Genomic DNA, 57671 nt, shown 5'->3' on the forward strand with positions numbered 1-57671 from the left:
ACATCACCAAGGGGCACCTGGCCCGCGCGGTGCTGGAGGCGTCGGCCTTCCAGACCCGGGAGGTGGTGGACGCGATGAACGCCGACTCCGACGTGGCGCTGCGCCGGCTGCGGGTCGACGGCGGGATGACCGGCAACGAGCTGCTGATGCAGTTCCTCGCCGATGTGCTCGACGTGCCGGTCGTGCGGTCCCGGATCACCGAGACGACCTGCCTCGGCGCCGCGTACGCCGCCGGCCTGGCCGTCGGGTTCTGGCCGGACCTGGCCACGCTGCGCGAGAAGTGGCGATCGGACGCGCAGTGGGAGTCGACGATGGACCCGGCGCACCGGGAGCACGAGCTGCGCCAGTGGCGCAAGGCGGTGCGGCGCACGCTCGACTGGGTCGACTAGGGCGTGTCCTGCCGATCTTGTAGTGGTTGATCGCTGACGATGTGCCGGTGGTGCGTCGTGGTGAGTTGACCGATGAGGCGTGGGCGGTGATCGCGCCGCTGCTACCGGAACCTGGCGGAGCGCGGGGGCGGTGGCGGGATCACCGGCAGGTCATCAACGGGATCCTGTGGAAGCTGCGTACGGGTGCGCCGTGGCGTGACCTGCCGGAACGTTTCGGGCCGTGGAAGACCTGTCATGAGCGTCTGCGCCGCTGGACCGCTGACGGGACATGGGATCGGATCCTCGCGGCGGCGCAGGTGCATGACGACGGCACGCCGGTGCAGTGGACGATCAGCATCGACTCGTCGATCGTGCGGGCGCATCAGCATGCCGCTGGCGCCCGCAAAAAGGGGGCTCCCCGACAAGTGCGGCGACGCCTGGTGCGCAAGATGGCGAGGCCATCGGCCGGTCCCGCGGCGGGTTGAGCACGAAGATCCACCTCGCCGTCGACGGACGCGGACGGCCGCTGTCGATCCTGCTCACCCCAGGCCAAGCCGGCGACAACCCGCAGCTGTTGGCGCTGCTGGACGCGATCCGCGTCAACGAGCCCGGGCCGGGTCGGCCCCGCAAGCGACCGGAGGTGCTGATCGCGGACAAGGGCTATGCGCATGACTCGACCCGGCGAGCCCTGCGACAACGCGGGATCCGGCACGTCATCCCGGAACGCAGCGACCAGGTCGCTCGCCGGGCCGCCAAGGGCAGCCACGGCGGGCGACCACCGGCCTTCGACAAGGCGATCTACCGCAAGCGCAACGTCGTGGAACGTTGCTTCAACCGGCTCAAGCAGTGGCGTGACCTGGCAACGCGATACGCCAAACGCGCATCCCTCTACCGAGCCGGCCTCGTCCTGATCGCTGCCGTCATCTGGCTCCCATGATCGACAGGACACGCCCTAGCCCGATCCTCCGACCCGGGTCGGTGAGCGTCGTCCCCTGCATGATCGCGTCCGCCCCGGACGTGGCCCGGCCCGCCAGGCCCCACGGAGGCGCCGGCCCTGCAGCGGTTCAGGATGCGACGGTCTGGGCAACGGCCACGAACCCGACGACGGCGGTGAGCAGCGTGACGACCTGCGCGAATCGACGGTGCCGGTTCAACATCCCCGAGATCCAGTGCGGCTCCCGCGACGTGCCGTCCTCACGGTCGGGCCGGGGTGGCACCAGAAGAATGGCCGCTGCGATCGGCAGGCCGAATCCCACGCCGTACGCGATGCCCTGCCACCAGGGCGCGACATTGAGCAGACCGAGAACGATCAAGGCCCATGTCGCGGCGGAGATCCGGAACGTCGTCACGGCCAGTCCGGTGTCCAGTCCCCAGATCAGCGCCCCCCTGGTGTTGCCGTAGCGGAAGACCAGGTTCTTCGGGGTCTGACGGCGGAAGGTGATCGGGCACATCGTGCGGCGACGGAACGACAGGACGTCCAGCACGATCAGCGCGCCGATGCACACCAGTGCTGCCGCCAGGCGTGCCTTCTCCGGAAGCAGGTACGTGCCGAGGGCCATGCCGACGAAGTTGGCGATGCCGAAGAGTGCGGTCGCTGAGACCAGGAATCCGGCACAGAGCGCCCCTGTCGGCAGTCCTGCGTCGCGGAACCGGTGAGCGAGTGAGTTGCCCCCCTGCACCAGAGGGGTTCGAGGGGTGCCGCTGAGAGCCAGCGGACGCAACATCCCCACGAACGAAACGCCTCAAGGACTGAACAACTGGGCGAAGCCCGCGGTCATGGCCAGGACCACCATGGCCGGAACGACGAGATCAGACGGAGCGGTCATACATTCTCCGGCGCCACCGCAGCCTGCCGGGAGCCACCGACGTCACGTACCGAGGCGCGGACGAGTTCGAGTTGCCGGATCGAAGGAATGCTACTGGCGCGGGTCATCCGCCCATGCTCGATGACGACTGCGGCAGGCGTCAGCTTGAGCCCCAGTCCGGAGGCGATCTTGCCATCGCGGTCGATCAGAGTCCGCTCGGGATCCAGCCGGTAGCTCAGCGCGAGCTCGCCGGCGCCGTCCGCCCCCTGGCCGGGCTCGACGACCAGGAAGAGGTCGGGGTGGACGCTGCCGTCCAGCGAGGCGGCGATCGAGCGGCATGTGCCGCATCGGTCGGAGAGCAGAAGCACGACCCCCCGGACCGCGGTGTCCAGAGTCGCCGGCAGGCCGGCTCTGCTCGGCGTGCGGTCGGCCGGCAGATCGAGCGGGATCGGCCGGTCGACCAGACCGCTGTACTCCCGAAGTTGCTCGATGGTCCGGTACATCTCGACCTGCGAGCCGAGAAGCAGCAGGAGCAGCGTTCCCAGCAGCACGACGGCCACCGACAAAGCTATTGTCATCGAACCCCTTCAATCGTGTGGAGGCCGACGACAATGTCGGCCCGAGACTCCGCGGCCTCCTCGATGGCCGCCCGGTAGGCCGCGTCGTTCCGCCAGGCCCGAACGACCTTGACGGCGTGCAGCCCGGAGGAGGCGACGACGGCCAGGGCCAGGAGATTCAGACCCTGCGAAACGGACCACTGCGGCGGGGACAAGGTGAGCACAGCAGCCGCCGCCAGCCACAGCGGAAGAAGGATGATCTGCTTCCGGCCGAGAAGCCCGTCCGCGGCAGCGCCCAGACACGAACAGGCAACGGGCTGTTCGGCACGCAGACTCAGCGCGCCGGCTGCGGCGAAGGCCACGCCGAGAGCGGCCACGGCAACCGAGGGCCACGCCATCGCAGGAAACAGCATCAGGCCGACGGCCGTGCCGAGTTCTGCGACCGGCACCAGGACACGGAGGGGTGGAATCAGAACGTCCGGCACTCCCAGGCCGGCCAATGTCGAGCCGAACGAGGACTGCGCTCTGAGCTTCTCCACCCCACCGACGACGAACACGGCAGTCAGCGCAAAGGCAACAAGTGCCGAAAACAGAACCACGCGGTTACCCTCTTGCCTCGATCAGCAGCCGATGCCGTCATCCGCACCCGGCGCCGTCGTCCCACCAGATGGAGCAGTAGTAGACACCGCCCTGCCAGCAAGTACCGCTGTCCCTCTGGCATTCTCCGCAACCGATGATGCGCATGCCCGCCTGGCACCACCAGTACCTCTTGTAGCCCTTGCTGCAGGAGAACCTCTCGTCGCACCCACTGCACCTCGTGTTGCTGGCAAGTGAGCAGCAAGGCGACGCAAGGCCGGCTGCGGCGGGCCTGGAGGCCGCGAACACGCCGGACAGCCCGGCGACGATAGCGAGCCCTCCGCGGCCGAAGAACTTGAGGACGCCGCGGCGCCCGTCAGTCATCGGTTCGAGCCGACCAGAGCCAGATGATTGGACGGACGCAGTTGTATTTTGGGCAGGCGAAACCAACGTATCCATTGACAAGTCCTTGGGTGAGGCGGTCTAGGAATTCTTCGGAAGCGTCGCGAATGCAGACACCGGCTTCACACTCACGCATGAGAGTTCGCCGTTCACATCATTCTTGACGCAGAAGGCGATCGATTCCTCGGACGTCGCACTTCGCGAGACCGTCGTTCCCGGATTCTGCAACCTGACCGTTCGCCCGGCGATTCGGGCGGATGACCCCGATGTGCCCTCCAGGTGGCCACGGATCGGCTCGACGAGCGGCATGACGGCTCCCGAGCCGGACTCGTCCAGCATGCCGGCGAGAATCACCCGGTCGCCCGGCTGGAGCTGCCAGCCGGCGGGGAAGCCGGTCACCGGTGCCACGTGTCTGGCGACCACGGACCCGGAGGACGACAACACCTCCACCTCGGCGGCGCCGCCGGAGCTTCTGATCACCCTGGCGATGCGGGCTCGGCCAGGTGAGCTTGTCGGAGCTGCGGCATTAGCGGCGGTTACACCGACAGCCGCCGCGCCGGCGGCACCCGCCACCAGAGCCGCCGATCCAGAGATCAATGAACGTCGTGACAACCTGCCATGGCCGGCCATCTGCCTCCCCCGTCTTTTGTGGAGATGCCCTCCAACTCGCAGCCTGCCATCGACATGGCAACATGTCAATGCATCATTACGCTGCGGCATCGAATCAGCAGGCGCTTCTGTCGCAGTTCGGGGAACCGTCGCAAATGGGTTTGACAGACGCCACCATTCGACTTGTTGCGCTGCACCCCCTGGGCACAGAGAACGGCACCGACCCGGGTCGCAGTTCGACCCGCACGTGAGGTCAGTCCCAGCTGTTGCCGGTCAGCTTCTCGTACACCTCGACGTAGCGGGTCCGGGTCGCCTCGATGACTTCTGCCGGCACCTCGGGGGCGGGCGGCTGCTTGTCCCAGCCGCTCGACGTGGCCCAGTCCCGCACGTACTGCTTGTCGTAGGAGAACTGGGCGCGGCCCGGCTGGTACGACTCGGCCGGCCAGAACCGGGACGAGTCGGAGGTGAGCACCTCGTCGCCGAGGACCAGCGTGCCGTCCGGCGCCCAGCCCAGCTCCAGCTTCGTATCGGCGATCAGGATGCCCCGCTCGGCGGCGATCTCCGCGCCGCGCCGGTAGACGTCGACGGTGATCTGCCGCAGCCGCTCCGCGACCTCCGGCCCGACCTTGTCCACCACCTGCTCGTACGTGATCGGCTCGTCGTGCTCGCCCTTCGGCGCCTTGGTCGACGGCGTGAAGATCGGTTCGGGCAGGATCGACGCCTCGACCAGGCCGCGGGGCAGCGGCACCCCGGAGACCGAGCCGGTGCGCTGGTATTCGGCGAAGCCGCCGCCGGTCAGGTAGCCCCGGGCCACGCACTCGACCGGCACCATGTCCAGCCGCCGGCAGCGGATCGCCCGGCCGGCGAACTCCGCCGGCACGTCCGTCGCGGAGATCACATGGTTCGGCACCAGGTCGGACAGCTGCTCGAACCACCACAGCGACAGCGCGGTGAGCAGGCGGCCCTTGTCCGGGATCGGGGTCGGCAGCACCACGTCGTAGATGGAGACGCGGTCCGTGGCGACCAGGATCAGGTCCTCGCCGTCGGCGTAGACGTCCCTGACCTTGCCCGAGTGCAGAAGTTCCACGGCGCTAGTACACCATGACCGCCGGGGGTCGCCCGGCGCGCCCACCGGGCCCGCCCGGCGTTGACACCCCGCCGGGGGGCCGGTGAAATGATCCGTCCACCCCACCTTCGGAGAGACCTTTGCGCGCTCCGCAGTCCGTACCCCGTCCCGGGCTCGACCGGCGACGGTTCCTCGGCGCGCTCACCGGGCTGCCGATCGCCGGCGGGCTGCCGCTGCTCACCGGGTGCAGCCCGGAGGAGGTGGCCGCCGACGACGGCCCGATCGAGCTGTCCGTGTTCTGGTGGGGCGGCGCCCGCCGGGCCGCGGCCACGGAACAGGCGCTGCGGCTGTACTCGCAGCAGAACCCGCGGGTCAGCTTCCGGGTGACCTGGCAGGGGCTGGGCGGCTACTACGACCGGCTCGCCACCCAGGCCACCGGCGGGAACGCGCCGGACCTCTTCCAGATCGACGACACGTTGCTCGCCGAGTACGCGGGCCGGGACATCCTGCTCGACCTGACCCGGTACGTCGCCGACGATCGGCTCGACCTGCGCGAGGTGCCGGAGCAGCTGGCCCGCTACGGCCGGGTGGACGAGCGCACGGTGGGCGTACCGGCCGCGCAGACGAGCGCGGCGCTGGTGTTCAACCGCCGGCTGCTACGCCGGCTGGGCCAGCCCGAGCCGCGTACCGGCATGTCCTGGAAGGAGTACGTGAGCTGGGCCGCGCGCGTCACGCGCGCCTCCGGCAACCGGGTGGCCGGCACCATGGACGCCTCCGGCGACTACCGGGCGTTCTGGCTCTGGCTACGCGGCCAGGGCAGCGAGCTGTACCAGGGGCGGCAGCTCGGCTTCAGCTCCGCCGAACTGCTCGCCTGGTTCGAGTTCTGGGAGGTGGCGCGGTTCGACCGGGCCACACCGAGCGCCGCGCTGGTCGAGCAGGCCGACAGCGGCGAGCTGGCCCGCCAGCTCGTGGTCACCGGGCACACCGCAGCCTCCTTCGCCTGGTCGCACCAGCTGCCCGAGTTGCAGAGCCTGACCGACGACGAGCTGGGCGCTGTCGCCTTCCCGGGTACGCCCGCCGCCCAGTGGCCGCGCGCATCGATGTACTGGGCCGGTTTCCGGGGCACCCGCCACCCGGAGGCGGTGGTCGACGTGCTCGACTTCCTGACCACGAACGTGGCCGCCGGCCGGCTCCTCGGCGTCGAGCGCGGCCTGAACACCAGCAAGCAGGTGCGCTCGTTCGTCGCCGCGGAGGTGACCGGCCGGGCCGAGAAGCGCATGGCCGCGCTCGGCGCCGAGCTGGACGACCTGGCCGGCCCGTCACCCGCGCCGCCGCCGAAGGGGCACGCCGAGGTGCGCGAGCTGCTGATCGACGCGGCCGAGAGCATCCGCGGCAAGCGGGCCGGTGCCCGTACCGCCACCTCCCGCTTCATGGCCCAGGCGAACGCCGCCCTCGCCGAGTGACCCGCCCTGCCCCGCCCGGCGTGGGCGGGGCGGGCAGGGGTGTCAGCGCGGGGGGCGGTTGCGGCGGCCGCGGGTGAGCAGCACCACCAGCAGCACGATGCCGCCGACCACCACGAGGCAGCAGAGCAGGCCGAGGATGCCGAACCCGCCACGGGACCGCCGGCGCGCCGCCTCCACCACGATCTCGCCGGTGCCGGACGACGCCCAGGCCGCGACCGGTACGAAGACCGAGAGCACGACCGTACCGAGGACCGCGCCCAGGCGGCCCCACCACTTGTTCCATGCAGACATGTCCCCATCCTCGCCGAGGCCTGCAACCGGGGCACGGCGGACAGGGCGGATGTCTCCGGACACGTCGCGTCGTCGCCGCAGGCCGGGTGGCTTTACTCACGATTAGCCGTCCATTTGGACTGTTACGGTTTCCTGGTGACCTCCTCCTCGCCCTCGGTCCCCGCCCCGGCCCTCGCCGGGAAGCGGGAATGGGCAGCCCTCGTGGTACTCGTCCTCGTGGTCCTTCTCCTGGCCGTCGACGGGACGGTCCTCTACCTCGCGGTCCCGTCACTGACCGAGGACATCGGGCCCACCGCCACGCAGATCCTGTGGATCGGGGACATCTACGCCTTCGTGCTCGCCGGGCTCCTGATCACGATGGGCAACCTGGCCGACCGGATCGGCCGCAAGCGCCTGCTGATGATCGGCACTGTGGGGTTCGGCTCGGCGTCCGTGCTGGCGGCCTTCGCCTCCACCCCGGAGGTGCTGATCGCGGCCCGTGCGCTTCTCGGCCTGGCCGGCGCCACATTGATGCCGTCGACGCTCTCCATCGTCCGGTCGATGTTCGCCGATCGCGCTCAGCGCGCCCGGGCCATCGCGCTCTGGTCGGCCGGGGCGACCGCCGGGGCCGCGCTCGGCCCGCTGGTGGGCGGCGCGCTGCTGGAGCGCTTCTGGTGGGGATCGGTCTTCCTGATCAACGTGCCGGTCATGGTGCTGGCGCTGGTGGCGGGACGGCTGCTGCTGCCGGAGTCGAAGGGCGAGGCGCCGGCGCGGATCGACGTGGGTTCCTCGGCGCTGTCCATCGTCACGATCGTCCCGCTGGTCTTCGCCCTCAAGCGTCTGTTCAGTGACGGCGTCGACGCCCTCACCGTGGCGGCCACCGCTGTCGGGCTGCTGGCCGGATGGTGGTTCGTGCGGCGGCAGAACCGGCTGGCGGTGCCGCTGCTCGACGTCTCGCTGTTCAAGGTGCCGGCGTTCTCGGGCGCGCTTGCAGCCAACGTGCTGGCCATCTTCGGGTTCCTGGGGCTGCTGTTCTTCTTCTCCCAGTACCTCCAGCTGGTTCGCGGCTTCGGCCCTCTGAAGGCCGGCGCCGCCGAGCTGCCCGGGACACTCGCCGCGGTGCTCGTCGTGGCACTGATCGGCGTCCTGCTGTCGCGGCTGGGGGCGGGCCGCGCGATCGGGCTGGGACTGCTTGTCGCCGCCGTCGGGCTCGCCGTCATGGGGACGAGCGTCGACCTCCGGAGCTACTGGGGCCTGGGCATCGGCCTCGCCGTCATCGGGCTCGGCATCGGTGTCGCCATGACGCTCTCGACGGACGCCGTCGTCGGCGCCGTCCCGGAGCGGCGCGCGGGCGCCGCGTCGGCGGTGGCCGAGACGGCGTACGAGCTGGGCGGCGCGCTCGGCATCGCCGTCCTCGGCTCGTTGCACGGGCTGCTCTACCGTTCGTCGCTGACGCTCCCCGCCGGGACCACCGCCGCCGATCGGGCGCTGGCGGAGGACTCCCTGGCCGCGGCCGTGTACGGGTCACCGGCGCCCGGCGTCGTGGCCGCTGCGCAGGACGCCTTCGCCCAGGCGATGCAGTCCGCCACCTTCGTCGCCGCCGTGATCCTGGTCGGCGCCTCGGTGGTGGCCTGGAAGGTCATCCCCTCCGAGCCCGTGTCTGCTGGAGGTGCTCGTGCCGCCCACTGACCGTCGTCCGATCCGCGATCGCGCACGCACCCGGCGGGCCGTGCTGGACGCCGCCGAACGGGTGGTCACCCGGCACGGCGCCAACGTCAGCCTGGCCGCCATCGCCCGGGAGGCGGGTGTCACCAAGAGCGGCCTGATGCACCACTTCCCCTCCCGTGAGGACCTGTTCGCCGCACTGGTCGAGCAGGTGATCACCCGATTCTGGGAGGAGGTGAACGCCCACGTCGACCCCGGCGACGACCGGCCCGGCGCCTTCACCCGCGGCTACGTGCGCGCCCTCACCGGGGACAGCGCGTACCTGGCGGAACTGAACAGCGCCACCGGCCTGCTCGCGCAACTCGGGATCGACAGCATGGAGCACGTGCTCGCGGTGGATCCCGAGGACCCGGCGCGCTGGAACCGCGCCTTCGAGGCCGACGGCCTGCCACCGGGCCGCGTCTGGGCCGTCCGGTACGCCGCGGAGGGACTCGCCATCGGCATCGGCACCGCCTATGTCACTGACGAGCAGCTCCGGCTGGCCCGCGCGGAACTGCTCGCCCTCACCGAGACGGCCCCGGAATGAGTTCAGGCCCGGAATCCGTGGATTCCGGGCCTGAACCTTGGTAGCGGGGACAGGATTTGAACCTGCGACCTCTGGGTTATGAGCCCAGCGAGCTACCGAGCTGCTCCACCCCGCGTCGGCTCACAAAGCTTATCGCACCCCGATCCTGGAGATCAGCCGGGTACCCGGATCCGCTGCCGACCGTTCCCGGGACGCCTCGGGCAGGAACGGCGAAGGGCCCCGGAGAGAACTCCGGGGCCCTTCGTCACGAGTAGCGGGGACAGGATTTGAACCTGCGACCTCTGGGTTATGAGCCCAGCGAGCTACCGAGCTGCTCCACCCCGCGTCGGCTCGACAACCGTAGCGCACCGACCCGGGCAGGCGCAAAACGGGTACTCAGTCCAGCCACCGCCGGATCGCCTCGACCGCCCGGCGGCTGTCCGCGTCGAACTGGGCGCGCTGGGTCGAGGTGCTCTCCCAGCCCTGTTCCCACAGCACCGTCACCACGTCGCCGGAGCGCACCGCGCGTACCAGGTGCACCTCGTCGCCGCCGCTCGGATCGCCGTTGGCGTCCCGGTACGGCGTCCGCGTCTCGAACAGCACCGACTCGTCGCCGTACCCGCTGTCGGGCAGCAGACGCTGCCGCACCGTCACCGGCGGCGTGCCCCGGGCGGGCTGCTCGGGGCACGCCCGTACCGCCCCGCGCAGCTCGGCCAGCGCCGCGCCGGCGCCGCCGGACCGGTAGATCGTGATGCTGTGCCGGTAGTTGCCGGACGGCACCTCGTCGGCCGGTGCGCCGGCCCGCCGGTACGGCAGCGACCGGGCCCGCTGCGCGACCACCCGCTCGTCGCCGGGCGTCGCGCCGCACAGCACCGGCAGAACCGGTCCCGGGCCGAAGTAGTTGCCGGTGCCGGCGTCGTTCGCGGCGGGCAGCACGAAGAACGCCCGGTCCGGGATCGTGGTCGGGGTCGCCGCGGCCGGAGGCGTGGTGGTCACGATCGGACTGCGCGAGCCGGAGGTACGGCCGACGGCCGGCGGCGGCGTGGTGGGCGACGGCGCGACCGAGGGCGCGGCGGCCGACGGCCGCGGGGTGGGCGTACCCGCGGGGGGTGGAACCGGGACGGGCCCCGGCCCGGCGGCGAGCACCAGCCGGCTTCCGGCCACCGTGCCGGCGACCAGCCCGGCGGCGGCCAGGACGGTGATCGCGGCGCGGCGCCGGGCCCAGCGGTCGGCGCTGCGGCGCAGCCGGTCCGGTGCCGGCAGCACCCGCTCGTCGGTGTCGGCGGCGAGGGACCGGTAGTAGCGGTGCAGTTCACGCGACATCGTTGACCTCCAGCTCCTCGGCGGCGACGCCGGGCAACAGCTCGGCCAGCCGGGCCCGTCCCCGGGACAGCCAGGACTTCACCGTGCCGGTGGGCACGCCGGCCTCCCGGGCGATCTCCTCCACCGGGAGGTCGAACAGGTAGTGCAGGGCGAGCGCCTGCCGGTGCCGGGGCGGGAGCTGCCGCAGCGCCGCGACCAGCAGCACGGTGTCCTCGCCGGGCGGTCCGACATCGGGTGGCGGGCCGGTGCGGCTGGCCGCGAGGCGCCACCCGCGCAGCCGCCGGAACCGGTCGGTCGCCAGCCGGCTGATCACCAGCCGCAGCCACGCCTCCGGCGCGGGATGGCCGGCGAGCTTCGCCCACTGCCGCCAGGCCCGGGCGTACGCCTCCTGCACGAGATCCTGGGCCTCGGCCGGGTCGCCCGCCACCGCGTAGCCGTACCGTACGGCCCGCCCGGACGTGCTGCGGTAGAAGTCGTCGAAGCTGTCCGCGTCCCGCATGTGCCCTCCCGCCCCCACACGTTCACCTGCACTGTTGACGGCGCGGCGGGGTGCGGGGTTGCGGCCGGGGAGTCCGCTTCACGACACGAGCCCGTGGCCCGGGTGACCGTTGCGGTCCCGGACCACGGGCTCGTGGTGTCAGCTCGGCGTCAGCCGCCCGGTGTCGGCGCGGGCGACGTCGGCGCCGGTGGCGAGACGCTGCCCGACGGCGCCGGGTTGCCCGAGCCGTTCGCCGCGGCCTGGGCCTGCTGGAACGCGCTCATCGCCTCGTCCAGCGCCTTCAGCGCACGCCCGTACCGCTCGAAGTCGCCGGACGTCTGCGCGGCCTTGACCTCGGCGATCGCGGTCTGCACCCGGGCGGCCGCCTGGGCCAGCTCCCCGCTCATCGGCGGCGGCGTGTTGTTGTTGTCGCCCCCGGTGGGCGGCGGCGTGGGGTTGTCGTCGGTGCTGGGCGGCGGGTTGTTGTTCGGCGCCCGCTTGCCCTGCTCGACGAGCTGTTTGATGCCGTCGCTGAGGTTGTTGGCGAGCACCACGTACGAGCCGCCGTCACCGTAGGAGAGCAGCACCTTCTGCAACAGCGGGTACGCGTCCTGGCTGCTGCTCTTCACGTACACCGGCTCGACGTAGAGCATGCCGTCGGCGAACGGCAGCGAGAGCAGGTTGCCGTACTGCACCTGCGCCTGGTTGGACGAGAGCAGGTTGAGCTGCTGCCGGATGTCGCCGTTGTTGGTCATCTGCTGGTGCACCTGCGTCGGCCCGGAGATCCGGGTCTGGTCCGGCAGCTCCAGCACCTCCAGCTTCGGCTGCCCGTCGACGTACGACCCGGAGACCAGCGCGGCGAGGTTCTGCCGCCCGTTCGGGGTGACCGCCGAGGTCAGCTGGAAGCGTGGACCGTCCTGCCCGGGGAACTGGGTGAACAGGTAGTACGGCGGCTGCTTCTGCCCGCTGTCCGGCGCGTCCGGCACGTTCGGCACCTGCCAGAAGTCCTGGCCGGAGTAGAAGTCGCCGGGGTCGGTGACGTGGAACTTGGTCAGCAGGTTGCGCTGCACCTTGAACAGGTCGGCCGGGTAGCGGAAGTGCTCGGCCAGCTCGGCCGGGATGTCGCCCTTGGGCAGCACCAGGTCGCCGCCGAACGCCTTGTTCCACGCCTTGAGCACCGGGTCGGTGTCGTCGTACGAGTAGAGCTTGACCGTGCCGTCGTACGCGTCGACAGTCGCCTTCACCGAGTTGCGGATGTAGTTGACGTTCTCCCGGGCGAGCTGGAACGTGCCCCGGCCGGTCAGCTCGTCGGCGGTCTCGGCCTGGAGGTTGACCCGCTCGGCGTACGGGTAGGTCGCGGCCGTGGTGTAGCCGTCGATGATCCACAGGACGCGCCCGTTGACCACCGCCGGGTACGGGTCGCCGTCGAGCGTGAGGAACGGCGCGACCTTCTCCACCCGGTCGCGCGGGTTACGCACGTACAGCAGCTTCGAGTTCTCGTTGACCGCCTCGGAGAGCAGGAAGTTCGACTCCTGCTCCTTGATCGCGTAGAGCAGCCGGCGCGGGAACGAGCCGATCTTGACGCCGCCCTCACCGGTGTAGGTGTAGTACTGCTCGCCGCCGGTGGAGGTGGGCCGGTCGAACTCGACGTTGCGCTCGCCGGTCTGCCCGACGATCGCGTAGTCGTCCGGCTCCATCCGCTCGCCGTAGTAGATCCGCGGCTGCTGGGCCGGGATCTCCTCGGCCGGCGCGGAGCACGCCTCCTGTGCCTTGTCGCCGAGGAAGCCGGAGACGAAGTACGGCTGGCCGCCGCAGACCACCTGGTTCGCCGGGGCGGCCACCAGGCCGTACCCGTGGGTGTAGACGGTGTGGCGGTTGATCCAGTTGCTCTGCTGGTCGGTCAGCTCGCCGTAGTTGATCTCACGGACGCCGACCACGTAGTCGGAGGTCTTGTCCTTGACCGAGTACCTGTCGATGTCCAGCTTCGAGCCGAAGTCGTAGAAGCCGCGGACCTGCTGGAGCTGCGTGTACGTCTCGGAGACCAGCTGCGGGTCGAGCAGCCGGATGTTCGACACCACTGACGTGTCGGTGGCCAGGCTGGCGGGTGGAACGAGGTTGCTGGCCGCGTACGGTGTGGTCTTCGTGCCGTCGAGGCTGAACGCGGTGCGGGTGGCCTTGATGCTGCGTTCGATGTACGGCGCCTCCTTGTCCCGGGCGCTCGGCTTGACCTCGAACGTCTGCACGGCCCACGGGTAGATGCCGCCGATCGCCACCGCGGAGACGCCCAGCAGGGCCAGCGAGATGCCCGGCCAGACCAGGTTCCGCATGACGGCGTTGGAGAACACGATGATCGCCAGCGCCACCAGGACGGAGATCCAGGCGAGGATCTCCTTCGCCGGGAGCAGCGCGTTAACGTCGGCGTAGCCGGCGCCGTAGAGCTTGGCGCCCTCGTTGTACTCCAGCAGCATGGCCCGCCGGTCGAGCACGTAGGCGACGGCCTTGAGCAGCACGAACACGGCTACCAGCGTGCTGAGGTGGGCGCGGGCGGCGTTCGTCATCCGGTCGCCGACGCCCTGAAGGCGCACGCCGCCGAAGATGTAGTGCACCGCCAGCGCGCCGAGCAGCGACAGCACCACGACTGTGAAGCCGACGCCGAGCAGGTAGCGCCAGAACGGGAGCTGGAAGACGTAGAAGCCGACGTCGACGCCGAACTCCGGGTCCTTCACGCCGAAGTCGCCGCCGTTGCGGAACAGCAGCCACTGACCCCAGCGGCTCTGCGCGGAGAGGCCGGCGAACAGCCCGACGACGGCGGCGGCGAGCGCGATCCAGGTGCCGAGCCGCGGGCTCAGCAGCATCCGGTAGCGCTCCAGCGTGGCCTGCTCGGCCGAGTGCGGACGCATCTTGGGCCGCAGCCGGTGGGCCAGCCAGAGGTTGCCGCCGACGAGCAGCGCCATGCCGACGCCGACCACGAGGAACAGCAGCAGGCGGGTGGCGAGCACGCCGGTGAAGACCTGGGTGTAGCGGACCTCGTCGAACCAGAGCCAGTCGGTCCAGGCGTTGACGCCCCACCCGAGGAGGGTGAACAAGATGAACACCCCGATCAGGACACCGATGGTGACGCGTCCGCGCCGGCTCATCCTCGGTAAGGGACTGCTACGCATGACCACTGTTGGCTCCGCACGCTCGATGTGATCGGCTCCGACCAGGCACCAAGAGTACGGGGTGTTCCTGAGCACGTCGGGTCAAGGTCACGTCACGATCCGCCCGCCGGCCGCCGCCCGGCCCGCCTCAGCAGCGCGTCGGCTGTCCCCCGGCGCGCAGCGTCTCGAGTGCCTTCAATGCCTCACCCAGCGTGGCGACCCTCAGCAGCGGCAGTCCCGGCTGCGGGTTGCGGACCGCCTCGGCGCAGTTGTCGGCGGGCACCAGGAACGCCTTCGCGCCCGCGTCCTTGGCGCCGACCAGCTTCTGCGCGATGCCGCCGATCGGACCGACGCGACCTTCGTCGTCGATGGTGCCGGTACCGGCGATGATCTTCCCGCCGGTGAGGTCGGCCGGCTCCAGCTTGTCGATGATGCCGAGCGAGAACATCAGCCCGGCGCTCGGCCCGCCGATGTCACCCAGGTCGATCTTCAGGGTGAACGGGTGCGGCTGCTGCTGGTCGATCTCCACACCGATGCGCGGCCGGCCGTCCTGCTCGCGACTGGTCACCGTCGCCGTACCCGGGGTGTCACCCCGGGTGTAGCCGATCGTCAGCGCGGTGCCCGCGGGCTTCGCCCGGATCAGCTCGGTGAGCTTGGCCGCGCTCGTCACCGGCACCCCGTCGACCGACGTGACCACGTCGTCGGGGCGCAGCACGTCGACCGACGGGCCGCCCGGCGTGACCGCCTTGACCAGCACCTTGATCGGGTAGCCCAGCTCGCGCAGCGCCGCCGTCTCGGCGCTGGTCTGCGAGTTCTGGAAGTCCTCCGCGTTGCGCTTCTCGACCTCTTCCTGCGACTCCCCCGGCGGATAGACCAGCTCCCGCGGCACCACCGCCTCGTCCGAGGAGAACCATCCGGCCAGCGCCGATCGCAGCCGCACGGTCGGCTGCACACCGACAGTGGTGAGCCGGAGCTGACCGGCGGAGGTGGACGTCGCGCGGCCGGTCACCTGGATGACCTCCTTGCCGTCCTCACTGCCCAGCGTGTTCACCGTCGGACCGGGGCCGAGCACCACGTACGGCAGCGGCACGCTCAGCACGCCGACGCTGAGCAGGGCGGTGAGCAGGGCACCGAGGAGGACGGTCACGCCGCGACGTCTCATGGGCCAGAGCGTACCGATCCGCACCGTGCCATCCGGCGCGGTGACCGGCGGACTTCGCCCTCAGCGCAACGCCGAGTGGCACGACCTGCGGCGGGCCCCGCGTACCGTAGAGGTCGTGCCTGATATTCCGTTCGGCTTCGCGCTCCCGGGTGGTCAACCACCGGACCCCAACGATCCCGCGGCGATGCAGCAGTTCATGTCGCAGTTGCAGCACCTGCTCTCGGCGCCGGGCAGCGGGCCGGTCAACTGGGACCTCGCCCGGCAGGTAGCCGCCAGCCAGCTCGCCGCCGCCGGCGACCCGGCGGTGTCGCCGTTCGAACGCAACGCGGTCGAGGAGGCGCTGCGCATCGCCGACCTCTGGCTGGAGCCGGCGACCTCGTGGCCCTCCGGCATCCGCACCTCGGTCGCCTGGAACCGCAACGAGTGGATCTTCAAGACGCTCGACGTGTGGCGCAAGCTCTGCGACCCGGTGGCCAGCCGGATGGTCGGCGCGATGGGCGACCTGGTGCCGCCGGAGGCCCGCGCCCAGCTCGGCCCGATGCAGTCGATGGTCGCCACGCTCGGCGGCGCCCTCTTCGGCGGCCAGCTCGGCCAGGCGCTCGGCTCGCTCGCCGCCGAGGTGCTCTCCGCCGGTGACATCGGCCTGCCGCTCGGCCCCGCCGGCACCGCCGCGCTCGTCCCCGCCAACATCAAGGTGTACGGCGAGGGCCTGGAGCTGCCCGAGGACGAGGTACGCCTCTACGTGGCCCTGCGCGAGGCCGCCCACCAGCGGTTGTTCCAGCACGTGCCGTGGCTGCGCGGGCACGTGCTGACGGCTGTGGAGAACTACGCCGCGGGCATCCGGGTCAACCGGGAGGCGATCGAGGAGGCGATGGGCCGGGTCGACCCGACCGACCCGGAGTCGATGCAGGCGATCGCCCTGGAGGGCATCTTCACGCCCGAGGACACGCCCGCGCAGAAGGCGTCGCTGGCCCGGCTGGAGACCGTGCTCGCCCTGGTCGAGGGCTGGGTCTGCCACGTCGTCGACAGCGCCGCCGGTGACCGCCTCCCCAACGTCGTACGCCTCGGCGAGGCGTTCCGCCGCCGCCGCGCCGCGGGTGGCCCGGCCGAGCAGACGTTCGCCGCGCTGGTCGGCCTCGAACTGCGGCCCCGCCGCCTGCGTGAGGCGACGGTGCTGTGGGCGGCGCTGACCGAGCACCGCGGCATCGCCGGCCGGGACGCGGTCTGGGGCCACCCGGACCTGCTGCCCTCCGACGACGACTTCGCCGCCCCGGAGGCGTTCGCCACGACGAGCACCGACCTCGACGACGAGCTGGCGAACTTCGACTTCTCCGCCCCCGGCGCCCCGGAGGAGAAGTCCCCCGGCGAGGACGACGACAAGCACTGACGCGTACGCGGACGGGGCCCGCACGGTTCACCGTGCGGGCCCCGTCCGCGTTCCCGCTCCCGCCCCACCCCGCCCTGCCCCCGCCCCGCCCTCGCCGCGCCCCGCCCATCTCACCGTCGATCTTGGAGTTGTGGCGCCCAGGATGTCCCGAGTGCGGCTTCTGTGAGGTGCCTCAACTCCAAGATCGGTGAATCGGCGGCAGGGCGGCCATGCGGGCAGCGCGGTGCGGACAGAGCGGGCGGGCAGGGCGGGCGCGGAGGCGGCGGGGTGGCGGAAGGTCTAGACGGGGCGGCCGGACAGCAGGGCGCGCGTCGCCTCCCAGCCCTCGACGGCCGGATCGAGTGCGGCCAGGTCAGCCGGGCCGCGCATCCGGTGCCAGCCGACGGTGACCGCCACGTCGCCCGGGCTCGGTGCCGCCCGTCGCACCTCGGCCGGCGCGGTGGTGTCCAGGTCCAGCGCCGGCAGCCACGCCGGTACGGGCAGTCGCGCCGCCACTCCCAGCAGCCCGGTTCCGCTCCCCTCGACCGGGGCCACCGCCACCGGCCGGGTGGTGAGCGGCCGGAGCAGCTTGCCGAGCGTCAGACCGGGCACGTCCGGCGCGTCCGCCGCCACCACCGCCACCTGGTCGTAGCCGGCCGCCCCGCCGTCGCGGGCCGCCCGGTCACCGGCCAGCGCCGTGAACACCGCGTTCGGCGTGGGCTCGGGCACCTCGTACACCTGGGTGCCGGGCCAGACCACGGCGTCGGCCAGCCATCGGTCCCGGCTGGTGACCGCCACCGCGGTCTCCACCTCGTTCAGCGTGGCGAGCAGGTCCACCACGTCCTCGGCGAGTGCGGTACGCCATCGCGCCGGATCGATTCCGGGCGGCGTCCAGGTCACCGGGCCGAGCAGCGCCACCACCACACGTCGCGACATTCGCCGACCTTAACCCCCGCCCCACCCGCGTCCGTTCACGATCATGAGGTTGGCGGTGACGAAGCGGACGAAACGCCAGGCCAACTTCATGATCGACCGCGATGGGCGGTGGTCAGGGGATGGCGGCGGTGGCGGCCACGCCCTCCAGGTAGCCGCGGGCGCGCTCCGACCTCGGGTAGCGGGCGACCAGCGCCCAGAAGTCGGCGTTGTGGCTGGGCACGATGAGGTGCGCCAGCTCGTGCAGCAGCACGTAGTCGATCACCCAGTCGGGCATGTCCTGGACCCGGTGCGAGATCCGGATGGTGCGGTCGGCGGGCGTACAGGAGCCCCAGCGGCCGTTCTGGTTGGTCACCCAGCGGACGCTGGCCGGCGCGGCAGCCGACCCGTGTTCGGGCAGGTAGAGGTCGATCAGTCGGGTGGCGCGGGCGAGCAGTTCGGCATCCGAGCGGGCCAGCCGGCCCTCGCGGGCGGCGAGCCGGGCGAGCATCCGGTCGACCCACTCGCTCTCCTCGGCCCGGGAGAACTGGTCGGGGATCAGCACGACGACGCGCTCACCGTCCCGGTACGCGGACACCGTGCGCCGCCGACGCTGGCTGCGCCGCACCTCGACGACGGGCTTCCGCGTCACGGCCATTACCGGTCCGCGCAGCCTCGGTTGACTGTCACGATGGAAAGCTAATGCGTACTGACCAGGACTCCGCAAGAGTCAACACGACGACACGCGCCCGGAAAGTGGCGGTTGATTGTCAGGAGTCCGGAAAAAATTCTTTGCGACGGTAGCTGACCATCACCTGACCGGCTCTGTTCACGTTAAGTGATCTACGACGGGTGACTGTCAGAGGGCCGCGCGAAGCGGATCTGGGTGCATTCATCCGGCGTGTCCGCGCGAAACTGACTTATCCGACGTTACTCGGCATGCACACTCTCGACGTCGACTTGCTCACAGAGTCGGCGTACAGCTGACATGGAACCGCCCAGACCTGGGTAGGGTCCGCCAACCACGGTCAGGTGACTGACCGCGGAGAACCCCCGGCGCCGGTGCCACGCGTGGGCCGCCGCAGGGAGACCCGCCGGGACACCTCCGGCGGACGAGACGAGGAGGCTACCGTGGCCGACCAGGCCCAGACCTACAACGGTTACTGCGTGAAGTGCAAGGAGAAGCGGGACTTCGAGGGGCACGTGGAGGTCTCGAAGACCGGCATGAACATGGCCAAGGGCAAGTGCCCGGTGTGCGGCACAACAGTGAACCGCATCCTGGGCAAGGCCAAGGTCTGACCCGTACGGCAGAAACGGAGGAGGACGGCCGACGGCCGTCCTCCTCCGTCGTGTAGCCGACACAGTTACCGGCTGGTTGTGGAAAACCGGCGAGATCCTGTGGACAACGCTGGCCACGGCTCGCCGCACCTGTGGACAACGAGCGACGGAGCGCGTGGAGACGGTCACGATCAGTGGCGTGACCGATCCGACACCGCTCGTCCGTCCCGTCCTGCTGCCCGGCCTGACCCGGCTCTGGCGCGACCGGCACACGCTCCAGCTGGGCGAGCCGCCCGGCCGCGCGGTGCTGCTGGAGATGTCCTCGCCGGGAACGGCCCGCCTGCTCGACCTGCTCGACGGCACCCGCAGCGAACGCGCCGTGCTGGCCGGGGCGGGCGCCGCGCGAGTCCCGCCCGACGAGGCACGCGCCCTGCTCGACACGCTCCGGGACGCCGGGCTGGTGGTGCCGGCACAGGCACTGCTCCCCCGCGAGCTGGCCGGAGCGGCCCGGGCCCGGCTGGCCACCGAGGCTGCCGCACTGGCGCTCGCGTCGCCCGACCTGCCCGGCACACCGGCCCGGCTGCTGCGCCGCCGCCGTGCCGCCCGGGTGCTGGTCACCGGTACGGGACGCCTCGGCGCGGCGGTCGCCGTCGCGCTGGCCCAGGCCGGGGTCGGGCACGTCGTACCCGATCTGGCCGGCCCGGTCGGCGCGGGTGACCTGGTCGGGACCGGCCTGACCGCCGCGGAGCTGGGCCGTCCGCTGGCCCCGGCGGTACGCGCGGCGCTGGAACGATGCGCGCCCGGAACTGTCACCGGCCCGTCCCGGGCGGCCCGGCCGGACCTGGTGGTGCAGCTCGGCGTCGACCGTCCGGCCGAGCTGCTGGCCACCGGGTACGCCCGCCGGCGTCAGCCCCATCTGCTGCTCGACCTGCGCGGCGGCGTACCGGTGGTCGGTCCGCTGGTCCGCCCGCCCGCCGGCCCCTGCCTGCGCTGCCTCGACCTGCACCGCGGCGACCGGGATCCGGACTGGCCCGCGCTCGCCGCCCAGCTCGCCGCCGACCGGGGCGCGCGCGCCTGCGCCGCCGCCACCGGGCTCGCCGCGGCGGCCTTCGCCACGGCCGAGGTGCTGGCCCAGCTCGACGGCGCCCAGCCGGAGACGCTCGGCGGCGCGGTGGAGGTCCGGGGTCCGGGTCGCGTCCGCTACCGACGGTGGCCCCCACACCCCTCCTGCGGTTGCTGCCGGCGTCGCCCGATCCGGTCGGCCCCGGCCACTACCCGCCGCACGGCAGCAGCGGAGGCCCCGCGTCGGTAACAATGGCCGGGTGACCGACATCCCGCGCCGGGCCGTGTCCCGCACCGCCAAACTCGCCGCCCTGCCGCTCGGGTTCGCCGGTCGAACCGTCCTCGGCATGGGCAAGCGGGTGACCGGCCTCGCGTCCGACGTCATCTCCGCCGAGATCCAGCAGCGCACCGCCGAGCAGTTGTTCAGCGTGCTCGGGCAGCTCAAGGGCGGGGCGATGAAGTTCGGCCAGGCCCTGTCGGTGTTCGAGGCGGCGCTGCCCGAGGAGGTCGCCGCGCCCTACCGGCAGGCGCTGACCAAGCTCCAGGAGGCTGCGCCGCCGCTGCCTGCGGCGACAGTGCACAAGGTGCTCGCCGAGCAGCTCGGCCCGGACTGGCGCGACCGGTTCGTCGAGTTCGACGACACCCCGGCCGCCGCGGCGAGCATCGGCCAGGTGCACCGCGCGGTCTGGCGCGACCCGGGGTACGGGCCGAACGGCGGCCCCCAGCACCGGGACGTGGCCGTGAAGATCCAGTACCCGGGGGCGGGTGACGCCCTGCTCGCCGACCTCAAGCAGCTCTCCCGGCTCGGCGGCATGTTCCGGGCCATCCAGCCGGGGCTGGACGTGAAGCCGCTCCTGGCCGAGCTGCGCGAGCGCATCACCGAGGAGCTGGACTACGAGCTGGAGGCGGAGTCGCAGCGGGCGTTCGCCGCCGCGTACGCCGACGACCCGGACATCTTCATCCCGGAGGTGCTCGACGCCGCGCCGCGGGTGCTGATCACCGAGTGGGTGGAAGGCATTCCGCTGTCCCAGATCATCCGGGAGGGCACCGAGGAGCAGCGGAACGAGGCCGGCCGACTGATGGCCGAGCTGCACCTGTCCGCGCCGGAGCGGGCCGGGCTGCTGCACGCCGACCCGCACCCGGGCAACTTCCGGCTGCTCCCGGACGGCCGGCTCGGCGTGATCGACTTCGGAGCGGTGGCCCGGATGCCGCAGGGCACGCCCGAGCCGATCGGCCGGATCGCAGCACTGGCGCTGCGCGGGGACGCCGACGCGGTGGTGGAAGGGCTGCGCGCCGAGGGCTTCGTCAGCCGCACCGAGTCGATCGACGCCCCGGCGGTGCTCGACTTCCTGCGTCCGATGCTGGAGCCGATCGCCGCGGAGGAGTTCCGCTTCACCCGGGCCTGGCTGCGCGGCGAGGCGACCCGGCTGGCCAGCCCTCGCTCCCCCGCCTACCAGCTCAGCCGGCAGCTCAACCTGCCCCCGTCGTACCTGATGATCCACCGGGTCACGCTGGGTTCGATCGGGGTGCTCTGCCAGTTGGAGGCGAAGGCGTCCTACCGGTCGATCCTGGAACGCTGGCTACCAGGCTTCGCGCCGGTGGTCTGAGCGCAAGCCGGCGAGCGCGCGGGCCGGCGAGCGGGCACGGCGAAGGGGCGGTGACCTGTCGGTCACCGCCCCTTCCTCACGCGATCGTTCTACAGAACGCCCAGGTCGCGGGCCGACTGGCTGCGACCCCGCATGGCGACGGTACGGGCGGAACGGGTTGCCTCAGTGCTCGTGGTGGTGCGACCGGCCTGAGGCCGGCGCATTCGGGCCCTGGACAACGCTTCGTGGAGTAGTTGCATCTCGAATCCGTTCGGCAGGTTCAGCATCAGGGTTTCTCTCTCAGGTCGGCCGGTGGAGGGACACCGGCATCGGTCGGTTTCGGAACGTAGGTTTGTCAGGCTGCCAGCCGGACGGAGCTACGCGACTCGGACAGCCCGCTGGCCGCCAGTCGCGCCTCCGCCTCGACCCGGAGCTGCGCGTCACGGGCGAGGTCCTCCTTGCGCGGACGGCCACGGGGCCGCTTGCGCGGGACGACCGCGCCACGCTCGAAGATCTCGCCGCCCCAGACGCCCCAGGGCTCGGCTCGCTCCACCGCCCCGGCCAGGCACTCGACGCGCAGCGGGCAGTCCCCGCAGAGCGACTTGGCCAGCTCGAGCTCGGCGGGCGAGTCGGAGAACCACAGGTCGGGGTCGAACTTCCGGCAGGGCAGGTTCGCCTCCACGTCGACGCTCACGTCGAGGGGGGCCAACGCCAGACTCATCCTCCGGTCACCTCTCTCTCACTTCGATCTCGTGGATCGCATTCCGACGTACTTCGGCGGGACAAAAAACTGAGGCCGCGGATCCCGGTATGCGGGTTCCGCGGCCTCGAGGTGAGCCGGTGGTCTGATGGATCAGACCGGTCTACCTCGAGGTGGAACACCGCGGACATCCGTGCGCTTCTTGGCGCCATCGATGCCCTTGCCCGCGAAGCCACTGGTCCCCTCGACTCCGGCGATCGGCGCAACGGTCAGGTTCAGCTCGGCCTGAACCGGGACCTGGTGCACCTGCGGAGCCGACGGTCGAGCGGCGAGGGCCACCCGGACAGCCGACAGCGGAGCGACGGCAGACGGCATCGCCGCAAGACGCTCATAGGTGAAGATCTTCATTGGTGCCACCTCCCTACTCTCCTCGTGCCGACCGTGGACTCATCCCCTTTGAGCAGCCAGAACGGCGCCGCTCGCGAGGTGTGTCATGAGGCTATTCCTAGCCCTCGGGGGAGGGCAAACGATTTACGGCTAGTTTTCAGAAGTTTTCTGTGGGCAGACCTCGTCCACCGTGGCGCCCGCCACCAGGGCGAGCACCGTATCCCCGTAAAGCCCGACTTTTCGGGGCCCGATCCCGGCGATCGCCACCAGTTCCTCGGTGCGGCCGGGCTTCCGCTCGGCCAGCGCGGTGAGCGTGGCGTCGGTGAAGACCACGTACGCCGGCACCTTCTGCGCGCCCGCCACCCGCTGCCGCCACTCGCGCAGCCGCTCGTACAACTCCTCGTCGATGTCCGACGGGCAGGTCGGGCAGCGGCCCAGTTTGCGGTCCGCGCCGGCGAGCAGCGTGGCACCGCAGATCCGGCACGAGACCACCTGCGGCCGCCGCCGCTCGGCCCGCCGCGCCGGCCCGCCGCCGCCGGCCCGCTCCCCGCCGCCGGACCGGTCGAGCTGCGGCAGGAACCGCGAGGGCCGCCGGGCCCGCCCACCCGGCGAGCGCGCGGTGGCGTACGACAGCCAGAGCCACTCCCGGGCCCGGGTGATCCCGACGTAGAGCAGCCGCCGTTCCTCCTCGACCTGCTCCATGGTCTTCGCGTACGTGGTGGGCAGCGTTCCCTCGGCCAGCCCGACCAGGAACACCGCGTCCCACTCCAGCCCTTTCGCCGAGTGCAGCGACGCGAGCGTCACCCCCTCGACTGTGGGCACGTGCTGCTGGGCGGCCCGCCGGGCGAGTTCCTCGGTGAACCCGGTCAGGCCCGGTTCCTCCTCGGCCTGCGCCGCGTACTCCTCGGCGAGCTGGACCAGCGCGGCGAGCGCCTCCCACCGCTCCCGTGCGGCGCCGCCGGGCGGGGGCGCGTCGGGCGCCCAGCCGACGGCGGTGAGCGCCTCGACCACGGCGGCCGGCAGCGGGGTTCCCGCGTCGGCCGACCGGGTGGCGGCGCGCAACGCGATCATCGCCTGGCGCACCTCGGGCCGCTCGAAGAACCGCTCCGCACCCTGGAGCACGTACGGCACCCCGGCCTCGGAGAGCGCCTTCTCGTACGCCTCGGACTGCGCGTTGGTGCGGAACAGCACCGCGATCTCCCGCGCCGGGGTGCCGCCCGCCACGAGCGCCCGGCAGCGGGCGGCGACCGCGTTCGCCTCGGCCGGCTCGTCGGTGAAGATCCGCAGTTCCGGTTCCGGGCCGGGCCGGCGCTGGCCGTGCAGTTCCAGCCGCAGCCGCGCCTCGGTGCCCCGGGCCTGCGAGATCACCGCGTTGGCGAGCCCGACCACCTGCGGTGTGGAACGGTAGTCGCGGACCAGCCGGACCACTGTCGCGCCCCGGTGCAGGCGGGGGAAGTCGACCAGGTACGACGAGGTGGCGCCGGTGAACGAGTAGATCGTCTGGCTGGCGTCGCCGACCACTGTGAGGTCGTCCCGGCCGCCCAGCCACGCCTCCAGCAGCCGCTGCTGGAGCGGGTTGACGTCCTGGTACTCGTCGACCACGAAGTGCCGGTACTGGTTGCGCACCTGTTCGGCCACGTCCGGGTGCTCCTCGATGCCCCAGACCGCGGCGCGCAGCATGTCCTCGAAGTCGATCACCCCGTTGCCGCGCTTGAGCCGCTCGTACGCGTCGAACACGTCGGCCACCCGGGCCGGCTCGTACGGCGTCTCGCGCAGCGCCTTGGCCGCTGCGACGACGTACTCCCCGGGCTCGACCAGCGACGACTTGGCCCACTCGATCTCGGCGGACAGGTCCCGCGCGGCGGCCCGGTCGGCGCGCAGGCCGACCTTGGCGGCGGCGAGCGTGACCACCCGCACCTTGCTGTCCAGCAGCTCCGGCATGGCCCGGCCGGCCAGCAGCCGGGGCGCGAAGTAGCGGACCTGCCGCAGCGCCGCGGCGTGGAACGTGCGCGCCTGCACACCCTGCACCCCGAGCACTGTGAGACGGCTGCGCATCTCGGCGGCGGCGCGGGCGGTGAACGTGACCGCCAGCACATGCCGGCCGGCGATGTCCCCGGTCAGCGCCCGGTACGCGATCCGCGAGGTCACCGCCCGGGTCTTGCCGGTGCCGGCGCCGGCCAGGATGCAGACCGGACCGGCCGGAGCGGTCACCGCGGAGCGCTGCTCCGGATCCAGCCCGGCCAGCACCCGTTCCGCCGCTGAGTGAACGCCCACAGCAGGGAATCATCCCAGCATCGTGTGACGTTGCAGCGGTTAGCCTGGCCTGATCGGACCGGGCGCGAGCCACCCCTTGGAGGACCAGACCATGCTGACGATGTATTCCACCCCGTGGTGCGGCTACTGCCACCGGCTGAAGTCGCAGCTCGACCGGGAGGGCATCGCGTACGAGGTGGTCGACATCGAGCAGGACCCGACGGCCGCGGACTTCGTGATGGGCGTCAACGGCGGTAACCAGACCGTCCCGACGCTGCGCTTCGCCGACGGCAGCGCCCTGACCAACCCTTCGATCACCCAGGTCAAGCAGCACCTGGCCGCGCTGCCCGGCTGATCCGCCCGCGACGCACGAGCGGCCGCACCCGATCCGGGTGCGGCCGCTCGCCGTCGTTCAGGAACCACCGCGGCTGAGCACCCCGTCGTCGGCCGGCTTCCGGGGCGCCGGGATCCGCACCGGTCCGGCGACCGGCATGGTCAGCCCGCGCCCCCGCCACAGGTAGAGGCCGGCCGCCGTGGTGACCGCACCGACGAGTGCGAACAGCAGCCGGTAGTCGAACACGCCGACGAGCAGCGCGCCGGTGCCGATGGAGAGCGCCTGCGGGCCGCTGACCAGCGCCTCGGACGCGGCGGTGACCCGGCCCAGCAGCCGCGGCGGCGTCCGCCGCTGGATCAGCGTGTTCAACCCCACCATGGTCAGCGGCAGCGAGAGGCCGGCCAGCAGCAGCGCCACCACCCCGAGCCACAACCGGGGGTACGCGAGCGCCAGCGCGGCCGGCCCGAAGAACGTCACGCCCGCGGCGAGCGCGCCGACCTCGCCGAACCGGCGGACCACGGCGGCCGAGAACAGGCCGCCGACCAGCCCGCCGACGCCCTGCACCATGACCAGCACGCCGACGAACGCGGCGTCGCGGTGCAGGCCCAGATCGACGTACGCGAAGATCAGCGACTCGGTGAAGCCCATCACCAGCGAGCCGAGCCCGTACCCGAGCAGCGCCCGGCGCAGCGCCGGCTCGCCGGTCAGGTGCCGCAGCCCCGCGCCCAGTTCGGACGGCCCGCGCCGACCCGGCCGCGACGGCGTGCTCTCCTCCACGCGCAGCCGCCCGACCACCGCCGCCGCGACGAGGAAGCCGGTCATGGCCAGCAGGACCAGCAGCCAGCCGCCGACTGCGGCGTAGACACCGGCCCCGGCCAGCGGCCCGATCAGCCGCAGACCCTGCCGGACGGTCTGGAGCAGCCCGTTCGCGTCGGCGAGCAGATCGGGCGGAACCAGATGCCGGATCAGTCCGTTGAGCACGGCGGTGAGCGTGATGTACGACAGTCCGTAGAGCGCGGCGACCACGTAGATCACCCAGACGTCGGACCGGTCCCGGACCGTGAGCAGCGGACCGAGCAGCACTGCCGCGACCAGGTTGGCGGCGATGAAGAACTGACGCCTCCGGTAGCGGTCGACCACCCAGCCGACCAGCGGGGCGAGCGTCATCGGCGCGATGACCGCGAAGATGGTCGCCCCGGCCATGCTGTCCGAACCGGTCAGATCCTTGACCCAGACGGCCAGGGCGAGCAGCAGGACCGACTCCGCCGCCATGCTCGCGACGAGCGCGGCGAACAGGAGACGGAAGTCGGGGCGGCGCAGGACGGTGCGCATCGGTTCCCTCCGGCAGGGGTGCGCCACCAGGGCGCGTCGGGGGCGGGCGCTGGTGAAGACACCCTCCACGGTCCTCTTTTTGTCTCGTGACACGCCCTTGCCGGAACCTCCGACGCCGGTCGCGCCGTCCATACTGACCGTGGGGGGCGAATTTCATACAGTTACCGTCGCGTCAAGCGACGGTCGACGGGAAAGAGGACGCCGTGCCTCCTGCCGTACCAGGCCCGATTCTGCGCCGTCGTCGACTCGGCATCGAGCTGCGTCGGCTCCGCGAACAGGCCGGTCTGACCGGTGACCAGGTCATCGAGCGGATCGGCTGGGCCTCCGCATCCAAGTTGTCCCGTCTGGAGAACGGCCGCAGCCGTCCCGACCCGGACGACGTGGACGTGTTGCTGACGCTCTACGGCGCCGACGAGGAGCAGCGCGCGGAACTGACCGGGATCACCCACGAGGCCGGCGACATGCGCGGCTGGCTGCGCAACTTCCCGGTGATGACCCAGCAGCAGCGCGCCTTCGCCGAACTGGAGGCGGGTTGCGCGGAGATCTCCGAGTACAACCCGGTGCTGGTGCCGGGGCTGCTGCAGACGCCCGGGTACGCCCGGCACCGGATCATGTCCGCCGCGCAGGTCGCCGCCGAGGCCGGCGACCCGGAGACCGAGGATCCCGAGACCGAGGTACGCGCGCGGCAGGCCCGCCAGTCGCTGCTGACCCGCTCCCCCGACGTGCCCCGCTACACGGCGGTGCTGGAGGAGGCGGCGCTCGGCCGCCGTGCCGGGCCACCGGAGGTGCTGCACGAGCAGCTCGTCCACCTGTGCGAGATGGCGCTGCTGCCGAACGTGACGCTGCGCCTGCTGCTGCGGGACACCCGGGTCGGTGACTGGTACCTTCCGCCGACCGCGTTCTCGGTCTACCGGTTCGCCGATCCCCTCGATCCGGAGACACTCGCCATCGAAGGTGGGTTCACCGACGTCATGTCGACCGAGGTAAACACCCTAAATCGCTATAAAGTGGTGTTCGAGTGGCTATGCTCGTCGGCGCTCTCCGCATCGGACACCCTCTCCTGGTTGATCGAGGCGACGGGACGGCTGACCGGCACGGCAGTCGAGTCCACGGTGGCGTACGGGCCGGCAACGGCGCCGGCCCAGCGACGCCGGGACTCGGGGCGCCTCACCACGGAACGGTGATCCGGCACGGACACCGCCCGCGCTCCGGCGTCGCTCGGACCCATCGGAGCACCTCACCAGGAGCAAGCACCATGAACGAGATCCACACCAGCACGACCGCCCGCTCGGGACGGCTCGCCGGCGCCGCCTGGCGCAAGAGCACCCGCAGCCAGACCTCCAACTGCGTGGAGGTCGCGCCGCTCGGCTCCGGGCCGGCCACAGTGGCGCTGCGGGACAGCAAGGACCCGAGCGGACCGGTCCTGCTGTTCGACCGGGCCGGATGGCTCGGCTTCCTCGCCGGAACGAAGAGCGGTCAGTTCGATCTGGACTGATCCGGCGAACCCCGGAGGGCCGTCGGCGTGCGCCGGCGGCCCTTCGCGCGTCCACCCCCGACAACGGTGCTGACCTGGGATCCCCCGATCGGTCGAGCTGGCGCGTTCCCCTTGCCGGGCTGTCACATCGGCGTAACATGACGCGGGAGTGACGTGGAAGTTCCAGCGTGTAACCGCCGATTGTCCGGGGGACACCATGCGGTTCCTGATCGTCCGCACCGAGATCCGTACCGCCGCCGACGCCGACATCGCCGCCGCCTGGGCCGGCGGGGGCCGCCTGCGGGACGAGACGAGCACGCCGGAGCCCCGCCGCCAGGTCGTCCACGCCGAGGACCGGGACGCCGCACTCCTGCTCGCCCGCGCACTGTCCGCCGTCGGTGCGGTACGCACGGGCCGGCACCGGGTCAAGGTGCTGCCGATCGAGGAATCCGCTCCCGGGCACCCGTACCGCTGGGACGGTGGATGACCGGACGCTGACGTCCGTCGTGGCCGGACCGGCCTCCCCCGCCGTTTTCCCGCCTCACCCGGCCTCGACGGCACGTGTTCCCGGCCCGCGACCGTCGCGGCAACGACGGTCCGGGTCGGGGCCGCGCCCCACCCCCGTTCCAGCCGGCCCAGGTCCGCCCGGCCCAGGTCCGCCCGGCCTCGCCAGTTCGGGGAGGTGGCTGTATCCCACCGGCCTGGACCACACCACTTCCCCGGGCTGGTGCCACCCACCAGCCGAAACCCGCCAACCCGACCGCGAGTCCCGCCGCACGCACCCCCCCCGGTGGCACGACCACCGAAACCCGGCCGACCCACCAGCTCGGCGAAGTGGCGGCAACCGACCGCCCTCGACCACGCCATTTCCCCGAACTGGCGCCGCCCGCCAGCCGAACCCGCCAACCCGACCCAACGAACTCGCCAGTTCGGCGAAGTGACGGCATCCCACCCACCCCACCCCGCAAGTCCGGGGAGGTGGCTGTATCCCACCGGCCTGGACCACACCACTTCCCCGGACTGGTGCCACCCACCAGCCCGAAACCCGCCAACCCGACCCCGAGTCCCGCCGCACGCACCCCCGGTGGCGGTCAGTTCGGCGACCCGCAGCGACAGGTCGAACCCGGGCGGCGCGGAAGCGCAACCGCCGAAACCCGGCCGACCCGCCAGCTCGGCGAAGTGACGGCATCCCACCCACCCCCACCCCGCCAGCTCGGCGAAGTGGCGGTAATCGACCGGCCTGGACCACACCACATCCCCGAACCGGCGCCGCCGCACCAACCGAACACGCCAACCGACGAGGGCCGGGCCGGGTCAGCAGTGGCCGTCGAGCCAGCGGTGCACCAGGAACAACGCGATCGACGACGGCGGCGGCAGGACCAGCCGGTCTCCCCCGCCCACCGGCACCGGCTCGCCCGCCAGCGCCGCGCCGATCTCCCGGCGGGAGAACCAGCGCGCGTGCGCGATCTCGGCCAGGTCGACCCGGATCGGCGCGTCCGCGTCGGCACGTGCCAGGAAGCCGAGCATCAGCGAGCCGGGGAACGGCCAGGACTGGCTGCCCACGTACGCGATCTCCTCGACCGGGACGCCCACCTCCTCGCGGACCTCGCGCAGCACGGCGGCCTCGGCCGACTCGCCGGGCTCGACGTATCCGGCCAGGCAGGAGTAGCGGCGCTGTCCCGGGGTGCGCGGCCAAGCCGCGTTGTTGCCGAGCAGGCAACGGCCGTCCGGGCCGTCCACACCGTCGTGTACCAGCACGATCATGGCCGGATCGGTACGCGGCCAGACCCGGCCGCCGTCCGGGTCGATCCGCGACCAGCCGGCCTCGTCGGCGCTCGTCGCCTTGCCGGTCGTCGACGAGTAGCCGTGCCGCAGGTGCCAGTTGAGCAGCGCCAGCGCGGTGGTGAACAGGCCCGCGTCCCGGTCGGTCATCAGGTGGCCGACCTCGCGCAGGTGAGCCGGGCGGGTGTCCGGCAGCGCCGGCAGCGGCCCGTCCACCGCGAACACGGGTACGCCGTCCGGCTCGACGCCGAGGAACATCGGCACCGACCGGGGTACCTCGGGCAGCTCACCGGGGCCGACCAGGACCAGCTCCGGCGGGGTAGACGCGCCCCGGACCAGCGCCCGCCCCTCGGCGGTGGAATCCAGCACCAGCACCCGGGCCCGTTCCCACGCCTCGGTCAGCCAGGCTGGATCGGTACGCCGGTGCGCGGCCCGGTCGAGCGTCGACCGGGCCAGCGGCGGGTCGGATTCGCCGCTCATGCCGATTCCGTACGCACCGGTGTCAGCGCGGCGAGCGAGTCGGCCACCCGTTCGGCGTCGCCGAGCACGACTGTGACCGCGCGGGCCGGGGCCAGGTAGCGGGCGGCCACCTCGGCCACGTCGTCCACTGTCGCGGCGGCCAGCCGGGCGGCGTGCTCGGCGAGGAAGTCCAGCCGCAGCCCGTTGCCGGCGTACGCGCTGGTCAGCGACGCGAGACCGGCCTGGGTGGACATGCCGAGCTGGAGCGTGCCGAGCGCGTACTGGCGGGCCTGCTCCAGCTCGTCGGCCTTCGGCGGCACCGTCGCCAGGCGGCCCAGCTCGTAGTTCGTCTCCACCAGGGCCGCCGCTGTCACCTCGGTGGCCACCTCGGCGCCGGCGACGAGCAGCGAGCCGGCCACCGAGTGCTCCACGAGCGAGTGCGGCCCGTACGTGTAGCCCTTGTCCTCGCGGATGTTCTCCACCCAGCGGGAGGAGAAGTAGCCGCCGAAGATCAGGTTGGCGAGCTGCAACGCGGCGTGGTCCGGGTGGGTGCGGGGCACGGCCGGCAGCGCGAGTCGTACCGAGGACTGCACCGATCCGGGCCGGTCGACGAGCAGCAGCGGCCCGGGTTCCAGCGGCGGCGCGGGAGGCAGTTCGGCGACGTGGCCGTCACCGCGCCACCCGGACAACGCCTGCTCGGCCGCGTCCAGCGCCCGGTCCGGCGCCACGTCGCCGACGAGCACCAGCACCGCGCCGGCCGGATGCACCCGCTCGGCGTGCAGCCGCCGCAACGCGGCCGGGCGGACCGCCCGCACCTGGTCCGGGTCGGGCGTCTGCACCGCGTACGGGTGCCGGCCGTACACCCGCTTGAGCAGCGCGGTCCGGGCCAGGTGCGACGGCTGGCTCTGGGCGACCTGGATGCGGTCGACCAGCCGGTCCCGCTCGGTCTCGACCCAGTCCGCGGGGTAGGTCGCACCGGTGAGCACCTCGGCGAGCAGCTCCAGCATCCGGTCCAGGCCGGTGACCAGGCCCGCGCCGGAGAGCATCAGCCGGTCCGGGTCGAGACCGGCGGTCAGCCCGCCGCCGACCTTCTGCAACTCGGCCGCCAGCTCGGTGGCGCTGTGCGCCTCGGTGCCGGAGAGCATGGTCTGCGCCAGCATCGCGCCGCGGGCCAGGTGGGTGCGTCCGAACGGCATCCACAGTCGCAGCTCGACGAGCGGTACGGAGGAGCGGCGTACCGCGATCACGGTGAGGCCGTTGCGGAGCGTGCGCTCGGCCTGCTTGGGCACCTTGAGGCGGCGGTTCGGGCGCAGCGCCGGCAGCGGCCGGACGGTGGTGGTGGTCATCGGGCACCTCCGGGAACGACCTCGACTGCCGCGCGGCGCTCGGGCCGCAGGGTGGCGGCGGCGGCGCGGACCTGTTCCTCGGTCACCTCGCCGACCAGCCGGGGCAGGTCGTTGAGCAGGCCGGGTTCGCCGCGCTGCTGTTCCAGCACCGCCATCCGCAACGCGCGGCCGAGCACCGCGTCCGTGTCGCGCAGCAGGTGGGTGGCCATCCGGGCCTGGGTACGCGCCAGCTCCCCGTCGGTCAGCCCGTCGGCCGCCAGCCGGTCCAGTTCCTCGTCGACGGTGCGCAGCACCTTGTCCACGTCGCCGCCGGGCGGCAGGTGGGCCTGGAGCAGCAGCGCGGTGGGGTCGCGCACGTCGAACGGGTCGCCCATGAAGCCGAGGTACCCGCCGAGGCCGGTGACCGACCGGTCGCGCTGCACCAGCCGCTCGACCAGCCGGGAGGCGTCGCCGTCGGTGAGCACCTCGGCCAGCACCACGTAGGGCAGGTAGCCGGCGAAGTCGCTGATCGGGTCGGGCACCCGCCACGCGCCGGCCACGGCCGGGAGCGGGGCCAGCGCGTCGGTGTACGTGCTGCGCCGCTCGGCGGTCAGGTCGGGTTCGGCGAAGTCGGGCCGCTGCGGGGCGGGCCGGGCCGGCACGTCCCCGAAGTGCCGCTCGATGAGCGTGGTCGCCTCGGCCACGTCGATGTCGCCGCTGACCGCGAGCACCGCGTTGCCGCTGGCGTAGTAGCGGCGGAAGAAGTCGGCGGCGTCGGACACGGTGGCCGACTCCAGGTCGACGAAGGAGCCGTAGCCGTCGTGCGCGTTGGGGAAGGTGTCGAACATCACCGGGGGCAGCGTCAGCCAGGGGAACCCGCCGTACGGCCGGTTCAGCACGTTGACCCGGATCTCCTCCTTCACCACGTCCACCTGGTTGCGCAGGTTCTCCTCGGTCAGCCGGGGGCCGCGCATCCGGTCGGCCTCCAGGAACAGCGCCCGTTCCAGTGCGTTGGCGGGCAGCGTCTCGAAGTAGTCGGTGTAGTCCAGGTGGGTGGAGCCGTTGAACGTCCCGCCCGCGCCCTGGACGTGCCGGAAGTGGGCCAGCTTCTCCAGGTTCTCCGAGCCCTGGAACATCAGGTGCTCGAAGAGGTGGGCGAACCCGGTGCGTCCCTCGGGCTCGGAGCGGATGCCGACGTCGTAGACCACAGCGACCCCGATGACCGGGGCGCTGCGGTCCGGCGTGAGCACCACGCGCAGGCCGTTGTCGAGGGTGAACCGTTCGACCGGGTACTTCGTCGCTGGGATCTTCGCTCTCCGCGTCGGCACGAGATCGACACTAGCGCCTCGGTACCGGCTCTACCGCCGGTGTGCCCTGGCCGAACGGTGGACTGTCGCGGGACGGGACTTGACGCCGGCGGCCGCTTGCCCCACTCTTCCTACCAACTAAATAGGAATACTGCGGATTGGACATTCGATGAGACGGCTTCCCCTGCGCCGCCTGGCCACCCTGGCGGCCCTGGCCGCCCTCGGCGCGGCCACGCTCGGCACCACCGCCGCCTGCGGCGAGGACAGCGACGCCGCCGCCGGTTCCGGCCCGGTGACGCTGCGCCTCGGCTACTTTCCCAACATCACGCACGCCCCGGCTGTGGTCGGCGTCGAGAAGGGGATCTTCAAGGAGAAGCTCGGCAGCGACGTCGAGCTGGACACCAAGACGTTCAACGCCGGCCCGGCCGCCATCGAGGCCGTCTTCTCCGGCGCGCTCGACGCCACGTACATCGGCCCGAACCCGACAGTGAACGCCTTCTCCAAGTCCAAGGGCGAGGCGGTCCGGGTCATCTCCGGCGCCGCGTCCGGCGGCGTCGCGCTCGTGGTCAAGCCCGGCATCACCTCGGTGGAGCAGCTGCGCGGCAAGAAGATCGCCACCCCGCAGCTCGGCAACACCCAGGACGTGGCGCTGCGCTTCTGGCTCAAGGAGAAGGGCCTGGAGACCACCAAGGAGGGCGGCGGCGACGTCAAGATCGTGCCGCAGGAGAACGCGCAGACGGTCGAGACGTTCGGCAGCGGCGCCATCGACGGCGCCTGGGTGCCCGAGCCGTTCGTCTCCCGGCTGGTGAACGCCGGCGGCAAGGTGCTCGTCGACGAGCGTGACCTCTGGCCGGACAAGAAGTTCGTCATCACCAACCTGCTGGTCAGCACCAAGTTCCTCAAGGCGCACCCGGACGTGGTGAAGAAGCTGGTCGAGGGCCAGGTCGCGGCGAACGAGTTCGTCAACACCAAGCCGGACGAGGCGCAGCAGGCCATCTCCGACCACATCGGCAAGATCACCGGCAAGCCGCTCGACCTCAAGCTGATCAAGCAGGCCTGGCCGACGCTGGAGTTCACCAACGACCCGATCCCGTCGTCGCTGAAGACCGGCCTGGACCACGCGGTCGCGGTCGGGCTCACCCAGCCGGTCGACCTGAACGGCCTCTACGACCTGAAGTACCTCAACGAGGTGCTCAAGACGCAGGGCAAGGCCGAGGTCAGCCAGCCGTGACGTCGACGAGCACGACCCCGCGCAGCGCGACCGGCTCGGTCGCGCTGCGCGGCGTGACCAAGGTGTACGGCCAGGGCGAGCAGGCGGTCCTGGCGCTGGACGGGCTGTCGCTGGACATCGCGCCGGGCGAGTTCGTCTGCATGGTCGGCGCGTCCGGCTGCGGCAAGAGCACGCTGCTCAACCTGGTCGCCGGACTGGACCGGGCCAGCGGCGGCGCGATCGAGCTGGGCGAGGGCGTCAACCCGGGACTGATGTTCCAGGAGCCGGCGCTGTTCCCGTGGCTGACCGTCGAGGGCAACATCGAGGTGCCGCTGAAGCTGCGCGGACTCCCCCGCGACCAGCGCAAGGAGCGGGTGGCCGAGCTGCTGCGCACGGTCCACCTGTCCGAGTTCGGCCGCAAGCGGCCGCACCAGCTCTCCGGCGGCATGCGGCAGCGGGTCGCGCTGGCCCGCACGCTCGCGCTGGAGACGCCGGTGCTGCTGATGGACGAGCCGTTCGGCGCGCTGGACGCGATGACCCGCGACATCCTGCACGACGAGCTGGAGCGGATCTGGACCGAGCGCAAGCTCACCGTCCTGTTCGTCACGCACAACGTGCGCGAGGCGGCCCGGCTCGCCGACCGCATCGTGCTGCTCTCCAGCCGGCCCGGCCGGATCATCTACTCCACCGAGGTCGCCGTGCCGCGCCCCCGGCGGATCGACTCGCCGGAGGTCTCGGCCATCGCCGCCGAGGTCACCGACCGGCTGCGCAAGGAGGTGGGCCGGCATGGCCAGTGACACCCTCACCGGGTCGGCGCGTACGGACGCGGAGATCTCCGGACTCGACGCGCTGGAGATCGCCGGCCGGGAGAAGGGCCCGTCCCGGGTACGCCGCCTGTGGTCGGCCACCTGGCCCAAGTTCGCCGCGCTCGCGCTGGCCGTCGCCGTCTGGCAGGCGGTGGTCTGGTCCGGATGGAAGGAGCCGTGGGCGCTGCCCGGCCCGGCGGTGGTCTTCGGCGACCTCGGGGACTACCTGCTCAGCTCGGCGCTCTGGGAGGGCCTCGCCACCACCGCCCGGCGCGCGGCGGTCGGGTTCGCCGCCGCGGTCGCGGTCGGCCTGCTGCTCGGCCTGGGCGTGGCCCGGGTCAAGGTGCTCCGGGCCGCGCTCGGCTCGATGATCACCGCGTTGCAGACCATGCCGTCGATCGCCTGGTTTCCGCTGGCCATCCTGCTGTTCCAGCTCAGCGAGCAGGCGATCTTCTTCGTGGTGGTGCTCGGCGCCGCGCCGTCGGTCGCCAACGGCGTCATCCACGGCGTGGACTACGTGCCGCCGCTGCTGGTCCGGGCCGGCCGCAACCTCGGCGCCCGTGGGCTCAACCTCTACCGGTACGTGATCGCGCCGGCCGCGCTCCCCGCCATCGTGGCCGGGCTCAAGCAGGGCTGGGCGTTCGCCTGGCGCAGCCTGATGGCCGGTGAGCTGCTGGTGGTCATCGCCACCCGCACCTCGATCGGCGCTCAGCTCACGTACGCACGCGAGCTGAGCGAGGCACCCCGCCTGATGGCCATCATGATCGTCATCCTGGTCGTGGGCCTGCTCGTGGACACCGCGTTCGGGGCCGCCGACAAGGCGATCCGCCGCCGCTGGGGCGTGCTGGACCAGGCCGGCAACTGACGTCGTGTACATCTCCGCGCGCGCCGACTACGCGCTCCGGGCCATGCTCGCCGTCGCCGACGCCGCCGTCACCACAGGCGACCCGGCGGCCGGCGGCGGCGAGCTGGTCAAGGCGGCGAGCCTGGCCGAGAGCCAGGACATCCCGCTCAGCTTCCTTCAGGGGATCCTGCTCGACCTGCGGCGGGCCGGACTGCTGCACAGCCACCGCGGCACCGAGGGCGGGTACGCGCTGACCCGCCCTCCGGACGAGATCAGCGTGGGCGACGTGCTGCGCGCGGTAGGCGGCGCGATCACGAGCGTCCGGGGCATTCCCGCCGACCGGGCCGGCTACCACGGTGTGGCCACCGGCCTGCGGGACGTGTGGCTGGCGGTGGACGGCGCGATCGCCTTGGTCGTGGACCGGACCACACTCGCCGATCTGCTGAGCGACCGGGCCACGGCGCCCTGACGCGCGTCCGTCACGGGGCCGACGGCGGGACCGCATGATCGCTGTGCGGAAGCCCAGGGCGACGCGCCCGGCCGGTCGTCGGCCGCAGAGGCATGACTCCCGGCCGATATGACTCTGGGGCATATTTATGCCTGAGGGTCATATCGGTATCTCGGCATCGTCCGCCCTGGGCGGCTACTGAGTGTGCGGGGCGCGCATCCCGGGCGTGAAGCTGCGGGCGGCGCCGCGATCCGGCGAGCCGCCGTCGGACGGCTGCCACGGCCCGAACGCGGCCACCGCGGCGAGCGCCAGGCCGGCCCCCGCCACCGCGAGCACCAGCACCACTTCCCGCGCTCCGCCCGATCCGGCTTCCCCCGCCATGAACCGCTCCCTCCGCGTCCGGCCGACCCCCCGACCGGTCCCCCGCGCAGCAGCATCACCGTCGGGTTCCGGTCGCACAGTCGGGCAGCCGACCGAACATCGACTGATTCCCGACTCAGGAGCGAACTCTCCGCCCGCTCGGAAGCGGCCCGCTCGGAAGCGGCCCGCTCGGAAGCGAGCCGGTCAGGCGCAGGCCGCGGTCAGCGGCGGCGCGGGCGCCGGCGAGGACGGGTTCCCGGGGCGGGATGCGCGGCGGCGGGCGCGGTGATGGTCACCGGCACGCCGGACGGCTCCCGGGCGCCGGTGAGCCGGCTCAGCTCGCTGTCGCCGGCGCGTACCCGCGTGGTCTTGGGGTTGATGCCCGCGGTGGTCATCAGCCGGGCGACGTCGCGGCGCTGGTCCGGCAGCACGAGCGTGACCACAGTGCCCGACTCCCCGGCCCGGGCGGTCCGGCCGCCCCGGTGCAGGTAGTCCTTGGCCTCGGTGGGCGGGTCGGCGTTGACGACCAGGTCCAGCCCGTCGACGTGGATGCCCCGGGCCGCCACGTCGGTGGCCACCAGCGCGGTGACCTGGCCGGTGCGGAACTGCTCCAGGATGCGGGTGCGCTGCGGCTGCGACTTGCCACCGTGCAGCGCCGCCGCGCGTACGCCCTTGGCGAGCAGCTGGCGGGCCACCCGGTCGGCGCGGTGCTTGGTGGCGATGAAGACGATGGTGCGGCCCTCGCGGGCGGCGATGTGCGCCAGCGCGGCCGGCTTGTCCTCCGCGTCCAGGTGCAGCACGTGGTGCGTCATCGCGGTGACGGTGGCGGTGCCCGGGTCGACGGAGTGCGTCACCGGGTCGGTGAGGAACCGGCGGACCAGCCGGTCCACGCCGCGGTCGAGCGTGGCCGAGAACAGCATCCGCTGCCCGCCCGGCGCGACCTGCTCCAGCAGCTTCGTCACCTGCGGCAGGAAGCCCATGTCGGCCATCTGGTCCGCCTCGTCCAGCACGGTGATGGTCACCTGGTCCAGCCGGGCGTCCCCGCGGTCGATCAGGTCGTGCAGCCGGCCCGGCGTGGCCACCAGCACCTCGGCACCGGCGCGCAGCGCGGCCGCCTGCCGGGTCAGCGAGAGCCCGCCGACCACTGTGGCGCAGCGCAGGCCGAGCGTGGCGGCGTACGGGGCGAGCGCTTCGGTGACCTGCGCGGCCAGTTCACGGGTGGGTACGAGCACCAGCGCGAGCGGGCGGCCCGGTCGGGCCCGGCGGCCGGCCGTACGGTGCAGCAGCGGCAGCCCGAACGCGAGCGTCTTGCCGGAGCCGGTACGGCCCCGGCCGAGCACGTCGCGGCCGGCCAGCGAGTCCGGGATCGTCGCCGCCTGGATCGGGAACGGCGCGGAGATGCCCTGCGCGGCCAGCTCGGAGACGAGCGCCGGGGCCAGGCCGGTGGCGGCGAACGTGGGCAGGGTGGTGGTCATGCGGAAAGCCTTCCTCGACGCGGCACGTGTCGAGGAAGGGCGCCGGACAGCGGCGCGTCACCGGCATCGCCGGTGGTCACAAGCACGAACCGAAAGGGACGGGCCGGCCCGGCAGAGGCGGGCCGGCCCGTGCACCACGCCCGAGAGGGCGCGATGGTGGTGCCGGTTGATCCGAAGATCAGAGCGGGCGGATGTTCTCCGCCTGCGGGCCCTTCTGGCCCTGGGTCACCTCGAACTCGACCCGCTGGTTCTCGTCCAGGCTCCGGTAGCCGGAGGTCTGGATCGCCGAGAAGTGGGCGAAGACGTCGGCGCCGCCGTCGTCCGGGGTGATGAAGCCGAAGCCCTTGTCAGCGTTGAACCACTTGACGGTGCCAATTGCCATGTGTTTCGTCTCCTTGACGGAACGGTCGGCCCGCACGTGTTGCGGGCCGGAGAGGAGCACCCCGCGCGTGGAATACGCGGCGTGCCTGTCGCTGCTGGTCGCCCCGCCCGGAGAACTCCGGACACAACAAAGAGCGCCTGGGGCCACAATCCGCCAGGCGCACACAGAGTCTCTGGAAACCAAAACTGCAACCCAGCCAACGTATCACGGATTCGCGCGCTCCGGGAGATCCCCCGGGATTTCCGGCACGGCGGCCACCAAGGCGGCCAGTCCCTCCGCGTCGAGCAGATCGGCCGGGCGGACGGTGGCGGAGTCCCGCACGTAGTGGAACGCGGCGCCGACCCGGTCCACCGGCACCCCGGCCAGTTCCGCCCAGGCCAGCCGGTACACAGCCAGCTGCACCGCCGCCGCGTCGGCCTCCCGGCCGGCCGGCTGCCGCCCGGTCTTCCAGTCGACCACGTCGTAGCGCCCACCCGGGCGGGCGAACACGGCGTCCATCCGCCCCCTGATCACCACCCCGGCGATGACAGTGGCGAACGGCACCTCCACCTCCACCGGCACCCGGTCGGCCCACTCGCCGGCCAGGAAGCGCTCCTGCAACTCGGCCAGCGCCTCGTCCGGGGCCGCGTCCTCGTCCGCCGCGCCGGGCAGCTCGTCCACGTCGAGTAGCCGGTCGGTGCCGAAGCGCTGCTCCAGCCAGGCGTGGAACGCGGTGCCGCGCCGGGCGTACGGGTTCGGTTCGGTCGGCATCGGGCGGCGCAGCGTACGGGCCAGCGCCTCCGGGTCGCGGCGCAACGCCACGAGCTGGGTCACCGAGAGCTGGCCGGGTAGTTCGACCTCGACCGCCTCGGCCTGCCGGGCCAGCTCCGCCCGCTCGGCGAGCAGGAGATCGGCCTCGCGCCGCCAGCGGGCCACCTCGGCGTCGTCCGCCGCTCCCGTGGTGGCGAGCACTGCCGCCTCGCGACGGGCCGTCTCCGGGTCGGCCAGGTGGCGGCGGACCAGCGCCGCCGCCTCGGTCAGCGCCGGGCGGCGGGTGCCCAGCGGGTCGGCCGGCCACTCGGCCCGCAGCACCGTCTCGGTGGTCGGGTTCACCGCGTCCCCGGCCGGCTCCGGCGTCCACGCGTCCACCACGTGCCCGTCCCCGCCCGCCAGGCAGGCGTCGTGCACCTCCCGCAGGAACACCGACGGGCCGCGGAACCGCTTGGTCCCCTCCCCCCACCAGTAGCCGGAGCAGAGCAGCAGCCGACGCGGGCGGGTCACCGCCACGTACGCCAGCCGGCGCTCCTCCCGCTCGTCGTGCGCCCGCCAGGCGTCGGTGAAGTCGGTCAGCGCACGGGCCACGCCGCGCTGGTCCTCCGCCTCCGGCAGGGCCAGCTCGGGCAGCCCGTCCGCGTCGCCGCGCAACGGGAACGGCAACACGCCCAGCCCGCCCAGCCAGTGGTCGGAGTTGCGGACCGGCCCCGGCCAGACGCCCCGGGTCATCCCCGCCACCGCCACCACGTCCCACTCCAGGCCCTTCGCGGCGTGCGCGGTGAGCACCTGCACCGCGCCGGCCACCACCTCGACCTCGCCGGGCGCCAGCCCGCGCTCCTCGTCCTCGGCGGCGGCCAGGTAGGCGAGGAAACCGGCCAGCGTGGCGCCGGGCGTCTCGCCGCTGAACCGGGCCGCCACGTCGCCGAGCGCGTCCAGGTGCGCGCGGGCCAGCCCGGCGTCGCCCGCGCCGTCCCGGCCGGCCCGGACCGCCACCTCGACGTCGAGCCCGATGGTCCGCTCGATGTCCGCGATCAGCTCCGGCAGGGACTGGTCCAGCCGGTAGCGCAGCAGCGCCAGCTCCATCCCGTACGAGCGCAGCCGCGCGTAGCCCTCGGCCGAGTACGCCTGCGCCGGCCCCAGGTCCGCCAGCGCCTCCACGAGCGTCGCCTCGTCCAGCGCGTCCACGGTGATCTCCGGGCCCTCGTCGCCGGTGAGCTCCCGGCGGCTGCGGGCGATGGCGCGGGCCCGGCGGTGCAGGGCGACCAGATCACGCGGGCCGATCCGCCAGCGCGCGCCTGTCAGCAGCCGCAGCAGCGCCGCCCCGTCGGTCGGGTCGGCGAGCACGCGCAGCGTGCACACCACGTCCCGTACCTCAGGGGTGTCCAGCAGCCCACCCAGGCCGACCACGTCGACCGGCAGTCCGCGGGCACGCAACGCCGCCTCGATCGCCGGGATCTGGCTGCGCAGCCGCACCAGCACCGCAGTGGTCGGGCGGCGGTCGGCCGGGATGTGCTCGGGCAGCGCGCCGGGCATCCCGGCCGCGCCCCGCCAGGCCGCCAGCACGCTGTCCGCGATCCAGTCGGCCTCGTCGGCGTACGTCTCCAGCAGCGCGCAGTGCACGGTGCCGCCGGCCTGCCCGCCCGGCGTGCGGTGCGGGATCGCGTCGCGGACGCTGAGCGCGGCGTGCAGTTCCGGCACCCGCGCGCCGGCCGCCCGCAGCGGCACCGACAGCGTGTTGGCGACGCCGAGGATCTCCGGCCGGTTGCGCCAGCTCGTGGTCAGGCTGAGCACGTCGGCGGGGCTGCCGTCGGTGCGGGCGAACTCGGCCGGGAACCGGTCGAGCGTGCCGGCGCTGGCCCCGCGCCAGCCGTAGATGGACTGGCAGGGGTCGCCGACCGCGGTGACCGGGTGGCCGCCGCCGAACAGCGCGTTGAGCAGCACCACCTGGGCGTGGCTGGTGTCCTGGTACTCGTCGAGCAGCACCACCCGGAACCGGTCCCGCTCGATCACCCCGACGCCGGGATGGTCGCGGGCCACCCGGGCCGCGCGGGCGAGCTGGTCGGCGAAGTCCATCGCCTCGAAGTCGTCCTTGCGCCGGGCGTACGCGCGCACGAGCGGCAGCAGCTTCAGCCGGGTCCGCTGGAGCTGGAGCGCCTTGCGGACGTCGGCGTAGACCCGGCCCGGCCGGGACTGCACGTCGGCGAAGAACCGGCCGGTCCAGGCGGCCAGCTCGTCCGGGTCGACCAGGTGCTCGTCCAGCTCACCGGCGAGCGCCAGCACGGCGTCGGTGATGGTCGACGGCATCCGGTCCACCTCGGACATGTCGCCGTCGTAGTTGCGCACCAGCAGGTCGACGAGCTGCCAGCGGGACGCCTCGGTGAGCAGCCGGGTGGTCGGCTCGTACCCGGCGCGCAACCCGTGCTCGGTGACGATCCGCCCGGCGTACGAGTGGTACGTGGACACGGTCGGCTCGCCCGCCAGCGGGTCGTCGTGCGGATCCCGCCCCTGCCGGCCGAGCCGCCGGATGAGCTGGTCGAGCCGGGTGCGGACCCGGTGCGCCAGCTCGCCGGCCGCCTTGCGGGTGAAGGTGAGGCCGAGGATGTGCTCGGGGCGTACGTAGGAGTTGGCGACCAGCCACATCACCCGCGCGGCCATCGTCTCGGTCTTGCCCGAGCCGGCGCCCGCGACCACCAGCAGCGGCTCCACCGGCGCGGCGATGATCGCGGCCTGCTCCCGGGTGGGCGCCGGCAGCCGCAGCAGCCGGGCCAGCTCGACGGGCGTGTAGCGGGGCCCCGCGTCGGCGGTGCGCGGCGCGGGCGTGGCGGAGGCGCCGAACAGCGCCGGCTGAACAGTCATGGTCCAGTCTTTGTTCGCGACTGCGGGGCTCGCAAAACCGGCTCACTCCTCGCGCTCACGGCTGGTTCTCCGGTGGCGGCTCGACCACCTGGCGGCCCTGGCCGGACACCGGGCAGCTGGTGCGTACCGGGCAGACCCGGCACTTGGAGTTGGCCACTGCGGCGAACGTCGAGGCGGCCATCGTGTCTGCGGTACGGCGCACCAGCGCGGTGGCCCACCCGGCCTCCGGGCCCTCCCCGGCCGCCGCCTGGGTCTGCTCCTTGGCGTCCCGCGCGCCGGTGCCGAGCTGCACCAGCGCCGCCCCGCCCGGTTCCTCGCCGAACTCGGCGAACCCGCCCGCCTCCACCGCTGCCTGGTACGCGCCGAGCTGCGGATGCTCGGCCACCTCCCGCTCGGTGACAGCCGTCGACTTGCCGGTCTTCAGGTCGATCACCACGAGCCGCCCCTCGTCGTCGACCTCCAGCCGGTCGACCCGGCCGGTCAGCTCGATCGGACGGGACGGGTCGTCGAGGCGGACCGCGAACTCGTGCTCGATCGCGAGCAGCCGGCGCGGGTTGCCGGCCAGCCAGCGCAGCAGCTTGTCCACCATCGCCTCGGTGCGCTGCCGCTCCGGGCCGGCCATCCACCGGGCGGCCAGCTCGATCGCGTCGAACCGGGCGGCCACGTACTCCAGCAGCGCCTCCCGGTCGACGCTGGCATCCTCGGCCAGCATCGCGGCGGCGTGCACCAGGTTGCCCACGCCCTGCGCGGCGCTGGCCGGGCCGCTGCCGCCGTGCCGTTCCAGCAGCCAGCGCAGGCTGCACCGCAACGCGCTCTCCATCGCCGACGGGGTGACCCGCACCGGCTCGCCCTCGTCGACGAGCGGCCGGTCGTCGGACAGGCCGCGCAGCCCCCACCAGTCGTCCGGGTGCGCGCCGGGCACGCCGGCGGCGGCCAGCCGCGCCAGCTCACCCGCCGCCGCGTGCCGCCGGGTGATCGGCGTCGCCGGGTCGGTGACTGCGGTACGCAGCTCCGCCACCAGCGCGGACAGCGTGAGCCCACGCGGCGGCAGGGTGACCGGGAGCGCCGCGGGCGGCCCGTCCTGCGGATGCTCGTCCCCGTGCGGCACCGGCCCGTCCACGATGCCCCCGCGCATGGCCGTACGTGTCGGTCCGTTCCCGGTCGGTCCGTTTCCGGTCGCGTTCGGGCCGGTCGGATTCGGGCCGGTCGGAGCCGGGCCGGTCGGGTTCGGGCCGGTCGGGGCGGTGCCGCCTCCGCCGGTGGCGGGTGGGTCGGCGGCGGCCAGTTCGTGCAGGAAGCGGCTCGGCTGCTCCTCGTGGTCGTCCCCGCCGACAGCGGCGGACGCCACGGCGGTGACCAGCAGCCGCCGCCGCGCCCGGCTGATCGCCACGTGGAACAGCCGCCGCTCCTCGTCCAGCAGCGCCGACGTCTGCCCGACCAGGCTGGCCCGCAGCCCGGCGCCGTCGGCGCGACCGGCGAGCACGTCGACGAGCCGCTCCGAGCCGAGCAGGCTGCCGCGCAGGCGCAGGTCCGGCCAGACGCCCTCCTGCACCCCGGCCACCGCGACCAGATCCCACTCCAGACCCTTGGCGGCGTGCGCGGTGAGCAGGCGTACCGCGTCGCCCCGGTCGGCGGCGGCGGCGAGCGTGTCGGCGGGCAGCTCCTGCCCGAGGACGTGGTCGAGGAACACCTCGGTACGCGCGCCGGGCAACCGGTCGGTGAACCGGGCCGCCGCGTCGAAGAGGACGAGTACGGCGTCCAGGTCACGGTCGGCGGCCTCGGCCCGCCAGCGCTGGGCGGTCTCGTGCTCGCCGGTGGCCGCCCGCCCCCGGGTGATCGCCCCGGCCCAGCGTTCGGCCAGCCCGCTCTCCCGCCACACCGCCCAGAGCACGTCCTCGACTGTGGCGCCGGGCCGGCCGGCCGTCTCCCGGGCGGTCGCGAGCAGGTGCGCCACGGCCTGCGCGGGGGCCGCCCAGCGACGCTCGATGGTGGCCAGTTCGGCCGGGTCGCGAAGTGCCTCCACCAGCAGCTCGCCGGAGGGACGGCGGTCGCCGCCGGCCAGCGCCAGCGCCCGCAACCCCTGGCGCAGCCGCCGTTCGGCCAGCGGGTCGGCCCCGCCCAGCGGGGAGTGCAGCAGCGCGACCGCCGCCTCCTCGTCCAGCCGGTCGGGTTCGAGCGCGCAGCGCAGCAGGAGCAGCAGCGGGGCGACCGCCGGCTGGAGGTGCAGCGGCAGGTCCTCGCCGTGCACGACGGTCGGCACACCGGCCGTGTGCAGCGCGCGCCGCAGCGACGGCAGTTGCCGGCCGGTGGAGCGGACCAGCACCGCCATCCGGGACCACGGCACGCCGTCGAGCAGGTGCGCCTCGCGCAGGGCGTGCGCCAGCCACGCCGACTCGCTGGTGGCGGACCGGAACGTCCGTACCTCCACCGTTCCGGCGGGCACGCCGGGAAGCGGGCGCAGCCGCCGGTGCCCCGCCGGGCCGCGCAGCCGCCGGGCCAGCCGGGCGGTCGCCGCCAGCAGTTCCGGCCCGGCCCGGTACGAGGTGGTCAGCGTGACCTGCGCCGCCGGAGCACCGGAGGCGGTGCGGAAGCGGTGCGGGAACGTGGTGACGCCCGCCGGGTCGGCGCCGCGGAACGCGTACGTGGACGAGTCCGGGTCGGCGAACGCGACGAGGGACCGGCCGCCTCCGGCCACCACGGCGAGCAGGTCGAGCTGGGCCGGGTCGGTGTCGGCCAGCTCGTCGACGTACACGTGGGTCAGGCGACGACGCTCGGCGGCGAGCAGCTCGGGGTCGTCGAGCAACATGCCGGTGGCGGCGCGCACCAGTTCCGCCGGGTCGTACGCCACCGAGCCCCGGTTGCTCACGTCCCGCAGGGCGAGCACGGCGACGTACTCCCGCAGGAAGCGCGCGGCGGCCGGCCAGTCGGCGCGGCCCAGCTTCTCGCCCAGCCGGGCCAGCTCGACCGGGCCGACGCCGCGCTCCGCGGCACGCATCAGCAGGTCGCGGAGCTGCTGGGCGAACGCCCGGGTACGCAGCGCGGGGCGCAGGTCCTCCGGCCAGCCGACCGGGTCGTCGCCGGGTTCCTCCCCCACCACGTCGAGCAGCTCACGAATGATCAGGTCCTGCTCGGGGCCGGTGAGCAGCCGGGGCGAGGGCTCACCGCGTTCGGCAGCCGCGCGGCGCAGCAGCCCGAAGGCGTACGCCGGGAACGTGCGCACCAGCGGCTCACGGATCACCCGGTGCCCGCCCTCGGCGATGCGCGCCTCGATCCGGTGGCGCAGTTCGGTGGCGCCGCGCCGGCCGAAGGTGAGCACGAGGATCCGCTCCGGGTCGACACCCTCGGCCACGCGGGCCGCGACCGCCTCGACGAGCGTCGTCGTCTTGCCGGTGCCAGGACCGCCCACGACGAGCATCGGCCCGTCGGTGTGCGCGATCACCTCGGCCTGCACCGGGTCCACCGCACGCACACGGCTCAGGCCCTGCCCGGCCCCGGTCTCCCGGGTCTCGTCGCCAGTCCGCGCTTCTTCGCCCCCCGCATCCGGCGTGGTGGCGGGTGGGGCAGCTCCGCGTGTGCCGGTGCCGGGTGTCGCGGGAGTCGTGGCGTCGGCGGGCGGCGTGATGGGCTCCGGGTGTGCGGCATCGCCCGCCGACCCCCCGGATCGCGGCTCCGCATCAGCCGGCCCACCGGGCCGACCCACCCCCTGCCCCGCCCCGGCGTCGTGGGTGACCCCCGCCTCCGCGCCGCCGGGCCGGCGCACCAACCGGTACGCCTGCATCACCGACATCCCACCACGCCGGTACGACACCCGGAAACCGACCGCCGTCCCGGCCGTCACCAGCTCACCTGCCCGCAGCGTGCACCACTGCCCGGCTCTGCCACACACCCCTAGATCAACACCACCTCGGGGAAATGGCCACATCACACACGCCCGGACACCACCACCTCCCCGAAATGGTGTCGATCAAGCCCGCCGAAACGGTGGTGAACAAGGACGGGCCGACCGGGCGGGCGGGGTCAGGTCAGGCGGGTGTCTATCAGGTCCAGGGCGGCGGGGACGCTGTCGGCGACCAGCAGCAGGTCCAGCGCGGCCGGCTTGAGGAACCGCTGCTCACCGAGCCCGCGGATCCAGTCGAGCAGCGGCCGGTAGAAGCCGTCCACGTCGACGATCACCATCGGCTTGGCGTGCAGGGCCAGGGTGGCTGTGGTCCAGACCTCGAACAGCTCGTCGAGCGTGCCGAGCCCGCCGGGCAGCGCCACGAACGCGTCGGACTTCTCGTCCATCAGCGTCTTGCGGCTGGCCAGGCTGTCGGTGACCAGCAGCTCGTCGGAGTCCAGGTCGGCGACCTCCAGGTCGACCAGGGACTGCGGGATGACGCCGACGGTGCGACCGCCGGCCGCCCGCGCGCCCTGCACCACGGCGCCCATCATCCCGACGCAACCGCCGCCGCTGACCAGCGTGTGGCCGCGCCGGGCCAGTTCCTCACCGGTCTCGGTGGCGAGCGCCAGCCAGCGGGCGTCGAGAGTACGGGAGGACGCGCAGAAGACACAGACGTTGGCCACGGGTCAGCTCCGTCCCGCCGGGCCCTCGGGGGCGGCCTCGGCGGCCGCGCGCTGGTCGGCGGCCACCCGGGCGACCGCCTCCTCGCGGACCGCTTCCTGCTCGGCGGAGAGCACGGCCTCGGCCTCCACGATGTGCCGGACCGCCTCGTTGACGTCGTCGGTGAGGCGGATCAGGTCGAGGTCGGCCGGACCGATCTTGCCCTCGGTGGCCATGGTGCCGCGCAGCCAGTCGAGCAGGCCCTGCCAGTAGTCGGTGCCCATCAGCACGACCGGGAAGCGGGTCACCTTGCCGGTCTGCACCAGGGTGAGCGCCTCGAACAGCTCGTCCAGGGTGCCGAAGCCGCCGGGCAGCACCACGAACGCCTGGGCGTACTTGACGAACATGGTCTTGCGGGCGAAGAAGTAGCGGAAGTCGATGGCCAGGTCGACCCAGTCGTTGAGGCCCTGTTCGAACGGCAGCTCGATGCCGAGCCCGACGGAGAGGCCACCGGCCTCACCGGCGCCCCGGTTGGCGGCCTCCATCACGCCGGGACCGCCGCCGGTGATCACCGCGTACCCGGCCCGGGCCAGCGCGCCGCCCAGTTCCTCGGCCATCCGGCACTCGGGGCTGTCCGGCTTGCTGCGGGCGGAGCCGAACACGCTCACCGCCGGGGGCAGGTCGGCGAGGGTGTCGAAGCCCTCGACGAACTCGGACAGGATCCGCAGCGCGCGCCAGGCGTCCTTGGTCTTCCAGTCGCTGCGTCCCCGGGAGTCGAGCAGCCGCTGGTCGGCCGTACTCGTCGGAATCGCCCGGTTGCGCAGCGTCACCGCGCCGCGATGCCGTTCTCCCCGGTGCCGCTCCCCCCGCTGGCCGCGCCCGGCCGACATTCCGCTGCTCTCGCCCATGGGGTCACCGTAGTAGAGCGGCTCCGGCGGGGCGCGCAGGCCCGGGAGCCGAAGAAATCTTTGGGATCCGGGCAACTAATTCGGTCGCACGTACGTCTTACTATTCACATACCCGGTATACCCCGGGCGACGCGCCTTCGGGGGAGGAGCCAGCGTTGATCAGTAACAGCGAGATGATCCGGATCCGCCGTCAGATGCAGCGGCGGATCCGTGACGTGGTGGCCGAGCGCCGCCGCGCCCGGATGATGGAGACCCACCGGTCCGACCTGACCGGCGAGACCGGCGAGGCGGAAGCACCCCTGACGACGACCGTCTGACGGTCCCGGGGTCCGCGAGGCGGGCGCGGACCCCGGGATCGCAGCGCGTCAGGCCGGGGCCAGCCAGCGGTGCAGCGTCGCCGCGCCGTCCCGGATCTTGGTCAGTTCGACGTGCTCGTCCTTGTGGTGCGCCAGGTTCGGGTCGCCGGGGCCGAAGTTCAGCGCCGGAATGCCCATGGCCGCGAACCGCGCCACGTCCGTCCAGCCCAGCTTGCCGATCGGCGCCGCACCGACCGCCGCCAGGAACTCCTGCGCCGCCGGGCTCTCCAGTCCGGGCGGCGCACCGGCCGCCGCGTCGGTGACCTCCAGCTCGAAGCCGGCGAAGACCTCGCGCAGGTGCGCCTCGGCGCCCGCCGGGTCGCGGTCCGGGGCGTACCGGTAGTTGATCTCGATCTCGCAGCGGTCCGGGATGACGTTGCCGGCCACCCCGCCGGTGATCCGCACCGCGTTGAGACCCTCGCGGTAGTCGCAGCCCTCGATCGTCACCCGGCGGGCCTCGTACGTGGTCAGCCGCCGCAGCACCTCGCTCGCGCCGTGGATGGCGTTGACGCCGTGCCAGGAGCGCGCCGCGTGGGCCCGCTCGCCGTGCGTGGTGACCACCGCCCGCATGGTGCCCTGACAGCCCGCCTCGACGATCCCGTACGTCGGCTCCAGCAGCACCGCGAAGTCGGCCTCCAGCCACTCGGGGTGGCTCTGCGCGACCAGGGTGAGGCCGTTGTACTTCGACTCGATCTCCTCGGCCTCGTAGAAGAAGTACGTGACGTCGTAGCGCGGGTCGGGCAGCGTCACCGCCAGGTGCAGCGCGAAGGCGACCCCGGACTTCATGTCGGAGGTGCCGCAGCCGTACATCAGGTCGCCACGCATGGTCGAGGGGAAGTTGCCGTTGAGCGGAACGGTGTCCAGATGGCCGGCGAGCACCACGCGCTGCGCCCGACCCAGGTCGGTCCGGGCCATGACGGTGTTCGAGTGCCGGTAGGTGGTCAGGTGCGGCACACCGCGCAGCACCTCCTCGACGCAGTCGGCGATGGCCTTCTCGTTGAGGGATACCGACTCGATGTCGACCAGGGCGCGGGTCAGCGCCACCGGATCGGCCAGGACCTCGGGGGTCAACGGGTTCTGCATGTCTCGCACGGTACCGTCATCCTCGGTGGGCGCGAGGGACACGTGCCGCGCCCCCGGCCGCGAGCAGCGGCGGACGCCGCCGCCGGAACGAGAGGTGACACAGTGACGTCCGCACCATCCGCCTGGGGCATCGGCCTGGCCACCGTCACCGCGCAGGACCAGGTGCTCGACACCTGGTACCCGACCGGCAAGCTGGGTCTGGGCGAGCTGCCTCTGGTGCCCGGCGAGGACCGGGCCGACGTGCTCGACCTGCCTCCGGGCGCGATCGGGGAGCGGGCGCTGCCCGGGTTGCGCACTGTCGAGGTGACCACTGTGATCGGCTCGCTGGACGACCCGATCAAGGACGCCGCCGACGCGTACCTGCGGTTGCACCTGCTCTCCCACCGCCTGGTGCGGCCCAACGAGCTGAACCTCGACGGCATCTTCGGCAAGCTGGCGAACGTGGCCTGGACGTCGGCCGGGCCGTGCCCGCCGGAGCGGGTGGACGAGCTGCGTGTCATCGAGCGGGCCGCCGGCCGCCACCTGTCCGTGTACGGGGTGGACAAGTTCCCCCGGATGACCGACTACGTGGTGCCGTCGGGGGTGCGGATCGCGGACGCGGACCGGGTCCGGCTGGGCGCGTACCTGTCGTCCGGCACCACCGTGATGCACGAGGGCTTCGTCAACTTCAACGCCGGCACGCTCGGCACCTCGATGGTCGAGGGCCGCATCGTGCAGGGTGTGGTTGTCGGCGACGGTTCCGACATCGGCGGCGGCGCCTCGATCATGGGCACGCTCTCCGGCGGCGGGACCGAGAAGGTGCGCATCGGTGAGCGGAGCCTGGTCGGCGCGAACGCCGGTGTCGGCATCACGCTCGGCGACGACTGCGTGGTGGAGGCGGGCTGCTACATCACCGCCGCCTCGAAGATCACCCTGCCGGACGGCCGGACGGTCAAGGCCCGCGAGCTGTCCGGCGTCGACGGGCTGCTGTTCTGGCGCAACTCGGTGACCGGCGCGCTGGAGGCGAAGCCCCGCACCGGCCAGGGCATCGCGCTCAACGCCGCGCTGCACGCCAACGACTGAGCCGTACCCCCGTCCGGGTCCGCGACGGCGACCGCCGCGCGGACCCGGACGGCCGGCTCACCGCAGGCGGTACGCCTGGATGATCCGCTGGGTCACGGTGTTGCCGGCGTCGTCACGGGCGGTGGCCCGCAGCGACGCGTACCCCGGGCCGGCCGGGTGCCGGACGGTGGCCGTCCACGCCCCGCCCTGCTTCTTCAGCGCCGCCTTCTGCCAGGTCTTGCCACCGTCGTAGGAGACGTCGACGGTGAGCGCCACGACCCGGCCGGACGGCGCGCCGGGCTGACGCTGCACCGTCACCGGCACGGTGAACGTCCGGCCCGCCGGGGCCGAGCTGTCCGCCGCCAGCGGCGGGGTGAACCGGACCGCCATGGCCGGCAGCCGGGCCGGCACGTCGCCCGGTACCCGCTTGGAGCGGAACGTCCAGCTCGCCGTGACCTCGGTGCTCAGGTCGGTGAAGCCGCGCGTCGCACTGGTCTCCAGCCGGTAGTTCGCCGTTCCCGGCGGCACTGTGAACTCGCCGTAACCCGGGTAGGGCGACTCGTCGACAAGCTTGCCGTTGCGGTAGAGCCGGGTGTGCTCGGTGTCGTTGAGCGAGCCGCCCGGGTGCCCGGCCGCGTCGCTGTGCACCGGCAGCGAGACGATGACGGTGTCGCCGGTACGGGTGATGCCCTGCTCCGGCCACTGCGGCTGCGGGAAGGACGGGCCGAACGGGGCCTTGTTCCACTCGTCGCGGTAGCTGTGCCCGGCCTGATAGCGGGTCGGCACTCGTTCCAGCGCCGCCCGCGGCTCCAGCCAGCCCTCCTCGGCCCGCTCACCGAAGGCCAGCTCGGCGCTCCAGCGGGTCCGGGTGACGCTGAGGTGGTCGATCCGCTTGCCCGGCACCTGGACGGGCAGGACGATCGCCGAGCCGCCCATGTTGTAGTCGCGCTCCGCGTAGACGACCAGTTCGTTGTCCATCCCGGCGTAGCCGGCGGCGAACCGGTTCGTGACGGTGGCCAGGTCGGCCGGCCGGTAGTGCCGGACGAAGCCGGTCGGGAACCGGCCCGGGAACAGGTCGTTCAGGCCGTAGAAGTACGGGCTGCGCTCGGGCGCTGTCGGCTCGACCCACTGGCTGGCGAGCGCGCCGACGAAGACCTTGTCGGAGACGGTACGGCCGATCTGGGCCGAGTAGAGGCCCTCGAACCTGTCGGTCCACAGCCCGAAGCTGTTGTAGTAGTCGCCGAATCCCCAGGCCGCTGTGAGGTCGATCAGCAGTGGCGCCGCGCCGCGCTGCGGCACCGTGGTGCGGATCGGCTTCGCCCGCCGGGCGTCCAGCGCGAGCCGCTGGTTCCCGGCCACCACCAGTTCCGGCTGGGCGAGGAAGGAGACCTCCGACCAGCCCTGGTCACCGTCGACGAAGATCAGGCTCTGTACGCCGTACCGGCCCTTCGGCACCCGGATCCGGGTCTCGCCGCCGGCGCCGTAGACGTCCCGGTAGGTGCCGTCGTCGAGCCCGAGCAGGACGGTGTAGTAGCCGTCGGTCAGGGCGCCGGAGCGGTTGCGGTGGGTCACGGTCAGGTCGTAGCTCTCCACCTCGCGGTCGACAGCGAGCGGGGTCACCACCACCGCGTCGCCGGCGCGGGCGAGCAGGCGGCCGGTCCAGTAGCCGTCGGCGCCGCCGAGCCGGGTGTCGATCACCACTGTCACCTGGGCGCTGCCGCCCGCCGGAACGGTGAGCCGCGAGGTGCTGAGGGTGAGCATGCCGGCCGGCGCGGTCCGCCCGCCCGGTCCGGTGAACTCGGTGCTCAGATCGAGCGTGAGCGGGGCGGTCCCGCCGTTGCGGTAGGTGACGGTCCGGCTGACCGGCTGGTCGTCGGTGTGCGGCCAGGCCGCCACGCCGAACGAGACGGACGCCGGTTCGCTCGTCACCTGCTGGGTGATCGCGCGGGCGACGTCGACCCGGCCCGCACCCTGCTGGAACGCGGTCTGCTCCGGGTGCGGCTTCGCCGAGGCCATCAGCGTCGCCTTGTAGCGCTCGGGCGTCCAGCCGGGGTGCTGCTGGGCGAGCAGCGCGACCGCGCCGGCCACGTGCGGGGCGGCCATCGACGTGCCGGACAGCGAGGCGTACCGGTCCCCCACCGGGTCGCCGATCTGGCCGTGCGCGGCCCGCGCGGCCACGATCTCCACACCCGGCGCGGTGATGTCCGGCTTGATCGCCCCGTCGCCGACCCGGGGCCCGCGGCTGGAGAAGTCGGCGAGCACGTCGTCCCGGTCCACAGCGCCGACCGCGAGCGCGGCGTCGGCGGTGGCCGGCGAGCCGACCGAACCGTCGGCGCCGTCGTTGCCGGCGGAGATCACGAACAGCGTCCCGTGCTGCTCGGTGAGCGTACCGACCGCCTCCTCCAGCGGGTCCACCTCCGGGGTGTCACCGCCGCTGAGGCTCATGTTGACCACAGTGGCGTGCTGCTCGGCCGCGGCCCACTGCATGCCGGCCAGGATGGCCGACTCGGTGCAGCCGTAGACCTCACAGACCTTCCCGGACAGCAGCGTGGCGTCCGGCGCCACGCCCCGGTACTTCCCGCCCGAGGCGGCGCCGCTGCCCGCGATGGTGGAGGCCACGTGCGTGCCGTGCCCGACGATGTCGTCCGGGTCCGCCTCCTCGGTGAAGTTGCGCGACTCGGCGACCTTGCCGGCCAGGTCCGGGTGGCTGAGGTCGACGCCGGTGTCGAGCACCGCGACCCGCACGCCCTTACCGGTCCAGCCGGCGGCCCAGGCGGTCGGCGCGCCGATCTGCGGCACGCTGTGATCGAGAGTCAGCCGCCGCCGGCCGTCGAGCCAGATCCGGTCGACACCCCCCGCCGCGTCGAGCCGGGCGCCGGAGCGGTCGGCGCTCACCGCCTTCCAGAGCGCGCCGGTGTCGCCCTTGTCGGCGACGACGGCCGCGCCGGCGATCGCCGGCAGGTCGCGGGTCACCCGCGCGCCGGCGAGCGGGGCCGCCGTCCGCCGGGCCACCCCCGGCCGGTACGTCACGAGCAGCGGTACGCTGCCGCGCCGCGCGTCGTCGTACCCGGCCTCGATCAGCCCGCTCACGTCGAACAGGCGCCGGTCGAGCTTGCCGGCGCGGACCAGCGGGAGCGCGTCCTGCGGCATCACGGTGAGCCGGTCGCGCTCCCGCCCGACCAGGAACTGGATGCCGGCGCGGCCGGCGCCGGGGCGTACCGCGGCACGGCCGCCCGAGGCGACTGTGACCCGGTCGCCGGTGATCAGGGTGACGGTGACCGGGCCGGCGCCGGGCTGGGCGGACGGGCCGGCAGGGGCGGACGGGCCGGTCGGCGCGGTGGGCGTGGCGGCCAGCGCGGGCACCGGCAGGCCGAGCGCCAGCGCCAGGCCGAGGCCGAGCGCCGTCATCTTTCTGCGGTTCCGGAGCAACCTTCCTCCTTCGTCGGACGTTTCATCGATGAGAGACACATCGACGCGGGTATCAGGATTGCATACCGCGTATGCATCGGGAAGTCGCCGATCCGACGGAACCGCCGCCCCGGTCCCGGGCGGGCCGGGACGATCGAGCAATGACCTCCATGAAGGACCGGATGCTGGCCGGCGAGCAGTACATCGCCGACGACCCCGCGATCATCGCCGATCTGGAGCGCGCGGCCCGGCTCGGCGAACGCTTCAACCGCAGCTCCGCCGACGACCCGGCGGGCCGCCTCGCCGCGCTGCGCGAACTGCTCGGCTCGCTCGGCGACGACGCCTGGGTCCGGCCGCCGCTGTACTGCGACTACGGCTTCCAGACGCACATCGGCCCGCGCACCTTCGTCAACTTCAACGCGGTCCTCCTCGACGTCGCCCGCATCACCATCGGCGCGGACGTCCAGATCGGACCGAACGTGCAGCTGCTCACCGCCACCCACCCGGTGGAGCCGGAGGCGCGCCGGGCCAAGTGGGAGTCGGCCCAGCCCATCACCATCGGTGACAACGTCTGGCTCGGCGGGGGCGTGATCGTGCTGGCCGGGGTGACCATCGGCGAGAACACGGTGGTCGGCGCCGGCGCGGTGGTCACCCGCGACCTACCGGCCAACGTGGTGGCGGTGGGTAACCCCGCTCGCCCGATCAGGAACCTGGATCAACCGTCCTGAGCTGCGGGAACAACCGCTCCAGCGGATGCGGATTCCCGTCCGGTCACGCACTCTGGGTAGTAGTGCGTTTACCGGGAGGCACAATGGAACGGGTCCTCGAACTGCGGGTGCACGGGGTCTCCAACACCCCGCCGGATCAGCTGCTCGGCCTGACCGCCGGTGTCAACGGTGACGGTGCGCAACCAACACTGGTCGCCGGCGGTCAGACCACCGGCTTCTACCGGTCCAGCACCGCCGGCCGGGACGACCCGATCACGGTCGAGGCGTACAGCTGGGGGCAGTTGACCTCCGGCGCGCGGACCCGGCGGGACGTGGAACGAGCGCTGTGGACGCTGATGCTCCCTTTCGCGCTGGCGAACGTCGCGCTGCACGCCCGCGCCGGCATCCCGCCCGACCCGGACCAGGAACGCTGGGCCAGCCGGTCCGGCATCACCGCCTGGTTGATCCGCCTCTTCTGCCTGAGCCTGACCTGCACGCTCGTCGTCACAGTGACCGGCGTCGGAGTGGACCTGGTCGGCTGGCAGTGCGTGGACGCGGCCTGCCTCGGCCGGCTCCCCGGCCCGTGGGAGTTCCTCGGCGACTCCTGGTGGCGCGAGGGCACCCGGGCGCTCGCGCTGGGGCTGCTGCTGCCGCTGCTCGTGCTGGCCGCGATCGGGCTCGTCGCCTTCCGCACCTACCAGTACGAGGCGCAGATGCCCGCCGACCCGCACCACCACGCGCCGGCCCGGGAGGATGGTGAGCCGGTCGAACGACCGAACCCGCGCGAGCCCCCGCAGAACCCGCTCCAGGACCCGACGTTCTGGAACGGGGAAGGGCAACTGCGCCGGGCCGCCGTGCTGCACCTGTGCACCGGCGCCGTCAGCGCCGCAGCCGTACCGGTCGCCGCGGTGCTGATCATGGATCCGCCGCGCGGCGTACGGGCCGCCGTCGCCTGGCCCACTGTGGCGCTGCTCGCCGCCGTGGTGGTGATCGCCGTGGTCGCGGTCGCCCGTCCCTGGCTGAGCCGACGGCAGGGCGCCACCCCGCTCGGCCGGTGGAGCGCGGCGGTCGCGACGCTCACCGCGCTCGGACTGGTCGGGGCGTTCGTCCTGCTGCTGCTCCCCGACGGGACGGCCGGGCAGCCGCTGTCGGCGTACCGGCCGCCGGACGGATGCGCGGCGCAACCGGACACCGCCGGCTGTCGCGCCGACCGGTCACTGCCCGGGTACGACACCGCGATCGCCTGGCTCGTCGCGTACCAGGTGCTGTTGCTGCTCGCCATCGCCGCGGCGAACCGCTCCGGCCGCCGGGCGCTGATCGGACCCGCCACCGGGATGCTGCTGCTGCCGCTCGGCGCGACATGGATCGAACGCGGCCTGCCCGTGCTGCCCGCCGCGCCGGACGAGCTGCACACCTGGATGCTCGTCGGCCCGGCCGTCGCGCTGGCCGCCGCCGGACTGTTCCTGCCCCGTCTGCGGCCGGCGGTGCCGACCCAGCCGCTCGGCGCGTACACCGATCTCGCCTGGCATGGCTGCGCCCCGGCGGTCATCGCCGGGTTCGGCTGGATGATGGCGGTGGCGTACTGCGCCGGGCTGCTCTACTGGGTCAGCGACCGGCTCGACGCGTCGGCCGAGCCGAGCGGCCCGAGCCGGGTCGTGCCGCCACTGGCCGTCTTCTGGGCCGGGCTGGCCTGCGCGATCGGCCTGGCCGCGTTGGTCGGGGTGCTGATCCGGGCCGTCGTCCTGCTGCACCGGCTGCGCCGGGTCGAGTACGCCGGGCTGGCCGGCACACCCGGGCTGTCCGCACACGACCTGCGGCGCTGCCGCGACGTCAGCACCTACCGGGCGCTGCACCGGCTGGTCGGCGAGCACGCCGTGCGGCTCGTCGGCTGCTACGCCGCGTTCTGCGCGATCCTGGTCACCCTCTGCTGCGCCGCCGCGCTGTCCGGCGAGCGGCCCAGCCCGCTGTCCCCGTCCGGCTGGCAGACCGCCATCCACTGGACCGCCGAGCGCGGCGACACGCTCCTCGGCTGGCTGCCGGTGGTGATGGCGGCGCTCGGGCTGCTCGTCTACCGCACCGACTCGGTACGCCGCTCGGTCGGCGTGATCTGGGACGTGTGCACGTTCTGGCCCCGGGCCGCGCATCCGCTCGCGCCGCCCAGCTACGCCGAACGCGCCGTACCGGAACTCCAGACCCGGGTGGCGGGCCTGCTGGCGCTGCCGCCGCACCACGGCGACCGGATGGACGGCGTCATCCTCTCCGGGCACAGCCAGGGCACCGTCATCTGCGCCGCGGTGCTGCTGCAACTGCCCCGCCGGTGGCGGCGACGGACCTGGTTCTTCTCCTACGGCTGCCAGCTCACCCGGCTCTACGGGCGGGTCTTCCCGTCCTACTTCGGGCCGGAACGGCTGCGGGCGCTGGCCGGCGCGCTCACCTGGCCCGGCGGGCACGTGGCCTGGACGAACTTCTGGCGGGACACCGACCCGCTGGGCTGGCAGGTCAGCGCCGGCCAGCGGGACGTGCCGGTGGCCGACCCGGAGGCGCTGCACCCGTCCGGCGGCGAGGTCGCCGACCCGCCCATCCGCAGCCACAGCGGTTATCCGGAGTCGGTGGAGTTCACCCGCGAGCGCGCGGTGGTGTCCCGGCTGCTGCGCCGCACCGTGCCGTCACCCCGGCAGCGGACCGGCTGACCTCGCCCGGCCTCCCGCCCGCGACGGACCGGCGCCCCGGCCCGGCGTCACGCCTGCGGCGGGTCGGCCAGGCGTACCACCAGGTCGGCGTGCCCGGCCGTGCCGGCGACCCGCCGGGCGTTCTCCTCGTCGCTGCCCAGAGCCCACGCGCGGGCCTGCTCCGGCGACTTCCCGTACGCCTCGTGGCGCGCGGTGAGCCGGCGCAGCCGCAGCTCCGCGTCCAGGTCCAGGAACCAGATCTGGTGTACGAGCGTGCGTACCTCCTCCCACGGGTCGTCCCGCAGCAGCAGGTAGTTGCCCTCGGTGACCACCAGGCGCACCTCGGGCGGCACCTCGATCGCCCCGGCGACCGGTTCCTCCAGGTCGCGGCGGAACTCCGGCGCCCACACCGACGTCGGTTCCACCCGGCGCAACCGGCGTAGCGTGGAGACGAAGCCGTTGACGTCGAACGTGTCCGGCGCGCCCTTGCGGTCGGCCCGGCCGAGCCGCGCCAGCGCCGACCCGGCCAGGTGGAACCCGTCCATCGGGACCAGCCGGGCGACCGGGCCGAGCGCGGCCACGATCCGTTCCGCCAGCGTGGACTTGCCCGCGCCGGGCGCGCCCGCGATGCCGAGCAGCTGACGCGGGCCGTCCTCGGCCAGCGCCCGCGCCCGGGCGACGAGTTCGTCGAGCGAGAGCACCTCCGCCTGTGGCATCAGCCCAGCACCGGCTCGCTGATGGTGAACCGCGCCTCGACCGCCGCCTGCACCGGCTGCGGCGCCGGGTCCAGCTCCAGCTCGCGCTCCGGCTCGCCGGAGC

General features: G+C 72.9%; 51 protein-coding genes and 2 tRNA genes (2 of these 53 running past the window's edge). 21 read left to right on the top strand and 32 right to left on the bottom strand.

Annotation, left to right across the window (positions count from 1 at the left end; all coding sequences use genetic code 11):
- Positions 1–389: the 3' end of a glycerol kinase GlpK gene (gene glpK, locus FB455_RS09870; RefSeq protein WP_222434131.1), read on the top strand. 1096 nt of this gene lie to the left of the window's left edge; only the last 389 of its 1485 coding nucleotides appear in the window; the start codon falls outside the window, past its left edge; the stop codon is at positions 387–389.
- A 50-nt stretch (positions 390–439) separates the two neighbouring features.
- A protein-coding gene (locus FB455_RS09875; protein ID WP_435820495.1) for an IS5 family transposase occupies positions 440–1305 on the top strand; the annotation gives its coding sequence in 2 pieces (ribosomal slippage) (positions 440–785 and positions 785–1305; 867 coding nt in all).
- Positions 1306–1432: 127 nt separating this feature from the next.
- Here FB455_RS09875 and FB455_RS09880 read toward each other — a convergent pair.
- The 5 genes from FB455_RS09880 to FB455_RS09900 all read right to left on the bottom strand — a co-directional run bounded on the left by FB455_RS09880 (position 1433) and on the right by FB455_RS09900 (position 5404).
- Positions 1433–2092, bottom strand: coding sequence for a hypothetical protein (locus tag FB455_RS09880; RefSeq protein WP_145753024.1), 660 nt, complete (start codon positions 2090–2092; stop codon positions 1433–1435).
- Between the two features lie 98 nt (positions 2093–2190).
- Complete coding sequence (locus tag FB455_RS09885; RefSeq protein ID WP_198039684.1) at positions 2191–2733, bottom strand: hypothetical protein; 543 nt, start codon at positions 2731–2733, stop codon at positions 2191–2193.
- 14 nt (positions 2734–2747) lie between these two features.
- Positions 2748–3329: a MauE/DoxX family redox-associated membrane protein gene (locus tag FB455_RS09890; RefSeq protein ID WP_047892761.1), complete on the bottom strand. Its 582-nt coding sequence runs from the start codon at positions 3327–3329 to the stop codon at positions 2748–2750.
- A 460-nt stretch (positions 3330–3789) separates the two neighbouring features.
- Positions 3790–4107: a hypothetical protein gene (locus FB455_RS34240; RefSeq protein WP_157551531.1), complete on the bottom strand. Its 318-nt coding sequence runs from the start codon at positions 4105–4107 to the stop codon at positions 3790–3792.
- 463 nt (positions 4108–4570) lie between these two features.
- Positions 4571–5404: a phosphoribosylaminoimidazolesuccinocarboxamide synthase gene (locus tag FB455_RS09900; RefSeq protein WP_030273884.1), complete on the bottom strand. Its 834-nt coding sequence runs from the start codon at positions 5402–5404 to the stop codon at positions 4571–4573.
- A gap of 119 nt (positions 5405–5523) precedes the next feature.
- Here FB455_RS09900 and FB455_RS09905 point away from each other — a divergent pair, with 119 nt between their 5' ends.
- Positions 5524–6846: an ABC transporter substrate-binding protein gene (locus FB455_RS09905; RefSeq protein WP_013475256.1), complete on the top strand. Its 1323-nt coding sequence runs from the start codon at positions 5524–5526 to the stop codon at positions 6844–6846.
- Positions 6847–6888: 42 nt separating this feature from the next.
- Here the strand turns inward: FB455_RS09905 and FB455_RS09910 are convergent, their stop codons facing one another.
- Positions 6889–7137 (bottom strand): hypothetical protein, encoded by a 249-nt coding sequence (locus FB455_RS09910; RefSeq protein ID WP_013288392.1) that lies wholly within the window; start codon positions 7135–7137, stop codon positions 6889–6891.
- A gap of 135 nt (positions 7138–7272) precedes the next feature.
- Here FB455_RS09910 and FB455_RS09915 point away from each other — a divergent pair, with 135 nt between their 5' ends.
- Together FB455_RS09915 and FB455_RS09920 are read left to right on the top strand one after the other, a co-directional pair.
- Positions 7273–8805 carry an MFS transporter gene (locus tag FB455_RS09915; protein WP_145753027.1) on the top strand — a complete coding sequence of 511 codons (1533 nt, stop codon included), beginning with the start codon at positions 7273–7275 and terminating at the stop codon, positions 8803–8805.
- Positions 8792–9367: a TetR/AcrR family transcriptional regulator gene (locus FB455_RS09920; RefSeq protein WP_145753029.1), complete on the top strand. Its 576-nt coding sequence runs from the start codon at positions 8792–8794 to the stop codon at positions 9365–9367. The genes FB455_RS09915 and FB455_RS09920 overlap by 14 nt, the downstream gene beginning before the upstream one ends.
- A 38-nt stretch (positions 9368–9405) precedes the next feature.
- Here FB455_RS09920 and FB455_RS09925 read toward each other — a convergent pair.
- The 6 genes from FB455_RS09925 to FB455_RS09950 form a co-directional block, all read right to left on the bottom strand.
- Positions 9406–9482, bottom strand: a tRNA-Met gene (locus FB455_RS09925).
- A gap of 136 nt (positions 9483–9618) precedes the next feature.
- Positions 9619–9692: transfer RNA gene (locus tag FB455_RS09930), tRNA-Met, on the bottom strand.
- A 50-nt stretch (positions 9693–9742) separates the two neighbouring features.
- The gene (locus FB455_RS09935; RefSeq protein ID WP_013475253.1) at positions 9743–10669 is read right to left on the bottom strand and encodes a hypothetical protein; all 927 of its coding nucleotides are present in this window, start codon (positions 10667–10669) and stop codon (positions 9743–9745) included.
- Positions 10659–11168: an RNA polymerase sigma factor gene (locus FB455_RS09940; protein ID WP_013288396.1), complete on the bottom strand. Its 510-nt coding sequence runs from the start codon at positions 11166–11168 to the stop codon at positions 10659–10661. Before FB455_RS09940 ends, FB455_RS09935 begins: the two co-directional genes overlap by 11 nt.
- Positions 11169–11317: 149 nt before the next feature.
- Positions 11318–14308: a UPF0182 family membrane protein gene (locus FB455_RS09945; RefSeq protein ID WP_240322227.1), complete on the bottom strand. Its 2991-nt coding sequence runs from the start codon at positions 14306–14308 to the stop codon at positions 11318–11320.
- Between the two features lie 127 nt (positions 14309–14435).
- Positions 14436–15449, bottom strand: coding sequence for a YlbL family protein (locus FB455_RS09950; protein ID WP_030273878.1), 1014 nt, complete (start codon positions 15447–15449; stop codon positions 14436–14438).
- 115 nt (positions 15450–15564) lie between these two features.
- Between FB455_RS09950 and FB455_RS09955 the strand changes: the two genes are divergently transcribed.
- Positions 15565–16836, top strand: coding sequence for a zinc-dependent metalloprotease (locus FB455_RS09955; protein WP_082171395.1), 1272 nt, complete (start codon positions 15565–15567; stop codon positions 16834–16836).
- A 279-nt stretch (positions 16837–17115) separates the two neighbouring features.
- On the opposite strand, the gene FB455_RS09960 is transcribed toward FB455_RS09955, so the two are convergent.
- Together FB455_RS09960 and FB455_RS09965 are read right to left on the bottom strand one after the other, a co-directional pair.
- Entirely contained in the window at positions 17116–17751 is a 636-nt protein-coding gene (locus tag FB455_RS09960) for a hypothetical protein (RefSeq protein WP_145753031.1), read from the bottom strand.
- A 112-nt stretch (positions 17752–17863) separates the two neighbouring features.
- Positions 17864–18385: a M48 metallopeptidase family protein gene (locus FB455_RS09965; protein ID WP_013288401.1), complete on the bottom strand. Its 522-nt coding sequence runs from the start codon at positions 18383–18385 to the stop codon at positions 17864–17866.
- A gap of 473 nt (positions 18386–18858) precedes the next feature.
- On the opposite strand from FB455_RS09965, the gene FB455_RS09970 reads away from it, so the two are divergent.
- The 3 genes from FB455_RS09970 to FB455_RS09980 all read left to right on the top strand — a co-directional run bounded on the left by FB455_RS09970 (position 18859) and on the right by FB455_RS09980 (position 21674).
- Positions 18859–19026, top strand: a complete 168-nt coding sequence (locus FB455_RS09970; RefSeq protein WP_007464795.1) for a DUF5679 domain-containing protein — start codon at positions 18859–18861, stop codon at positions 19024–19026.
- Between the two features lie 178 nt (positions 19027–19204).
- Complete coding sequence (locus FB455_RS09975) at positions 19205–20317, top strand: hypothetical protein (protein WP_145753033.1); 1113 nt, start codon at positions 19205–19207, stop codon at positions 20315–20317.
- Positions 20318–20327: 10 nt separating this feature from the next.
- Positions 20328–21674 carry an ABC1 kinase family protein gene (locus FB455_RS09980; protein ID WP_013288403.1) on the top strand — a complete coding sequence of 449 codons (1347 nt, stop codon included), beginning with the start codon at positions 20328–20330 and terminating at the stop codon, positions 21672–21674.
- Positions 21675–22008: 334 nt separating this feature from the next.
- On the opposite strand, the gene FB455_RS09985 is transcribed toward FB455_RS09980, so the two are convergent.
- From FB455_RS09985 to FB455_RS09995, 3 genes are all read right to left on the bottom strand, one after another.
- Positions 22009–22374 carry a WhiB family transcriptional regulator gene (locus tag FB455_RS09985; protein WP_013288404.1) on the bottom strand — a complete coding sequence of 122 codons (366 nt, stop codon included), beginning with the start codon at positions 22372–22374 and terminating at the stop codon, positions 22009–22011.
- A gap of 132 nt (positions 22375–22506) precedes the next feature.
- The gene (locus FB455_RS09990; RefSeq protein ID WP_013288405.1) at positions 22507–22761 is read right to left on the bottom strand and encodes a hypothetical protein; all 255 of its coding nucleotides are present in this window, start codon (positions 22759–22761) and stop codon (positions 22507–22509) included.
- A 129-nt stretch (positions 22762–22890) separates the two neighbouring features.
- On the bottom strand, positions 22891–25014 hold the full coding sequence (locus FB455_RS09995) for an ATP-dependent DNA helicase UvrD2 (RefSeq protein ID WP_091330842.1): 2124 nt from the start codon (positions 25012–25014) through the stop codon (positions 22891–22893).
- A 91-nt stretch (positions 25015–25105) separates the two neighbouring features.
- Between FB455_RS09995 and FB455_RS10000 the strand changes: the two genes are divergently transcribed.
- Positions 25106–25348 carry a mycoredoxin gene (locus FB455_RS10000; protein WP_013288407.1) on the top strand — a complete coding sequence of 81 codons (243 nt, stop codon included), beginning with the start codon at positions 25106–25108 and terminating at the stop codon, positions 25346–25348.
- 57 nt (positions 25349–25405) lie between these two features.
- Here FB455_RS10000 and FB455_RS10005 read toward each other — a convergent pair whose 3' ends face one another.
- Positions 25406–26659: an MFS transporter gene (locus FB455_RS10005; protein WP_030273871.1), complete on the bottom strand. Its 1254-nt coding sequence runs from the start codon at positions 26657–26659 to the stop codon at positions 25406–25408.
- Positions 26660–26862: 203 nt separating this feature from the next.
- Here FB455_RS10005 and FB455_RS10010 point away from each other — a divergent pair, with 203 nt between their 5' ends.
- From FB455_RS10010 to FB455_RS10020, 3 genes are all read left to right on the top strand, one after another.
- A complete protein-coding gene (locus FB455_RS10010; RefSeq protein WP_013288409.1) occupies positions 26863–27843 on the top strand; it encodes a helix-turn-helix domain-containing protein in 981 nt (326 codons plus the stop codon).
- 71 nt (positions 27844–27914) lie between these two features.
- Positions 27915–28154, top strand: coding sequence for a DUF397 domain-containing protein (locus tag FB455_RS10015; RefSeq protein WP_013288410.1), 240 nt, complete (start codon positions 27915–27917; stop codon positions 28152–28154).
- 196 nt (positions 28155–28350) lie between these two features.
- On the top strand, positions 28351–28620 hold the full coding sequence (locus FB455_RS10020) for a hypothetical protein (RefSeq protein WP_013288411.1): 270 nt from the start codon (positions 28351–28353) through the stop codon (positions 28618–28620).
- Positions 28621–29447: 827 nt separating this feature from the next.
- Here FB455_RS10020 and nudC read toward each other — a convergent pair.
- From nudC to FB455_RS10035, 3 genes are read right to left on the bottom strand one after another with little or no spacing between them, the layout of a single operon-like run.
- Positions 29448–30395: an NAD(+) diphosphatase gene (nudC, locus tag FB455_RS10025; protein ID WP_013288412.1), complete on the bottom strand. Its 948-nt coding sequence runs from the start codon at positions 30393–30395 to the stop codon at positions 29448–29450.
- The gene (locus FB455_RS10030) at positions 30392–31720 is read right to left on the bottom strand and encodes a M16 family metallopeptidase (protein ID WP_013288413.1); all 1329 of its coding nucleotides are present in this window, start codon (positions 31718–31720) and stop codon (positions 30392–30394) included. The genes nudC and FB455_RS10030 overlap by 4 nt, the downstream gene beginning before the upstream one ends.
- Positions 31717–33027, bottom strand: coding sequence for a M16 family metallopeptidase (locus FB455_RS10035; RefSeq protein ID WP_013288414.1), 1311 nt, complete (start codon positions 33025–33027; stop codon positions 31717–31719). Before FB455_RS10035 ends, FB455_RS10030 begins: the two co-directional genes overlap by 4 nt.
- Positions 33028–33175: 148 nt before the next feature.
- Between FB455_RS10035 and FB455_RS10040 the strand changes: the two genes are divergently transcribed.
- Genes FB455_RS10040 through FB455_RS10055 form a run of 4 tightly spaced genes read left to right on the top strand, consistent with a single transcriptional unit; the run spans position 33176 to position 36335 of the window.
- A complete protein-coding gene (locus tag FB455_RS10040) occupies positions 33176–34237 on the top strand; it encodes an ABC transporter substrate-binding protein (protein ID WP_030273864.1) in 1062 nt (353 codons plus the stop codon).
- Positions 34234–35013: an ABC transporter ATP-binding protein gene (locus tag FB455_RS10045; protein WP_013288416.1), complete on the top strand. Its 780-nt coding sequence runs from the start codon at positions 34234–34236 to the stop codon at positions 35011–35013. Before FB455_RS10040 ends, FB455_RS10045 begins: the two co-directional genes overlap by 4 nt.
- Positions 35003–35887: an ABC transporter permease gene (locus FB455_RS10050; protein WP_013288417.1), complete on the top strand. Its 885-nt coding sequence runs from the start codon at positions 35003–35005 to the stop codon at positions 35885–35887. The genes FB455_RS10045 and FB455_RS10050 overlap by 11 nt, the downstream gene beginning before the upstream one ends.
- A gap of 4 nt (positions 35888–35891) precedes the next feature.
- Positions 35892–36335 (top strand): RrF2 family transcriptional regulator, encoded by a 444-nt coding sequence (locus tag FB455_RS10055; protein ID WP_030273860.1) that lies wholly within the window; start codon positions 35892–35894, stop codon positions 36333–36335.
- A gap of 174 nt (positions 36336–36509) precedes the next feature.
- Here FB455_RS10055 and FB455_RS10060 read toward each other — a convergent pair whose 3' ends face one another.
- The 7 genes from FB455_RS10060 to FB455_RS10090 form a co-directional block, all read right to left on the bottom strand.
- Positions 36510–36695, bottom strand: coding sequence for a hypothetical protein (locus tag FB455_RS10060; RefSeq protein ID WP_013288419.1), 186 nt, complete (start codon positions 36693–36695; stop codon positions 36510–36512).
- Between the two features lie 200 nt (positions 36696–36895).
- The gene (locus tag FB455_RS10065) at positions 36896–38149 is read right to left on the bottom strand and encodes a DEAD/DEAH box helicase (protein ID WP_013288420.1); all 1254 of its coding nucleotides are present in this window, start codon (positions 38147–38149) and stop codon (positions 36896–36898) included.
- A 178-nt stretch (positions 38150–38327) separates the two neighbouring features.
- The gene (cspE, locus tag FB455_RS10070) at positions 38328–38531 is read right to left on the bottom strand and encodes a transcription antiterminator/RNA stability regulator CspE (protein ID WP_013288421.1); all 204 of its coding nucleotides are present in this window, start codon (positions 38529–38531) and stop codon (positions 38328–38330) included.
- A gap of 204 nt (positions 38532–38735) precedes the next feature.
- Positions 38736–42140, bottom strand: coding sequence for an ATP-dependent DNA helicase (locus FB455_RS10075; protein ID WP_145753035.1), 3405 nt, complete (start codon positions 42138–42140; stop codon positions 38736–38738).
- A 55-nt stretch (positions 42141–42195) separates the two neighbouring features.
- Positions 42196–45918, bottom strand: a complete 3723-nt coding sequence (locus tag FB455_RS10080; protein ID WP_145753075.1) for an ATP-dependent DNA helicase — start codon at positions 45916–45918, stop codon at positions 42196–42198.
- Positions 45919–46157: 239 nt separating this feature from the next.
- The gene (locus tag FB455_RS10085; RefSeq protein WP_013288424.1) at positions 46158–46703 is read right to left on the bottom strand and encodes an LOG family protein; all 546 of its coding nucleotides are present in this window, start codon (positions 46701–46703) and stop codon (positions 46158–46160) included.
- A gap of 3 nt (positions 46704–46706) precedes the next feature.
- Complete coding sequence (locus FB455_RS10090) at positions 46707–47570, bottom strand: LOG family protein (protein ID WP_013475238.1); 864 nt, start codon at positions 47568–47570, stop codon at positions 46707–46709.
- Positions 47571–47743: 173 nt separating this feature from the next.
- Here FB455_RS10090 and FB455_RS34245 point away from each other — a divergent pair, with 173 nt between their 5' ends.
- The gene (locus FB455_RS34245; RefSeq protein WP_013288426.1) at positions 47744–47905 is read left to right on the top strand and encodes a hypothetical protein; all 162 of its coding nucleotides are present in this window, start codon (positions 47744–47746) and stop codon (positions 47903–47905) included.
- A 48-nt stretch (positions 47906–47953) separates the two neighbouring features.
- On the opposite strand, the gene dapE is transcribed toward FB455_RS34245, so the two are convergent.
- Positions 47954–49027, bottom strand: a complete 1074-nt coding sequence (dapE, locus tag FB455_RS10095; RefSeq protein WP_030273854.1) for a succinyl-diaminopimelate desuccinylase — start codon at positions 49025–49027, stop codon at positions 47954–47956.
- Positions 49028–49129: 102 nt separating this feature from the next.
- On the opposite strand from dapE, the gene dapD reads away from it, so the two are divergent.
- The gene (dapD, locus tag FB455_RS10100; protein WP_013288428.1) at positions 49130–50089 is read left to right on the top strand and encodes a 2,3,4,5-tetrahydropyridine-2,6-dicarboxylate N-succinyltransferase; all 960 of its coding nucleotides are present in this window, start codon (positions 49130–49132) and stop codon (positions 50087–50089) included.
- A 57-nt stretch (positions 50090–50146) separates the two neighbouring features.
- Here dapD and FB455_RS10105 read toward each other — a convergent pair whose 3' ends face one another.
- Positions 50147–53497, bottom strand: a complete 3351-nt coding sequence (locus FB455_RS10105; RefSeq protein WP_145753038.1) for a S8 family serine peptidase — start codon at positions 53495–53497, stop codon at positions 50147–50149.
- Positions 53498–53637: 140 nt separating this feature from the next.
- On the opposite strand from FB455_RS10105, the gene FB455_RS10110 reads away from it, so the two are divergent.
- A complete protein-coding gene (locus FB455_RS10110) occupies positions 53638–54204 on the top strand; it encodes a sugar O-acetyltransferase (protein WP_145753040.1) in 567 nt (188 codons plus the stop codon).
- Positions 54205–54287: 83 nt separating this feature from the next.
- The gene (locus FB455_RS10115; protein ID WP_145753042.1) at positions 54288–56873 is read left to right on the top strand and encodes a hypothetical protein; all 2586 of its coding nucleotides are present in this window, start codon (positions 54288–54290) and stop codon (positions 56871–56873) included.
- 47 nt (positions 56874–56920) lie between these two features.
- On the opposite strand, the gene FB455_RS10120 is transcribed toward FB455_RS10115, so the two are convergent.
- Together FB455_RS10120 and FB455_RS10125 are read right to left on the bottom strand one after the other, a co-directional pair.
- Positions 56921–57568, bottom strand: coding sequence for a nucleoside/nucleotide kinase family protein (locus tag FB455_RS10120; protein WP_145753045.1), 648 nt, complete (start codon positions 57566–57568; stop codon positions 56921–56923).
- Positions 57568–57671, bottom strand: the 3' end of a protein-coding gene (locus FB455_RS10125) for an SIMPL domain-containing protein (RefSeq protein WP_013288433.1). The gene runs 541 nt beyond the window's last position; only the last 104 of its 645 coding nucleotides appear in the window; the start codon falls outside the window, past its right edge; its stop codon occupies positions 57568–57570. The genes FB455_RS10120 and FB455_RS10125 overlap by 1 nt, the downstream gene beginning before the upstream one ends.

This window comes from Micromonospora sp. CNZ296 (assembly GCF_007827635.1).

Coding starts and splice junctions, on each gene's coding strand:
- FB455_RS09880 (WP_145753024.1), bottom strand. CDS start 2,092: ATGTTGCGTCCGCTGGCTCTCAGCGGCACCCCTCGAACCCCTCTGGTG.
- FB455_RS09910 (WP_013288392.1), bottom strand. CDS start 7,137: ATGTCTGCATGGAACAAGTGGTGGGGCCGCCTGGGCGCGGTCCTCGGT.
- FB455_RS09935 (WP_013475253.1), bottom strand. CDS start 10,669: ATGTCGCGTGAACTGCACCGCTACTACCGGTCCCTCGCCGCCGACACC.
- FB455_RS09940 (WP_013288396.1), bottom strand. CDS start 11,168: ATGCGGGACGCGGACAGCTTCGACGACTTCTACCGCAGCACGTCCGGG.
- FB455_RS09945 (WP_240322227.1), bottom strand. CDS start 14,308: ATGCGTAGCAGTCCCTTACCGAGGATGAGCCGGCGCGGACGCGTCACC.
- FB455_RS09950 (WP_030273878.1), bottom strand. CDS start 15,449: ATGAGACGTCGCGGCGTGACCGTCCTCCTCGGTGCCCTGCTCACCGCC.
- FB455_RS09960 (WP_145753031.1), bottom strand. CDS start 17,751: ATGTCGCGACGTGTGGTGGTGGCGCTGCTCGGCCCGGTGACCTGGACG.
- FB455_RS09965 (WP_013288401.1), bottom strand. CDS start 18,385: ATGGCCGTGACGCGGAAGCCCGTCGTCGAGGTGCGGCGCAGCCAGCGT.
- FB455_RS09985 (WP_013288404.1), bottom strand. CDS start 22,374: ATGAGTCTGGCGTTGGCCCCCCTCGACGTGAGCGTCGACGTGGAGGCG.
- FB455_RS09990 (WP_013288405.1), bottom strand. CDS start 22,761: ATGAAGATCTTCACCTATGAGCGTCTTGCGGCGATGCCGTCTGCCGTC.
- FB455_RS10000 (WP_013288407.1), top strand. CDS start 25,106: ATGCTGACGATGTATTCCACCCCGTGGTGCGGCTACTGCCACCGGCTG.
- FB455_RS10005 (WP_030273871.1), bottom strand. CDS start 26,659: ATGCGCACCGTCCTGCGCCGCCCCGACTTCCGTCTCCTGTTCGCCGCG.
- FB455_RS10015 (WP_013288410.1), top strand. CDS start 27,915: ATGAACGAGATCCACACCAGCACGACCGCCCGCTCGGGACGGCTCGCC.
- FB455_RS10020 (WP_013288411.1), top strand. CDS start 28,351: ATGCGGTTCCTGATCGTCCGCACCGAGATCCGTACCGCCGCCGACGCC.
- nudC (WP_013288412.1), bottom strand. CDS start 30,395: ATGAGCGGCGAATCCGACCCGCCGCTGGCCCGGTCGACGCTCGACCGG.
- FB455_RS10030 (WP_013288413.1), bottom strand. CDS start 31,720: ATGACCACCACCACCGTCCGGCCGCTGCCGGCGCTGCGCCCGAACCGC.
- FB455_RS10040 (WP_030273864.1), top strand. CDS start 33,176: ATGAGACGGCTTCCCCTGCGCCGCCTGGCCACCCTGGCGGCCCTGGCC.
- FB455_RS10050 (WP_013288417.1), top strand. CDS start 35,003: ATGGCCAGTGACACCCTCACCGGGTCGGCGCGTACGGACGCGGAGATC.
- FB455_RS10060 (WP_013288419.1), bottom strand. CDS start 36,695: ATGGCGGGGGAAGCCGGATCGGGCGGAGCGCGGGAAGTGGTGCTGGTG.
- FB455_RS10065 (WP_013288420.1), bottom strand. CDS start 38,149: ATGACCACCACCCTGCCCACGTTCGCCGCCACCGGCCTGGCCCCGGCG.
- cspE (WP_013288421.1), bottom strand. CDS start 38,531: ATGGCAATTGGCACCGTCAAGTGGTTCAACGCTGACAAGGGCTTCGGC.
- FB455_RS10075 (WP_145753035.1), bottom strand. CDS start 42,140: ATGACTGTTCAGCCGGCGCTGTTCGGCGCCTCCGCCACGCCCGCGCCG.
- FB455_RS10080 (WP_145753075.1), bottom strand. CDS start 45,918: ATGCAGGCGTACCGGTTGGTGCGCCGGCCCGGCGGCGCGGAGGCGGGG.
- FB455_RS10090 (WP_013475238.1), bottom strand. CDS start 47,570: ATGTCGGCCGGGCGCGGCCAGCGGGGGGAGCGGCACCGGGGAGAACGG.
- dapE (WP_030273854.1), bottom strand. CDS start 49,027: ATGCAGAACCCGTTGACCCCCGAGGTCCTGGCCGATCCGGTGGCGCTG.
- FB455_RS10110 (WP_145753040.1), top strand. CDS start 53,638: ATGACCTCCATGAAGGACCGGATGCTGGCCGGCGAGCAGTACATCGCC.
- FB455_RS10115 (WP_145753042.1), top strand. CDS start 54,288: ATGGAACGGGTCCTCGAACTGCGGGTGCACGGGGTCTCCAACACCCCG.
- FB455_RS10120 (WP_145753045.1), bottom strand. CDS start 57,568: ATGCCACAGGCGGAGGTGCTCTCGCTCGACGAACTCGTCGCCCGGGCG.